General features: G+C 71.0%; 51 protein-coding genes and 2 pseudogenes (2 of these 53 running past the window's edge). 25 read left to right on the forward strand and 28 right to left on the reverse strand.

The window, feature by feature from the left end:
• Nucleotides 1–837: pseudogene (locus ACWD10_RS06395) on the forward strand (purine-cytosine permease family protein); it begins 328 nt to the left of the window's first position.
• A gap of 74 nt (nt 838–911) precedes the next feature.
• Nucleotides 912–1,643, forward strand: coding sequence for a carbonic anhydrase (locus tag ACWD10_RS06400; protein ID WP_451087615.1), 732 nt, complete (start codon nt 912–914; stop codon nt 1,641–1,643).
• Between the two features lie 116 nt (nt 1,644–1,759).
• On the opposite strand, the gene ACWD10_RS06405 is transcribed toward ACWD10_RS06400, so the two are convergent.
• Together ACWD10_RS06405 and ACWD10_RS06410 are read right to left on the reverse strand one after the other, a co-directional pair.
• On the reverse strand, nt 1,760–2,953 hold the full coding sequence (locus ACWD10_RS06405) for a cytochrome P450 (RefSeq protein ID WP_451087617.1): 1,194 nt from the start codon (nt 2,951–2,953) through the stop codon (nt 1,760–1,762).
• Entirely contained in the window at nt 2,950–3,729 is a 780-nt protein-coding gene (locus ACWD10_RS06410; RefSeq protein ID WP_451087619.1) for a tRNA-dependent cyclodipeptide synthase, read from the reverse strand. The genes ACWD10_RS06405 and ACWD10_RS06410 overlap by 4 nt, the downstream gene beginning before the upstream one ends.
• A gap of 242 nt (nt 3,730–3,971) precedes the next feature.
• Between ACWD10_RS06410 and ACWD10_RS06415 the strand changes: the two genes are divergently transcribed.
• The gene (locus ACWD10_RS06415) at nt 3,972–4,346 is read left to right on the forward strand and encodes a VOC family protein (RefSeq protein ID WP_451087621.1); all 375 of its coding nucleotides are present in this window, start codon (nt 3,972–3,974) and stop codon (nt 4,344–4,346) included.
• A 171-nt stretch (nt 4,347–4,517) separates the two neighbouring features.
• On the opposite strand, the gene ACWD10_RS06420 is transcribed toward ACWD10_RS06415, so the two are convergent.
• Nucleotides 4,518–5,129, reverse strand: a complete 612-nt coding sequence (locus tag ACWD10_RS06420) for a TetR/AcrR family transcriptional regulator (RefSeq protein ID WP_451087623.1) — start codon at nt 5,127–5,129, stop codon at nt 4,518–4,520.
• A gap of 142 nt (nt 5,130–5,271) precedes the next feature.
• Here ACWD10_RS06420 and ACWD10_RS06425 point away from each other — a divergent pair, with 142 nt between their 5' ends.
• On the forward strand, nt 5,272–6,306 hold the full coding sequence (locus ACWD10_RS06425) for an aldo/keto reductase (RefSeq protein WP_451087625.1): 1,035 nt from the start codon (nt 5,272–5,274) through the stop codon (nt 6,304–6,306).
• 127 nt (nt 6,307–6,433) lie between these two features.
• Here the strand turns inward: ACWD10_RS06425 and ACWD10_RS06430 are convergent, their stop codons facing one another.
• Nucleotides 6,434–7,957 (reverse strand): MFS transporter, encoded by a 1,524-nt coding sequence (locus tag ACWD10_RS06430; RefSeq protein WP_451087627.1) that lies wholly within the window; start codon nt 7,955–7,957, stop codon nt 6,434–6,436.
• Between the two features lie 158 nt (nt 7,958–8,115).
• Between ACWD10_RS06430 and dgt the strand changes: the two genes are divergently transcribed.
• A complete protein-coding gene (dgt, locus tag ACWD10_RS06435) occupies nt 8,116–9,447 on the forward strand; it encodes a dGTP triphosphohydrolase (protein WP_451087629.1) in 1,332 nt (443 codons plus the stop codon).
• A gap of 164 nt (nt 9,448–9,611) precedes the next feature.
• Entirely contained in the window at nt 9,612–11,006 is a 1,395-nt protein-coding gene (locus tag ACWD10_RS06440; protein WP_451087631.1) for an alpha-amylase, read from the forward strand.
• Nucleotide 11,007: 1 nt separating this feature from the next.
• Here ACWD10_RS06440 and ACWD10_RS06445 read toward each other — a convergent pair whose 3' ends face one another.
• Both ACWD10_RS06445 and ACWD10_RS06450 read right to left on the reverse strand, forming a co-directional pair.
• Nucleotides 11,008–12,162: a PP2C family protein-serine/threonine phosphatase gene (locus tag ACWD10_RS06445; RefSeq protein ID WP_451087633.1), complete on the reverse strand. Its 1,155-nt coding sequence runs from the start codon at nt 12,160–12,162 to the stop codon at nt 11,008–11,010.
• Between the two features lie 76 nt (nt 12,163–12,238).
• Nucleotides 12,239–12,817: a helix-turn-helix domain-containing protein gene (locus ACWD10_RS06450; RefSeq protein ID WP_451087635.1), complete on the reverse strand. Its 579-nt coding sequence runs from the start codon at nt 12,815–12,817 to the stop codon at nt 12,239–12,241.
• A gap of 718 nt (nt 12,818–13,535) precedes the next feature.
• Here ACWD10_RS06450 and ACWD10_RS06455 point away from each other — a divergent pair.
• Nucleotides 13,536–15,059, forward strand: a complete 1,524-nt coding sequence (locus ACWD10_RS06455) for a M4 family metallopeptidase (RefSeq protein ID WP_451087811.1) — start codon at nt 13,536–13,538, stop codon at nt 15,057–15,059.
• Nucleotides 15,060–15,076: 17 nt separating this feature from the next.
• Nucleotides 15,077–16,078 carry a M28 family metallopeptidase gene (locus ACWD10_RS06460; RefSeq protein WP_451087637.1) on the forward strand — a complete coding sequence of 334 codons (1,002 nt, stop codon included), beginning with the start codon at nt 15,077–15,079 and terminating at the stop codon, nt 16,076–16,078.
• Between the two features lie 127 nt (nt 16,079–16,205).
• On the opposite strand, the gene pspAB is transcribed toward ACWD10_RS06460, so the two are convergent.
• The 3 genes from pspAB to ACWD10_RS06475 form a co-directional block, all read right to left on the reverse strand.
• The gene (pspAB, locus tag ACWD10_RS06465) at nt 16,206–16,769 is read right to left on the reverse strand and encodes a PspA-associated protein PspAB (RefSeq protein WP_451087639.1); all 564 of its coding nucleotides are present in this window, start codon (nt 16,767–16,769) and stop codon (nt 16,206–16,208) included.
• A 99-nt stretch (nt 16,770–16,868) separates the two neighbouring features.
• On the reverse strand, nt 16,869–17,768 hold the full coding sequence (gene htpX, locus ACWD10_RS06470) for a zinc metalloprotease HtpX (protein WP_451087641.1): 900 nt from the start codon (nt 17,766–17,768) through the stop codon (nt 16,869–16,871).
• Between the two features lie 144 nt (nt 17,769–17,912).
• Nucleotides 17,913–19,589, reverse strand: coding sequence for a PucR family transcriptional regulator (locus tag ACWD10_RS06475; protein WP_451087643.1), 1,677 nt, complete (start codon nt 19,587–19,589; stop codon nt 17,913–17,915).
• Between the two features lie 234 nt (nt 19,590–19,823).
• Between ACWD10_RS06475 and ACWD10_RS06480 the strand changes: the two genes are divergently transcribed.
• The 3 genes from ACWD10_RS06480 (at nt 19,824) to ACWD10_RS06490 (ending at nt 22,868) form a co-directional block, all read left to right on the forward strand.
• Nucleotides 19,824–21,092, forward strand: a complete 1,269-nt coding sequence (locus tag ACWD10_RS06480; RefSeq protein ID WP_451087645.1) for an aspartate aminotransferase family protein — start codon at nt 19,824–19,826, stop codon at nt 21,090–21,092.
• Between the two features lie 168 nt (nt 21,093–21,260).
• On the forward strand, nt 21,261–22,700 hold the full coding sequence (locus ACWD10_RS06485) for an NAD-dependent succinate-semialdehyde dehydrogenase (protein WP_451087647.1): 1,440 nt from the start codon (nt 21,261–21,263) through the stop codon (nt 22,698–22,700).
• Between the two features lie 18 nt (nt 22,701–22,718).
• Nucleotides 22,719–22,868: a hypothetical protein gene (locus ACWD10_RS06490; RefSeq protein ID WP_451087649.1), complete on the forward strand. Its 150-nt coding sequence runs from the start codon at nt 22,719–22,721 to the stop codon at nt 22,866–22,868.
• A gap of 15 nt (nt 22,869–22,883) precedes the next feature.
• Here the strand turns inward: ACWD10_RS06490 and ACWD10_RS06495 are convergent, their stop codons facing one another.
• Nucleotides 22,884–23,780, reverse strand: coding sequence for a maleylpyruvate isomerase family mycothiol-dependent enzyme (locus ACWD10_RS06495; protein WP_451087650.1), 897 nt, complete (start codon nt 23,778–23,780; stop codon nt 22,884–22,886).
• Between the two features lie 64 nt (nt 23,781–23,844).
• Nucleotides 23,845–25,416, reverse strand: a complete 1,572-nt coding sequence (locus ACWD10_RS06500) for an aminotransferase class I/II-fold pyridoxal phosphate-dependent enzyme (RefSeq protein ID WP_451087652.1) — start codon at nt 25,414–25,416, stop codon at nt 23,845–23,847.
• 136 nt (nt 25,417–25,552) lie between these two features.
• Here ACWD10_RS06500 and ACWD10_RS06505 point away from each other — a divergent pair, with 136 nt between their 5' ends.
• The 3 genes from ACWD10_RS06505 (at nt 25,553) to ACWD10_RS06515 (ending at nt 29,110) form a co-directional block, all read left to right on the forward strand.
• Complete coding sequence (locus tag ACWD10_RS06505) at nt 25,553–26,491, forward strand: LysR family transcriptional regulator (RefSeq protein WP_451087654.1); 939 nt, start codon at nt 25,553–25,555, stop codon at nt 26,489–26,491.
• A gap of 183 nt (nt 26,492–26,674) precedes the next feature.
• A complete protein-coding gene (locus ACWD10_RS06510) occupies nt 26,675–28,138 on the forward strand; it encodes an APC family permease (protein WP_451087656.1) in 1,464 nt (487 codons plus the stop codon).
• 60 nt (nt 28,139–28,198) lie between these two features.
• Complete coding sequence (locus ACWD10_RS06515) at nt 28,199–29,110, forward strand: DUF817 domain-containing protein (protein ID WP_451087658.1); 912 nt, start codon at nt 28,199–28,201, stop codon at nt 29,108–29,110.
• On the opposite strand, the pseudogene ACWD10_RS06520 reads toward ACWD10_RS06515, so the two are convergent.
• Nucleotides 29,083–30,696: pseudogene (locus ACWD10_RS06520) on the reverse strand (helix-turn-helix domain-containing protein); the annotation flags it as partial. The gene ACWD10_RS06515 and the pseudogene ACWD10_RS06520 overlap by 28 nt on opposite strands.
• Before the next feature lie 101 nt (nt 30,697–30,797).
• Here ACWD10_RS06520 and lysA point away from each other — a divergent pair.
• Nucleotides 30,798–32,129: a diaminopimelate decarboxylase gene (lysA, locus tag ACWD10_RS06525; protein WP_451087660.1), complete on the forward strand. Its 1,332-nt coding sequence runs from the start codon at nt 30,798–30,800 to the stop codon at nt 32,127–32,129.
• Nucleotides 32,130–32,158: 29 nt separating this feature from the next.
• Here lysA and ACWD10_RS06530 read toward each other — a convergent pair whose 3' ends face one another.
• Together ACWD10_RS06530 and ACWD10_RS06535 are read right to left on the reverse strand one after the other, a co-directional pair.
• A complete protein-coding gene (locus ACWD10_RS06530) occupies nt 32,159–33,442 on the reverse strand; it encodes a pyroglutamyl peptidase (protein WP_451087662.1) in 1,284 nt (427 codons plus the stop codon).
• Between the two features lie 189 nt (nt 33,443–33,631).
• Nucleotides 33,632–34,597, reverse strand: coding sequence for a zinc-binding dehydrogenase (locus ACWD10_RS06535; protein ID WP_451087663.1), 966 nt, complete (start codon nt 34,595–34,597; stop codon nt 33,632–33,634).
• A gap of 203 nt (nt 34,598–34,800) precedes the next feature.
• On the opposite strand from ACWD10_RS06535, the gene ACWD10_RS06540 reads away from it, so the two are divergent.
• Nucleotides 34,801–35,292 (forward strand): DUF6653 family protein, encoded by a 492-nt coding sequence (locus ACWD10_RS06540; RefSeq protein ID WP_451087665.1) that lies wholly within the window; start codon nt 34,801–34,803, stop codon nt 35,290–35,292.
• Here ACWD10_RS06540 and ACWD10_RS06545 read toward each other — a convergent pair.
• From ACWD10_RS06545 to ACWD10_RS06555, 3 genes are all read right to left on the reverse strand, one after another.
• Nucleotides 35,289–36,140 (reverse strand): alpha/beta fold hydrolase, encoded by an 852-nt coding sequence (locus ACWD10_RS06545; RefSeq protein ID WP_451087667.1) that lies wholly within the window; start codon nt 36,138–36,140, stop codon nt 35,289–35,291. The two genes, ACWD10_RS06540 and ACWD10_RS06545, sit on opposite strands and share 4 nt — an antisense overlap.
• Nucleotides 36,141–36,308: 168 nt before the next feature.
• Nucleotides 36,309–37,421, reverse strand: coding sequence for an MFS transporter (locus ACWD10_RS06550; RefSeq protein ID WP_451087813.1), 1,113 nt, complete (start codon nt 37,419–37,421; stop codon nt 36,309–36,311).
• 362 nt (nt 37,422–37,783) lie between these two features.
• Entirely contained in the window at nt 37,784–38,608 is an 825-nt protein-coding gene (locus ACWD10_RS06555) for a helix-turn-helix transcriptional regulator (protein ID WP_451087815.1), read from the reverse strand.
• 142 nt (nt 38,609–38,750) lie between these two features.
• On the opposite strand from ACWD10_RS06555, the gene ACWD10_RS06560 reads away from it, so the two are divergent.
• The 3 genes from ACWD10_RS06560 to ACWD10_RS06570 all read left to right on the forward strand — a co-directional run bounded on the left by ACWD10_RS06560 (nt 38,751) and on the right by ACWD10_RS06570 (nt 42,129).
• Nucleotides 38,751–39,296 carry a DUF2231 domain-containing protein gene (locus ACWD10_RS06560; RefSeq protein WP_451087669.1) on the forward strand — a complete coding sequence of 182 codons (546 nt, stop codon included), beginning with the start codon at nt 38,751–38,753 and terminating at the stop codon, nt 39,294–39,296.
• A 30-nt stretch (nt 39,297–39,326) separates the two neighbouring features.
• A complete protein-coding gene (locus ACWD10_RS06565; protein WP_451087671.1) occupies nt 39,327–39,740 on the forward strand; it encodes a hypothetical protein in 414 nt (137 codons plus the stop codon).
• Nucleotides 39,741–40,152: 412 nt separating this feature from the next.
• Nucleotides 40,153–42,129, forward strand: a complete 1,977-nt coding sequence (locus ACWD10_RS06570) for a chloride channel protein (protein WP_451087673.1) — start codon at nt 40,153–40,155, stop codon at nt 42,127–42,129.
• A gap of 38 nt (nt 42,130–42,167) precedes the next feature.
• Here ACWD10_RS06570 and ACWD10_RS06575 read toward each other — a convergent pair whose 3' ends face one another.
• From ACWD10_RS06575 to ACWD10_RS06600, 6 genes are all read right to left on the reverse strand, one after another.
• Entirely contained in the window at nt 42,168–42,716 is a 549-nt protein-coding gene (locus ACWD10_RS06575) for a MarR family winged helix-turn-helix transcriptional regulator (RefSeq protein ID WP_451087675.1), read from the reverse strand.
• A gap of 467 nt (nt 42,717–43,183) precedes the next feature.
• Nucleotides 43,184–43,858: a chitinase gene (locus ACWD10_RS06580; RefSeq protein ID WP_451087817.1), complete on the reverse strand. Its 675-nt coding sequence runs from the start codon at nt 43,856–43,858 to the stop codon at nt 43,184–43,186.
• Between the two features lie 225 nt (nt 43,859–44,083).
• Nucleotides 44,084–44,308, reverse strand: coding sequence for a hypothetical protein (locus tag ACWD10_RS06585; protein WP_451087677.1), 225 nt, complete (start codon nt 44,306–44,308; stop codon nt 44,084–44,086).
• Between the two features lie 189 nt (nt 44,309–44,497).
• Nucleotides 44,498–44,725, reverse strand: a complete 228-nt coding sequence (locus ACWD10_RS06590) for a tautomerase family protein (RefSeq protein WP_451087679.1) — start codon at nt 44,723–44,725, stop codon at nt 44,498–44,500.
• A gap of 27 nt (nt 44,726–44,752) precedes the next feature.
• Nucleotides 44,753–44,980 carry a tautomerase family protein gene (locus ACWD10_RS06595; RefSeq protein WP_451087681.1) on the reverse strand — a complete coding sequence of 76 codons (228 nt, stop codon included), beginning with the start codon at nt 44,978–44,980 and terminating at the stop codon, nt 44,753–44,755.
• Between the two features lie 141 nt (nt 44,981–45,121).
• Complete coding sequence (locus ACWD10_RS06600; RefSeq protein ID WP_451087683.1) at nt 45,122–46,759, reverse strand: LuxR C-terminal-related transcriptional regulator; 1,638 nt, start codon at nt 46,757–46,759, stop codon at nt 45,122–45,124.
• Nucleotides 46,760–46,952: 193 nt separating this feature from the next.
• Between ACWD10_RS06600 and ACWD10_RS06605 the strand changes: the two genes are divergently transcribed.
• From ACWD10_RS06605 to ACWD10_RS06615, 3 genes are all read left to right on the forward strand, one after another.
• Complete coding sequence (locus ACWD10_RS06605) at nt 46,953–47,525, forward strand: TetR/AcrR family transcriptional regulator (protein WP_451087685.1); 573 nt, start codon at nt 46,953–46,955, stop codon at nt 47,523–47,525.
• 132 nt (nt 47,526–47,657) lie between these two features.
• Complete coding sequence (locus ACWD10_RS06610) at nt 47,658–49,970, forward strand: MMPL family transporter (protein WP_451087687.1); 2,313 nt, start codon at nt 47,658–47,660, stop codon at nt 49,968–49,970.
• A gap of 141 nt (nt 49,971–50,111) precedes the next feature.
• The gene (locus ACWD10_RS06615) at nt 50,112–50,804 is read left to right on the forward strand and encodes a DUF4328 domain-containing protein (protein WP_451087819.1); all 693 of its coding nucleotides are present in this window, start codon (nt 50,112–50,114) and stop codon (nt 50,802–50,804) included.
• A gap of 43 nt (nt 50,805–50,847) precedes the next feature.
• Here the strand turns inward: ACWD10_RS06615 and ACWD10_RS06620 are convergent, their stop codons facing one another.
• The 3 genes from ACWD10_RS06620 to ACWD10_RS06630 are packed head-to-tail and all read right to left on the reverse strand — an operon-like array spanning nt 50,848 to nt 52,750.
• The gene (locus ACWD10_RS06620) at nt 50,848–51,636 is read right to left on the reverse strand and encodes a hypothetical protein (RefSeq protein ID WP_451087689.1); all 789 of its coding nucleotides are present in this window, start codon (nt 51,634–51,636) and stop codon (nt 50,848–50,850) included.
• Nucleotides 51,633–51,971: a PadR family transcriptional regulator gene (locus ACWD10_RS06625; RefSeq protein WP_451087691.1), complete on the reverse strand. Its 339-nt coding sequence runs from the start codon at nt 51,969–51,971 to the stop codon at nt 51,633–51,635. Before ACWD10_RS06625 ends, ACWD10_RS06620 begins: the two co-directional genes overlap by 4 nt.
• Nucleotides 51,972–52,009: 38 nt before the next feature.
• Entirely contained in the window at nt 52,010–52,750 is a 741-nt protein-coding gene (locus ACWD10_RS06630) for a CPBP family intramembrane glutamic endopeptidase (RefSeq protein ID WP_451087693.1), read from the reverse strand.
• Between the two features lie 169 nt (nt 52,751–52,919).
• On the opposite strand from ACWD10_RS06630, the gene ACWD10_RS06635 reads away from it, so the two are divergent.
• A complete protein-coding gene (locus ACWD10_RS06635) occupies nt 52,920–54,170 on the forward strand; it encodes a cytochrome P450 (protein ID WP_451087695.1) in 1,251 nt (416 codons plus the stop codon).
• On the opposite strand, the gene ACWD10_RS06640 is transcribed toward ACWD10_RS06635, so the two are convergent.
• A complete protein-coding gene (locus ACWD10_RS06640) occupies nt 54,153–54,380 on the reverse strand; it encodes a hypothetical protein (RefSeq protein WP_451087697.1) in 228 nt (75 codons plus the stop codon). The two genes, ACWD10_RS06635 and ACWD10_RS06640, sit on opposite strands and share 18 nt — an antisense overlap.
• Nucleotides 54,381–54,504: 124 nt before the next feature.
• Nucleotides 54,505–55,014, reverse strand: coding sequence for a GntR family transcriptional regulator (locus ACWD10_RS06645; protein WP_451087699.1), 510 nt, complete (start codon nt 55,012–55,014; stop codon nt 54,505–54,507).
• Between ACWD10_RS06645 and ACWD10_RS06650 the strand changes: the two genes are divergently transcribed.
• Together ACWD10_RS06650 and madL are read left to right on the forward strand one after the other, a co-directional pair.
• Nucleotides 54,932–55,510, forward strand: coding sequence for an AMP-binding protein (locus ACWD10_RS06650; RefSeq protein WP_451087820.1), 579 nt, complete (start codon nt 54,932–54,934; stop codon nt 55,508–55,510). The two genes, ACWD10_RS06645 and ACWD10_RS06650, sit on opposite strands and share 83 nt — an antisense overlap.
• Before the next feature lie 21 nt (nt 55,511–55,531).
• Nucleotides 55,532–55,688: the beginning of a malonate transporter subunit MadL gene (madL, locus tag ACWD10_RS06655; RefSeq protein ID WP_451087701.1), read on the forward strand. 245 nt of this gene lie beyond the right edge of the window; the window shows 157 of its 402 coding nt (coding positions 1–157); the start codon lies at nt 55,532–55,534; the stop codon falls past the right edge of the window.

The raw sequence follows: 55,688 nt of genomic DNA on the forward strand, positions 1-55,688 counted from the left end.
GGTTCTTCGCGTCCGGCAGTGTGCTCGCCGGGCAGGCGGTCGGCGAGCTCACCCGCCTCGGCGAGACCCCCGGCATCCTCATCTTCGCGGCGGCCTCCGGGATCATGGCCGCGGTCGGCTACCGCTTGATCCACACCGTGGGCCGGGTGGCGAGCGTCGTCTGCGCGCTCGCCTTCGTCTATCTGGGCATCCGTCTCCTGGGGCGTACGGATCTGTGGACGCTGCTCTCGGACGCCCACTTCGACCTGCCGATGTTCCTGCTCGCGATGTCCCTTTCGGCCTCGTGGCAGCTGGCGTTCGGGCCGTACGTGGCGGACTACTCGCGCTATCTGCCGCGTACGACGCTCCCCGCGCGGCCGCGCCGTCTACATCGCCCTGATCATGATCGCGGGCACGGCGGTCGCGCTGCTCGGCAAGGACAGCTTCCTCGCCGCCTTCAAGGACTTCCTGCTCTTCCTGCTGACCTTCTTCACGCCGTGGTCGGCGATCAACCTGGTCGACTACTACCTGATCTCGCGCGAGCGGTACGACATCCCGGCCCTGGTCGACCCGCACGGAAGGTATGGCACCTGGCGCTGGGACGCCCTGTCGGTGTACGTCATCGGCCTCCTGGCCCAACTCCCGTTCCTGGTCACGCACTTCTACACGGGCGCTCTGGTGGCCCCACTGGGCGGCGCGGACATCTCGTGGATCGTGGGCCTGGCCGTCCCGGCGCTCCTGTACTGGCTGGTGGCGCGGCGCAGCGGGGCACGCAGGGCGGCCGGAATCGCCGCGGCGGAACCCGGACCGGCCCGGGAATCCGGGGCGGCGGCCCACGAACCGGCAACCCCTTCCTGATGATTCACTCCGCAGTCGGCCAAGGCCTGTTAAACATGCACTGAACATGACATCCCCTGACTAGCGTCCGGAGCATGTCCACCAACCGAAGAACCTTCCTCGCGGCCGCAGCCACCGCCGCGCTCGCCACTACCACCGCCGCCTCGGCCACCACCAGGTCCGCCTCGGCCGCCACCCCGGTCACCGCCTCCGCGGCGGCCGGGGACGGCGGCCCCGACCCCCGCCACCTGACGGTCCCTCTGACGGCCCGCCAGGCCCTCGCCCGGCTCATCGAGGGCAACCGGCGGTACGCCGCCGTCCACTCCCGCCACCCGCACGAGGACCTCGCCCGGCGGCACTCCCTCGTGGGCGGCCAGCATCCGTTCGCGACCGTCCTCGGCTGCGTCGACTCCCGCGTACCGCCCGAGCTGATCTTCGACCAGGGCCTCGGCGACCTGTTCTGCATGCGTACGGCGGGTCATGTCCTGGACGAGGCGGTCCTCGGCTCGATCCAGTACGGCATAGCGGAGCTGCACATCCCCCTGGTCCTCGTCCTCGGCCACGAGGGGTGCGGCGCGGTCGCGGCCACCCTCGACCACGTACGCACCGGGGAACCCGCCCCCGGCCACCTCGCCCGCCTCATCGACTCCATATCACTCGCGGCCGAAGCCACCCGGGAAGGCCCCGGCGACTGGGCGGACCGCGCGGTACGCACCAACTCGCTCCGCGTCCGCGACGCCCTGCGACGGGACCACGAGCTCTCCGGCACGACGGTGCTCGCGGCCCGCTTCGACCTGGACTCGGGACGGGTCGGACTGCTGCCCTGACCCGCGTTCGGAGAGCGAGTGTGCGTGGGGGCCGACGGTCCCGCACCCGCCCGAACCGGGCGCGTGCGGGACCGTCACCGACCGCTTACAGCGGCGGCGGATTCACGGCGCCGTGCTCACCACATCACGGGGAACCGCTCCGGGATCCGCTTCATGAACCTGGTCCGCCACACCAACTGCTCGGCCGGGACGGCGAGCCGGAGGTCCGGCATCCGGTCGAGCAGGGTCTCCAGGGCGATCTCGGTGTGCTTCTTGCCGAGCGCGGTGGCCGGGCAGTAGTGCCGGCCGCCGCCGAAGGACAGGTGGGTGGCCCGGTTCTCACGGGTCAGGTCGACCGTGTGCGGGTCCGGGAACTGCGCCGGGTCGAAGTTGGCGCCCTCCACCAGGACAAGGACCAACTCGCCCTGCTTCACCTCCACATCGCCCAGCGTGACGTCCTCGGTGGCCAGGCGCGGCAGGCCGTCGCCGATGGACAGGTTGATCCGCAGCAGCTCGTCGACCGCGGCCGGGATCCTGCTCCGGTCGGCGAGCAGCTCGGCGTGCAGCTCCGGGTGCAGGAGGAGCGAGAAGACCGCCATGGTCAGGAACGACGCCGTGGAGATCACCCCGGCGCCGAACATGGTCACACCGACCGTGGCCAGCATCTCGTCCGTCAGGTGCGCATACTCCGGGTCCCCGCGCAGCCCCGCGAGCTCGGCCATCAGGCCCGTCGTCGCCGGGTCGTCGAGGCGCTCGACCATATAGGCCATGTCGCGGTCCCAGTTCAGCCGCGCGCCGGTGACCGGGCACGCCGAGTTCATGAACGCGATGTCCAGGCTGCGTGCGAGCCGGGGCCCGTGCTCGAGCGGCAGGCCGAGGATGCGGCAGTGCATCGCCTCGGAGTACGGGTTGGCGAACTCGCCGCGCAGGTCCACCGGGGCGCCCTCCGCGAGCAGTCCGTCCACCAGCTCGTCGGCGTACGAGCGCATCCAGTCGATCAGGCCGTCGGCCTTCGGGTTGATGGCCTTCAGGACGGCCTTGCGCAGCCCGGCCCCCGTGATGTTGCCCATGTTGTTGACGACCTCCGGCGGGATCGTCAGGGCGTACTGCCGGGGTGCGCCCGGCGCCGAGGTGTCCTTGAGGCTGAACCGCGGATCCTCCAGGACCTGCTTGCACAGCTCGTACGACGACACCAGCCACGCCGGGTCGCCCGCGATGGTGCGCACGCGCTTGACGGGTTCCTTGCGCAGGATCTCCATTTCGTACGGGAGTTGGTCGCCCCGCGAGGAGAAGGGGAAGTCGAGGAGGGCTTCGGTAGCGGCGGCGGTCAACGCACTTCTCCTTCGGTGGATACGGAGGATGCGGAGGCAGTCGGTGCGGCGGGGGTGACGATGGCGTGCCCCTGGTTGCGGGAGGCACGCAGCCCGGAGCCGCGGGAGTAAAGGAGTTCGGCCATCGGCAGGAGCTGGTGATAACAGTTCAGCGAGGACGGCACCCCCAGGATGGCGGGGGTGTCGAGGAACAGCGGCGCCTCGGCGCAGACGTACTCCAGGCACACGGCGCGCTGCCGTTCCGTACTGCTCTTGCCGTCGAGCACCTTGGAGGACAGGAAGGAGTCCACGAGCCGTTCGCAGGTCGTGCGGAAGTCGGCATCGGATTCAAGGAGGGTCCACAGGTGGTCGTGGATCCTTCGGTACTCCGCGTTCGACGCGAAGTCCGACATGGCGTACGCCCCGATGCGGCCGCCCGCGGCCCGGGCGTCCTGCACCGCGTTGGTCACCTTGGCCCGCACGCCGCGCATGTTCTTCACCGCCTTGCGGCGTGCGTCCTGCGTGCTGTATCCGAACGTCTCGTACATCTCGGCCACATGCAGGTCGGTATACACGAAGTCGACCTGGTCGAAGTGCTCGACGCCCCAGCGGGCCAGGTCGTGCAGGCGCTGGGCCGAGAAGTAGCTGTTGCCCGGTGAGACGCCGATGATGGCGTGGTCCGCGGCCGCGTGGATCACCTCGCAGTGCGGGGTGTAGGGCCTGACGGCAAAGATTCCGGTTGCAATTGCAGGTGAGGGGCAGGACTGAATCTCAAGGATTTCGGTCGCTGTCGTCAACTGAAAGTGTCCTTCGGGTCGCTAGTCCCTGGAGGCCCCGTGCCTCCGGTGTGGCGACGCGCGAGAAGTTAGTACCGCACACGGAGAGTGTCAACGGCGGTCCAGACAGTGACACTATCGCGAATGCGAAGATTTTGTCTGTCGTTCAACTGCCGTATACGCGAGGGGAAGTCGACCCGACTTCATCAGCGACCTCTCTAGGGTGTGGGTCGTGATCGTCGACCGCCCGGCCCGGAGGTGCCATGGCCCCGTCCCTGCAGATGAAGTTGCGCGCGATAACGCTCGACTGCTCCGACCCCATGGCCCTGTTGGAGTTCTACCGGCAGGCCACCGGCCTCGAACCGCACCCGAAATCCGACGCCGAATTCGCCGGTCTCACCCGCGAGGACGGGCTCTTCATCGGCTTTCAACGGGTCGACGACTACCGGGCTCCGTGCTGGCCCGATCAGACCGTTCCCCAGCAGTTTCACCTCGACTTCGCGGTGGACGATCTCGACGAGGCCGAGGCTCGGCTGCTTGAACTCGGCGCGGGGAAGCCGGATTACCAGCCGAATGAGGGCAGGTGGCGGGTCCTCACCGATCCGGCCGGGCATCCGTTCTGCCTGATCGTGGGCTGATTTGCGCCACGTCATCGGAGCGCTCGACACCGTACCGGCCACCGGGAGAGGTGCACCCGAGAACAAGCCCACGGACCGATACGGACCCCGTCCGGGGTCATGGCGTACGGCACGGCGAGCATCCTTCCAGGGGGCAGCCAGGGATGAGGGTGAGCTCTCGGGGCGCGGGGCTCAAGATCCCGTATCGGCCCCGGTGTTGGTGCCGTACCGGAGCCCGTCCACGAGCAGGGCGATCATGCGCTGCGTGTGGCCGTTGTCGTCCGCCTGGGCGGGCAGGGTCAGGTTGGCCACCGCGCGCAGCAGGTCTTCGGGGTCGATGTCGGAGCGGATCCGTCCGGCCTGCGCGGCGGTGTCGAGGAGTCCGCGGAGCACGGGCACGAAGCGCTCCTGGAAGTAGCAGGGCAGGCTGTCGTACGCCGGGTCTCCTGAGTGCAGAGCCGCGCTGAGTCCGCGCTTGGTGGCGATGAACTCCGAGAAGCGCCGCAGCCATTGAGCGAGCGCTTCGACCGGTGCGTGCTGGGCCGCGAGCGCGGGTGCGGCGCTCGCGCAGGCGTCGACCTCGTGGCGGAAGACGGCGGCGATGAGGTCCGAGCGCTGCGGGAAGTGCCGGTAGAGGGTGCCCGCTCCGACGCCCGCCTTGGCGGTGATCTGGCGTACGGGGGCGTCCACGCCGGAGGTGGTGAACACTTCCGCGGCCGCGGTGAGCAGGGTGTCGATGCTGCGTTGCGCGTCGGCCCGCACGCGCTGGCGTGGGTGCTCCGCATCCGTGCGGCCAGGGTTCACGGTCTCCTCCTCTTGATGACCCTTTTGCTGACTCTTGCTAACCGGAACACTGTTCCGTATCGTTTCCAGCAGAGCGGAACACTGTTCCGCTTACGTAAGCGTAGCGCGCTGCCACGGACACCTCCCACGTACGAGGAGAACCATGAAGTACCGCACGCTGGGCCGGACCGGCATCAAGGTCAGCCCTTACTGCCTGGGCGCGATGATGTTCGGCTCCGTAGGCAACCCCGACCACGACGACTCGATCCGCATCATCCACAAGGCGCTGGACGCGGGCATCAACTTCATCGACACCGCCGACGCCTACTCACAGGGCGAGTCCGAGGAAATCGTCGGCAAGGCCCTCAAGGGCGGTCGCCGCGACAACGTCGTACTGGCCACCAAGGCCCACCTGCCGATGGGCGACGACCCCAACCAGCAGGGCAACTCGCGGCGTTGGCTGATCCGCGCCCTCGAGGACTCGCTGCGCCGCCTCGGGACCGACCACGTCGACCTGTACCAGATCCACCGGCCCGCGCCGGACACCGATGTCGAGGAGACCCTCTCGGCCCTCACCGACCTGGTACGCGCGGGCAAGGTCCGGTCGATCGGAACCTCCTGCTTCCCCGCCTCGGAGATCGTCGAGGCGCAGTGGGTCGCCGAGCGGCGCGGCCTGGAGCGGTTCCGCGCCGAGCAGCCGACGTACTCGATCCTCAACCGCGGCATCGAGCGCGAGGTCCTGCCGGTCTGCGAGCGGTACGGCATGGGCACCCTGGTCTGGAGCCCGCTCGCGGGCGGCCTGCTCACCGGCCGCTACCGCAAGGGCAAGCAGCCCGACACGCACCGGGCCGCCTACGGCTTCAAGCACATGAGCGACGAGAACCGCCTCGACGCCGTCGAAAAACTCATCCCGCTCGCCGCGGAGGCCGGGATGTCGCTCACTCACATGGCGACGGCCTTCGCGATCGCTCACCCCGGCGTCACGTCCGCGATCATCGGCCCGCGCACCATGGACCACCTCGACGACCTTCTCGCGGGCGCCGAGACGACCCTGACCGACGACATCCTCGACAGCATCGACGCCATCGCACCCCCCGGCAACGACATCGGCGCACTCGAGATGGCCTACAGCACCCCCGCCATCCAACACGCCGCGCTCCGCCGCCGCCTGCCCGACGACCGCTCCGCGTCCGTCTGACGGCCGCCCGTCCAACGGTCCAACAACCGCCCGTTGACGGGGCTCGATGCCGCTGTGCCGGGTCCGCCGGGGGAGCGGCGGGCGGTACCGTACTGCCGCTCTGCCGGGCCACCCTGAACGACAGGGACTAGTCCGTCGACGATTCCTTGGGCGACGGCTCCAGCGGAGGCGCACCCACCCCGCAGTGCATATGGGGCTCGGGGTGGTAGGCCGCGGGCGGTGCTGGGCGGATCGTCGACCAGGCGAGGAGCGCGCCCACGGTGAGGATCCCGGCGCACCACGGCATGGCGCGCTGGAACGCCGCGTCGAACTGCGGGGCCGAGCGGTACGCGTCCGCCCCCATCCCGGCGAGCAGCGGCAGCGCCGCCACCGCGATCAGCCCGGCCGCGCGGGCCGCCGCGTTGTTGATGCCGCTGGCGAGCCCGGCCCGGCCGACGTCGACCGAAGCGAGCACCGTCGCGGTGAGCGGGGCCACCAGGGTCACCATGCCGAGGCCGAGCACCATGACGGCGGGCAGGACATCGGCCACGTACGAAGGTTGCGGGCCCACCCGGAGCATGAGCAGCATCCCGGCCGCGCTCACCAGCGGGCCCACGGTCAGCGGGATACGCGGCCCGATGCGTTCCCCCAGCTCGCCCGCGCGGGCGGAAAGGAGCAGCATCAGCGCGGTCGTGGGCAGCAGCGCCGTACCCGCGCCGAGCGCCGAGTAGCCCGAGACGACCTGTAGTTGGAGCGCGGCGAGGAAGAAGAAGCCGCTGAACGCCGCGTACACGCACAGCGTGACGAGATTGATGGCGCTGAAGCGGCGTGAGGCGAAGATGTCCAGGGGCATCATCGGATGGCGCCGCCCGCGCTCGACGTACACGAACGCGATGCCCATGAGGAGCCCCGCCGCCGCGGTGCCGAGGACCGGCAGGGACACGACCCGTCCCGGGGCCTCGATCAGCGCGTACGTCACCAGGCCGAGCGCGAGGGCGCCGAGCGCGCCGCCCCACAGGTCGAAGCGGCCCGTCGCCTGCGGATTCCTCGACTCCGGTACGTACTTGAGCGCCACCGGCACGCACAGCGCGGCCAGCGGGACATTGATGAGGAACACCCAGCGCCAGCCCGCCCCGTCCACCAGCCACCCGCCGAGGAACGGACCCACGGCCGCGCCCACCCCGCCGAGCCCGGACCACAGGCCCACCGCGCGGGCCCGGTCGTCCGGGTGGAAGGACGCCTGGATCAGGGCGAGGGAGCCCGGCGTGAGCAGCGCGCCGCCGACGCCCTGGAGCGCGCGGGCGGCGATGAGGACACCGGCGTTCGGAGCGAGCCCGCACAGGAGCGACCCGGCGGCGAACCACACCACCCCGAGCACGAAGATCCGCCGCCTGCCGAAGCGGTCACCGAGGGCGCCGCCGAGCAGGATCAGACCGGCGAGGGCGAGCATGTACGCGTTGATGGTCCACTGAAGCGCCGCGAGCTCGGCGCCGAGATCGCGGCCGATGCGGGGCAGGGCCACATTGACCACGGTCGAGTCGAGCAGCGCCATGCTCGAGCCGAGCACCGTCGTCAGGAGCACCCGGCGGCCGGTGGGAGAGGCGATACGGACGCCGCCGGGCGCCGGTCCCGGGGCGGGCTCGGGCGGTGAGCCGCCGGTGGAGGCGTTCATGCCCCCAGCCTTGCCCTCGTACCCGGAAAGATCCAGTCGGCGTACGGCGAACCCGGGCAGCGAAGGCGTACGGCGAAACCGGCAGCGGAGGCGTACGGCGAATCCGAGAAGCGAAAAGGCGGATGAGCGTCCGGCCGCCGCGGGCATACGATCCGCGCATGCGCCCCGCCACATACAGCGATGACGACCTGGAACAGCACTCCCTGCGACGCCGCGTGCCCGATGACGGGCAGCGCTCGGGGTTCGAGCACGACGTCGACCGCATCCTCTACTCGACGCAGTGGCGGGCCCTGGCGGGCAAGAGCCAGGTCGTGGCGAGCGGCGAACTCGGCGCGTACCACACCCGCCTGACCCACTCGATGAAGGTGGCCCAGCTGGGTCGGCGCATGGCCGAGCGCCTCGAGCGCAGCTACGGCGGCCCGAGCCCGGCCCTGGTCGAGGCCGCCTGCATGGCGCACGACATCGGCCATCCGCCCTTCGGCCACGCGGGCGAGATGGCGCTGCGCGCCACCATGGACGAACTGCGCTCGCACGACCCTGACCAGCGCCTGGACAGTTTCGAGGGCAACGCGCAGACGCTGCGCGTGCTGACCTTCCTGGCCGCCCACAAATACCCGGGCCACCGCGGTCTGCACCTCACCCGCGCCTGCCTGGACGCCTCGACGAAGTACCCGTGGCGGCGCACGACCCGCGAAGAGGACCCGGCACGCCACGTCAAGTGGGGGGTGTACGACGCCGACCGCGAGGCGTTCGCCTGGGTCAGGAACGGGCGGACCGACGCCGCCGTGCCGGTCGAGGAGCAGGTCATGGACTGGGCCGACGACGTCACGTACGCCTGTCACGACGTGGAGGACTTCTACCGCACCGGCCTCATCCCGCTCGCCTCCCTATTCCCGCCGCCGGGCACCGCGGGCGGCGAGACCGAGCGGGAGCAGCGGCGGTTCCTCGACTACGTGCAGGGCAAGCGGGCCCGCGACGGTGTGCCGTTCGACCGGTCGTCCGCGCAGGAGCTGATGGCCGAGATCGGCAAGCGGCTGAGCGTGCCCGCACCGTACAGCGGCAGCCACAAGGACGCCGTCGCCGTGAACCGCCGTACGGCCGATCTCATCGACTACTTCACCCGCGGCATCACCCTGGAGGTCGGCGGGAAGGCCGCCGTCCGCTACGGCGCCCGCCTGGTCATCCCCGCCGAACGCCGCGCGGCCTGCGACCTCCTGAAGGAACTGGTCTGGGCCTACGTCATCGACCGCCCGGCCCTCGCCACCCAACAGCACGGCAAGCGCCGGGTCGTCAGCGAACTGCTGCGCTGGAGCCACCAGTCGCCCGAGCTGCTGCCACCGGACCGGGCCGAGGAACTACAGCTGCACGGCGACGGCCTGCGCGCCGCCGCCGACCATGTGGCATCTCTGACGGAGGGCCAGGCACTCGCGCTGCACCGGCGGCTTTCCGGGACGGGGCTCGGCTCGGTCAACGACAACGTGTGGCTCTGAGAACCTCCTCAACTGTGCCCGGAGGGTTGACCGTTGAACAGTGTCGCTCTACGGTCCGCGCAAGTTCTTGCCACCGTTTTCAGCAAGAACCAGCACCCGCAGCCTCACACGCACCCGCAGCCTCACCCTCACTCTCACCCGCCCTCCACCCCCGCGGAGGAAGCATGGCCACGAGACCCCTGTCCGTCGCGCTCGCCCTCACCGCGGGCATGACGCTCGCCGTCACCGCTCCGGGCGGAGCCGCTCAGGCGGTCCCTCCTGGGGACAAGGACGTGACCGCCGTACTGTTCGAGTGGGATTTCGCCTCCGTCGCCAAGGAGTGCACCGCCACGCTCGGTCCTGCCGGATACGGCTACGTCCAGGTGTCACCCCCGCAGGAGCACATACCGGGCTCTCAGTGGTGGACCTCCTATCAGCCGGTCAGTTACGACATCGCTGGACGGTTGGGGGACCGGGCGGCCTTCAAGCGCATGGTCGACACATGCCATGCCGCGGGGGTGAAGGTGGTCGCCGATGCCGTCATCAACCACATGTCGGCGGGCTCGGGCACCGGCACCGGTGGCTCCTCGTACACCAAGTACGACTACCCCGGCATCTACTCCTCGTACGACTTCGACAACTGCACCACGCCCATCAACCAGTCCGACTACACCGGCGACCGGTGGCGGGTGCAGAACTGCGAACTGCTTGGCCTCGCCGACCTGGACACCGGCGAGGAGTACGTGCGCGGCCGGATCGCCGCCTACCTGAACGACCTGCTCTCGCTCGGCGTCGACGGCTTCCGCATCGACGCCGCCAAGCACATCCCGGCCGACGACCTCGCGAACATCAAGGCCCGCCTGAGCGATCCGTCGGCGTACTGGAAGCAGGAGGCCATCCACGGCGCCGGTGAGGTCGTCTCGCCGAACGAGTACCTGAACACCGGGGACGTGCAGGAGTTCCGCTACGCCTTCGACCTCAAGCGGGTCTTCAACAACGAGAACCTCGCGTATCTGAAGAACTACGGCGAGGGCTGGGGGTACATGGCCTCGGACCGGTCCGGGGTCTTCGTCGACAATCACGACACCGAGCGCAACGGCTCCACGCTCAGCTACAAGGACGGCGCGACCTACACGCTCGCCAACGTCTTCATGCTGGCCTGGCCGTACGGAGCCCCGGACATCAACTCCGGCTACGAGTGGTCCGACTCCGATGCCGGACCGCCCAACAGGGGCCAGGTGAAAGCCTGTTGGCAGGACGGCTGGAAGTGCCAGCACAACTGGCCCGAGATCAAGTCCATGGTCGCCTTCCGCAACGCCGGTCGCGGCGAGCCCGTCACGAACTGGTGGGACAACGGGGCCGACGCCATCGCGTTCGGCCGCGGTACGAAGGGCTACGTGGCCCTCAACCACGAGTCGTCCCCGCTGACCCGCACGTACCAGACGTCCCTGGCCGCGGGCACGTACTGCGATGTGCAGAGCGGGAACAGTGTGACGGTGAACGGCGCCGGGCAGTTCACGGCGACGCTCGGGTCCCATACGGCGCTGGCGCTCCATGTGGGGGCCACGAGCTGCGGCTGAGCTACGGTGCGGCCGTCTCCCCGCCCTCGTCCGCGCGCCCGAGAGCGACCACCACCATGTCGTCGGCCAGCCACGGGGCCCAATCGTTCACGTCCTGGGCCACGAACGTGGTGGCCTCGCCGGGTGACGGCACCGGGTCGGTGCCGAAGTGTCCGGCGAGGCGGTCGGGGAGCGGATAGAACACCCCGGCCCGGTCGCGCGCTTCGGTGACGCCGTCCGAGCAGGCCAGAAGCAGTCGCCCCGGGCCCAGCTCCTCCGTGACCTGCTGCCCCGCCGGTCCCGGAGCGAGCGCGGCGAGCCCGAGCGGCAGCCCGTCCGGTGCGTCGAGCGTGCGTACGCCGTTCTCGTCGAGGACCAGGAGGGCCGTATGGCCGCGGTCGAGGACGCGGACCACCGGCTCGTGCTCGGGGAACTCCAGGAGTACGGCGGTCACGAACAGCTCGGCGTCGCCCACCGCTTCGGTCTCGTACCTGAGCGCCTGCTCGATCCGCTCGGCGACCGCCGTCAGCTCCTCGTGCACCATCGCCGCCTCCCGGAACGCCGCGAGCACGGTGGCGACCGTGGCCACGGCTTTGGTGCCCTTGCCGCGTACGTCGCCGACGATGACCCGCACCCCGTACGGGGTGGCGCGCGCCCCGTACAGATCGCCCCCGACCAGCGCCTCGGTGTCCGCCGCCCGGTAGGCCGCGGCCATCCGGACCGGGCCGAGCCGCGGCGGCATCGGGCGAAGGAGTGCCATTTGTGCCGCTTCAGCCACCGCCCGCACCCGGCTCAGGCGCCGCTGGGCGCGCATCCGCAGCACCGAGGCAAGCACCGACAGGAGCGCCACCGAGCCCAGGGAGGTCGCGTCGATCCAGTCGTGCTCGGTGGGGGTTCCGGAGCGTTGGTCGAGCAGCACGGTCGCGGCCACCACGGCGACACCCGTGACGGCGGTCATGCCGGGCCGGTAGACCATCGCGGCCAGCGGCGCGGCCCCGGCGGGGAGGGTGGCGAAGGTGTACGAGGGCGGGGTCGCCCGTTCCAGGACGACCGCGATGGCGATGAGGAGCCACGGCAGGAACAGCGTCCACCGCGGCGCCAAGGCGGGTGCCCCCGGGGCGCCGGCGGTCACGTCGGTCGCGGTGGAGCTCCGCGCCTTGCGTGGCGGGCGGTTCACGAACACCCCACCATGATCGAGTCGTACGGGGCGTGCAGCACGTCCGTACCGCCATGTGCGTCGCCTCAGCGGTGGGTCAGGCGCCAGTGACGACCCGCATGAAGACGGCCGGTTCGGCTGCTTCGTTGCGGTAGGCGTACGCCTGGTCGGTGGCGATGACGGCGCTCTGCCCGGGTGCGAGGACCTGGGGCGGTCCGGTCTCCGTGGCCAGGGTCAGGCGCCCGGCCAGGACGTGGTGGATCTCCTGGGCGCCGGGACGGTCGGGCTCGGCCTCGTAGTGGCCCCCGGGCGCCAGGGTCCAGCGCCACAGCTCGGACCGGGGGTGCTCGGTCGCGCCCAGGAGGAGCGCTTGGCTGCCGTCCCGGGCCTGCCACACGAGGGTTCCCTCGACCTCGGCGCCCGCCGTGTCGTCCTCGGGCAGGGCCAGGGCCGCGAAGTCGGTGTCCAGGGCACGTGCGACGCGGTCGACGGTGGCGAGGCTCGGGTTGGCCTGACCCAGCTCGATATCGGTGAGCATCCTCCGGCTGAGCTCGGCGGCCTCGGCCAGCCGCTGCACACTCCAGCCGCGCTGCTTGCGCAGCGCGCGGATACGCCCGCCTATGCGGGTGATGAACTGCTGGGCGGCGGTGCGGCTCGTGGCGACCTCAGGGCTCATAGTGAGCAGTATAGTGCGCAGATTGCTGGCCATGATCGGCAAGTGGGCAATATATTGCCCACAATGCGAGTGATCACCTCTCCCCATGTCTCCGAGCAGCCCGTGCTGGCCACGCTGCGCAAGGCCTGACGCTGCGCGAGGAGTATGGATGGCTGCCCAACCTCGACGAACTCGACCGTCTGGTCACCGCCGACGCCAAGCTCACCGCGGTCAACAACCGGCCTGGAACTGGTCGGCGAGTTCCTCGATCAGCTGCCCGTACGCCCGCACTGACGCCCCGTCACGACCAGTGGTGGTCCGTACCTTTATCCGGCCTATTTGTGTGGGTTGCTGGATAACCCCCAGTTAAGTTCTGGCCGTTGGTAAAGCTGCGATAACGAAGAGGGCTCCGAAGAGCGGTTCGCCCGGAGTGTCCTGGCACGATCGTTCGAACGCCGCAGCGGAACCAGTGCGGAAACGCCACGGAACCATCGTGGACCGTCTCCGGAATGGGCCGCGGCGGCGCGCGCAATTCAGTACCACCCGGGCGACTTGGCCCGGTAACCCCCCACACAAAGCCGTGTGCGCACGGCCGAACATCAGGAGCTCTCACGTGCGAGACACCTCCCGAATACCCGAATTCCCCCAGAGCGAGGGGAATTCCGAACTTCCACGCGTCCGGCACCGCAAGGGGCGGAACACCCCGCTGCGCGCGGGCATAGCCGTCGCTGCCGCCGCCATGCTCGTCGCCGCCGTGGCGAGCGGCTCCGCGCTCGCGGGCGGGGGCGGCGGGGCGGACCACAACGCCCCGTCGGCCGCGGACCGTTCGCATGCCGCGACCGCCAAGTCCCTCGGCCTGGGCGACAAGGAGAAGCTGGTCCCCCGCAGCGTCATCAAGGACGCGGACGGCACCGTGCACACCCGCTACGACCGGACGTACGACGGACTCCGCGTCATCGGTGGCGACTTGATCGTGCACAAGCCCGCCGGCGGTAAGCAGAGTGTCACCAAGGCCCAGGAGCGGGACATCGCGGTGGCCTCCACCCGTGCCCGGTCCGTCCCCGCCGACGCGCAGAAGGCCGCTGTCAAGGTTGCCGAGGACGAGAAGATCCGCGGTGCGAAGGCCGAGAAGCCCACCCGCGTCGTCTGGGCGGCCGGTGACGGCAAGCCCGTGCTCGCGTACGAGACCGTCGTCGACGGCAAGCGCGCGGACGGTACCCCCAGCCGCCTGCATGTGTTCACCGACGCCGCGAGCGGCAAGCGCCTCGCCACCAGCGATGCCGTCAAGTCCGGCACCGGCGAGAGCGGCTACAGCGGCGAGGTCGAGCTCGACACCACCAAGGGCGACAAGGGCTTCGAGCTCAAGGACCCCAAGCGCGGCGGGGGTTGGGTCTCCGACCTCAAGCAGGCCGAGGACGACGCCAGCGAGGGCGAGCTGTTCACGGACGACGACGACAAGTGGGGCGGCGACCGGCAGACCGCCGCCGTCGACGCGGCCTACGGCGCCGCGAACGCCTGGGACTACTACAAGTCCGTGCACAAGCGCGACGGCATCCGCGACGACGGCAAGGGCGCCCTCTCGCGGGTCCACTACGGCGACGGCGTCGCCAACGCCTTCTGGAACGACGAGGCGTTCGCGATGACGTACGGCGACGGCGAGGGCAACAAGAAGCCCGTCACGTCGCTCGACGTGGCCGCCCACGAGATGAGCCACGGCGTCACCTCGGCCACCGCGAACCTCAACTACGAGGGCGAGTCGGGCGGTCTCAACGAGGCCACCAGCGACATTTTCGGTACCGACGCCGAGTTCTTCGCCAAGAACGACGAGGACAAGGGCGACTACCTCATCGGCGAGAAGGTCGACCTGCTCGGCGACGGCAAGCCGCTGCGCTACATGGACGAGCCGAGCAAGGACGGCAAGTCCCTCGACTACTGGTCCGAGGACGCGGGCAACGTCGACGTCCACCACTCGTCCGGCATCGCCAACCACTTCTTCTACCTGCTGTCCGAGGGCAGTGGCAAGAAGGAGATCAACGGCGTGAAGTACGACAGCCCGACCAAGGACGGCTCCAAGGTCAAGGGCATCGGCCGGGACAAGGCCGTGCAGATCTGGTACCGGGCGCTGACCACGTACATGACCAGCACGACCGACTACAAGGCCGCCCGCGAGGCCACCCTCAAGGCCGCCGACGACCTGTACGGCGCGGACAGCACGGAGTCCAAGACGGTCGCGGCCGCCTGGACCGCCGTCAACGTCAAGTGACGGCGAGGGAGCCGAAGATGAGCAGCAGCAGGAAGCACGCGATCCGCACGCGCAAGCGCACCGCCACCATCGCCGCGGCCGGAGCCGTCGCGCTCACCGCGAGCGCCCTCGGCCTCGCCCAGGCGATGGCCACCCCGGCCGCCGCCGAGGCCCCGGACATCTCGGTCGAGAAGATCCAGGGCGACCTCGCCGAACTCCAGAAGATCGCCGAGGCGAACGGCGGCAACCGCGCACACGGCAAGCCCGGTTACAAGGCGTCCATCGACCACCTGAAGAAGCAGCTGGACGCCGCCGGGTTCACCACCCAGGTGCAGAAGTTCACCGCGGATGGCGCCGAGGGCTACAACCTCGTCGCCGACTGGCCGGGCGGCAGCGGCACGGGAGCGCAGGCCGGTGACGTCGTGATGGCGGGCGCCCACCTCGACAGCGTCGACGAGGGCCCCGGCATCAACGACAACGGCAGCGGCTCCGCGACCCTCCTCCAAGTCGCCCTGGCCGTCGCCGACTCCGGCTACCAGCCCGCCAAGAAGCTGCGCTTCGCCTGGTGGGGCGCCGAAGAGATCGGCCTGGTCGGCAGCAAGGAGTACGTCAAGAGCCTCGCCGACGACGAGAAGCAGCGGATCTCCACCTACCTGAACCTCGACATGACGGGCTCACCCAACCCCGGGTACTTCGTCTACGACAGCGCCAAGGAGCCCGAGGGCTCCGAGGCCGTCCAGAAGTCCCTCACCAAGGGCCTTGAGGAGGCGGGGATCGCGGCCGAGGCGTCCGACATCAACGGCCGCTCCGACCACGCCGCGTTCTCCGAGGCGGGCATCGCCAACGGCGGGCTCTTCACGGGCGCCGAGGGGACCAAGTCCCAGGCGCAGGCGGAGAAGTGGGGCGGCGAGGCCGGCAAGGCCTTCGACCCCTGCTACCACGCGGCCTGCGACACCACGGAGAACATCGACGCCAAGGCGCTCGACATCAACGCGGATGTCGCGGCGAGCACCCTCTGGGAGCTGTCGGGCAAGGAGTAACCCGACGCGGTACGCACCGCTCCCAGGTGGCCTCCCCGGATCCCTGTCCGGGGAGGCTGTGCCCCGCCCACCGTCACGGAGGGCGGGGCAGCCACCGCGGCGGCCGTCGCGGCCGTCGGCCGGGTGTTCACAGCCCGGGCGTGCCCCACACCGGGAACCACCGGGTCAGGTCCTTCTCGATGGTCAAGTCGTCGCGGAGCATCGCCCGTACTTGCAGCTCCAGGGGGTTGTCGCGCTTTTCGGCGGCGCCGGGCTTGGGGGCGAAGGGGTAGAACGTGCCGCGCTTGTAGAGGTAGACCAGCGCGATCGGGCGCTGGCGCTCGTCCCTGAAGCCGATCAGCGAGCACAGCAGATGCGGCCCGAACCCGCCCTCCTGAAGGGACGTGTTGACCGCGTGCAGATCGTTGACGAGGCCCGCGATGTCGTCGGGGGAGTGCCGCGCGAGCAGCCACGTATAGCCGTGCTCGTCCTGGCTGAACTCCACCGGGGCGTCAAGGAGAGCCCGTACGTCCTCCTGGATCCGGGAGAACGCCCCGCCCTCGACGCTCGCGAAGCAGACGGACCCGAGGCCGGTCGGCGTGAATCCGGCCGCCGACTGTAGCGTGATCGCCGCTGAGGGGAGGGCGAAGAGCTGGTCGAGGTCGGGCCGGACCGGCTTGCTGCGGCCGAAGAGCGTGTCCAGAAATCCCATGCGGTACGCGTTCCTTGTTTCTCGGAGGCTTGCGGGCGGGGCTCGGGAGCGGCGGGGGCTGCGGGGCTGCGCGGGAGCGGGCTCAGGAGCGACGGTCTTTTACGGGCGGCCGAGCTGGGCGGAGATGCGGCCCAGCTGGTCGAGGCGCTGCTCGAGCGTCGGGTGCGAGGAGAGCAGTCGGCTGAAGCTCTCCTTGCTGATGGCCGGTGCGAAGAAGAAGGCGTTGAAGGGCTCGACCTTGCGCAGATCGCGGGTCGGGATCCGCGCCATCTGTCCGGTGATCTTGGTCAGTGCCGAGGACAGGGCGGAGGGCCGTCCGGTCAGGATCGCGGCGGCCCGGTCGGCGGACAGCTCGCGGTAGCGCGACAACAGCCGCGTGAGCAGGAAGCTGATGGCGTAGACGACCACGCTGACCAGCGTGACCACCAGGACGGCGATGGCCGCGTTGTTGTCACGGCTGTGGCGGCCGACGCCACTCCACAGTGCGGCCCTGGTGATGATTCCGGCCAGTACGCCCAGGAAGGCGGCGATGGTCATCACCGCCACGTCGCGGTGCGCGACATGCGACAGCTCGTGCGCGAGCACGCCGTCCAGCTCCTCGGGCTCGAGGCGCCGCAGCAGCCCGGTCGTGGCGCACACCATCGAGTTCTTCTGGTTACGGCCGGTGGCGAAGGCGTTCGGGACGTCGGACTCGGCGATCGCGACGCGCGGCTTGGGCATATCGGCGAGTGCGCACAGGCGGTCGACCGCACCGTGCAGCTCGGGTGCCTGCTCGGGCGTGACCTCGCGCGCGCCCATGCTGAAGGCCGCGATCCGGTCGCTGAACCAGAACTGCGCGACGAACAGGCCGCCCGCGATGAGCAGCACCACCACCCACGCGCCCTTGAGCAGCACCACCAGTGCCCCGACGAGGACCACATACAGCAGGCCGATGAAGAACATGGTCGTGACCATGCGCGAGGTGAGCCCGCGGTCGGGGGCGAATCGCGTCTGTGCCATGGCTCCTCCTAACCCCTTGTGACCCGATTCTCCCTCTTTACTGTTGTTTGCGAGATAAACCTTCGCTGTGACCGACGGTCGACAGCGCTGGGTGCCCGGCTCGGTGCGGCGAGTAGTAGACGCCGCCCCCCGGTGGAACCGCTCCTAGCTGCGGACCCGCAGGACATCCAGTGCTGTGAGGGCCACGTGCAGGGCCGTGCGTTGTTCGCCGGACTCAAGGGTGCGGTCGAGGAGGCGTTCGATGGTGCGGAGACGTTGGTAGAAGGTTTCGCGGGAGAGGCCGCCGTGGCGGGCGGCGGCCGTTTTGTTGCCCGCGGCGTCCAGGTAGTGGCGGAGGGTCGGTAGCAGGTCGGTGCCGTGGCGGGTGTCGTGGTCGAGGAGTCGGCCGAGTTGGCGTTCGGCGTACTCCTGGATCCGGGTGTCCTCGCGAAGCGCGTACAGGAGGCGGCGCAGGTCGACATCGGAGAGCTCGTGGAAGGAGCGGTCCGGAGGCAGATGCTGGTCCGGCGGGGTGGCCTCGGCTACCCGGATGGCCTGGTGGAAGGAGCGGGGGGCGTCGGTGAGGTCGTCGACCTCGGTGCCGACGCTGACCGTGGCCTGCGGGGTGAGGTCGAGTGCGGTGCGGCTGAGGCGTTCGGCCGCGGGCTGCCAGAGGCGGGAGGCGCTCAGGGCCAGCAGGACGCCCAGGCGGCCGGGGGCCAGTTCGCCGACGAGTGCCGGGATTCCCGTCGTGTGCAGGTCCTGGGACAGGCGGGTCTCCACGTCCAGGGTGCCGTCTTCAGTGGGGAGGTCCACCACGACCGCCAGGAAGCGGCGGTTCTCGGTGGGCACGCCAAGCGCGGCCAGGCGGGCGCGGGCGTCCTCGGGGGAGCGGTGGCGCTGCTCGACGAGGTCGCGGAGGGCGCTGCGGTGTGCGCCGCGTTCCCAGGGGGTGAGGTGGATGAGGCGGGCGACGGTCAGGGCCATCGCCGTTCTCTCCAGGACGGTGAGGTGTTCCGGGCCGAAGGCCGGGTCCGTGGTGGCGGTAGGGGTGGGGGTGGGGGCGGGCAGCATGGCTACTCGACCCCAGCGTTCGCCTTGATATTCGACCGGCGCGGCGAGCCACCCCTCCGGCCCGTGCAGGGCCGTCCCCTCGCCGGGCGGCGTCGCCCGGGACCGCCGCTCCCAGTCGGCGAGCGCCTCCTCCAGCGTCGTGCCGGACGGCTCGCAGATCAGCGCCTGGTGCACCAGGTTCTCCAGGACGACCGTGCGGCCGCTCATCTCCGCCGCCGCCCGCACCACCTCCTCCGGCCCCGCACCGCGCAGCGTCAGCGCGGTGAACGCCTCGTGGATCTGCTGGGTCCGGCGCATCGCCTCGGCCTGGTTGCCGAGGATGAGGGCATGGACGACCTGGGTGACCTCCAGGAAGTTGACGTCCTTGGCGAGGGTGATCAGGGGCAGGCCGCGGGCTTGGCAGGCGTGCACGAGGGCCGCGGGCGGGCGGTGGTAGCGGCGTACGAGTTCGATGACCAGGGCCGCCGCTCCGATCCCGGCGAGCTCGTCGACGTACCGGCGTACGCCCGCCGCGTCCTCGGGCAGCGGTACGCCCGTGGTCAGGACGAGTTCGCCGCCCTTGAGGAAGGAGGCGGGGTCCGTCAGTTCGGTGATGTGGACCCAGCGGACCGGCCGGTCGAGGTGGGTGACACCGGTGACGACCTGCGGCTGTCCGGCGGCCAGGACGGGGAGCACCAGAACGTCGGCGACGGTGAGGGCACGGCCGGACGGGCTGCCGTCCAGGTCGTCCGGGTCCGGCGGGCGCCCCGTCGGGTGGGTGTCGTTCACGGTGTCTCCCTGCGTGCCTGGTCACTGCGACAAGCCGAACAAGCCGCGCTGACCTGTGCAAGAGGGCCTCCGCCCGGCCCGGACGGGGCAGCGAACGCCGCACTCCGGCCCCGCGCCTGACACACCGTCCGAACACCGCGCCCCCGTCGGACAGTTCGCGCGTTGGCTCCCTGCCGGACGGCGGCGATGCTCGAAGGACCGTCACAGTCCGACGACGCACGCCGGGAGACGAACATGACCGCACTGTCGCCGCACCTCCGTCAGGCCACGCCCGTGGTGGCGGCCCGGGGCGAGGGCGTCCACCTCTACGGTGAGGACGGCCGCCGCTACCTCGACTTCACCGCCGGAATCGGCGTCACCAGCACCGGGCACTGCCACCCCAAGGTCGTGGCGGCGGCGCAGGAGCAGGTGGGCACGCTGGTCCACGGTCAGTACACGACGGTCATGCACCAGCCCCTCCGGCAGCTCGTCGACAAGCTGGGCGAGGTCCTTCCGTCCGGCCTGGACAGTCTGTTCTTCACCAACTCCGGGAGTGAGGCGGTGGAGGCGGCGCTGCGGCTTGCCCGCCAGGCCACCGGGCGGCCCAACGTCCTGGTCTGCCACGGCGGTTTCCACGGCCGCACGGTGGCCGCCGCCGCCATGACCACCTCCGGCATCCGCTTCCGCTCCGGCTTCTCCCCGCTGATGAGCGGCGTGGTCGTCACCCCGTTCCCGACGGCGTACCGCTACGGCTGGGACGAGGACACCGCCACCCGCTTCGCCCTCCAGGAGCTCGACTACACGCTCCAGACGATCTCCTCGCCCGCCGACACGGCCGCGATCATCGTCGAGCCGGTGCTGGGCGAGGGCGGCTACGTGCCCGCGACCCGCGCCTTCCTGGAAGGCCTGCGGGAGCGGGCGGACCGGCACGGCTTCCTGCTGATCCTCGACGAGGTGCAGACCGGCGTCGGCCGCACAGGCCGCTTCTGGGGCCACGACCACTTCGGCGTCACCCCGGACATCCTCATCACCGCCAAGGGCCTGGCCAGCGGCTTCCCGCTGTCCGGCATCGCCGCCTCCGAGGAACTGATGACCAAGGCATGGCCCGGCTCCCAGGGCGGTACGTACGGTGCCAACGCCGTCGCCTGCGCCGCGGCATGCGCGACCCTGGATGTCGTACGGGACGAGAAGCTGGTCGAGAACGCCGAGGCGATGGGCGCACGGCTGCGGCACGGCCTGGAGGCGGTGGCCGAACGGACGGCGGCCATCGGCGACGTACGAGGTCTCGGACTGATGCTGGCCACCGAGTTCGTCACCGAGGACGGCAGCCCCGCCCCCGAGACCGCCGCCCGCGTGCAGCGCGCCGCCGTGGACCAGGGCCTCCTCCTGCTCCTGTGCGGCGCCTGGAACCAGGTCGTACGGATGATCCCGGCGCTGGTGATCGACGAGACGGCGGTGGACGAAGGGCTCCAGGCATGGGCGGCCGCCGTGGAGGCCGGTACGTCAGGACCGGCGGGCCGCTGACGGAGGCCCACGCGTCCCGCATCGCCCAACTCGCCGCGCCCGCCCCCGACTTGCGGGTAGAGCGAGACCGGCCCCGGCCCCACCGACCCGTCGCCGGTGACCGAGCATCCCCGCCCCGCACCTGGCGGAACTCCTCGCCCCCGCCGCTGACCGACCAGGAGAGACCTCATGACCGACACACCCACGCAGTTGTTCATCGGCGGTGCCTGGGTGGACGCCGCGGACGGCGCCACCCTGCCCGTGGACGACCCCGCGACCGGCGAGATCCTCTGCCATGTCGCCGACGCGGGCCCCAAGGACGCCCGGCTCGCCGAGGATGCCGCCGTGGAGGCGCAGGCGGAGTGGGCCCGTACGGCACCCCGCGCGCGGAGCGAGATCCTGCGCCGCGCGTACGAGCTCATCCTCGAGCGCACCGACGAGCTCGCCCACCTGATGACGTCCGAGATGGGCAAGCCGCTGGCCGAGGCCAGGGGAGAAGTGGCGTACGCGGCCGAGTTCTTCCGCTGGTTCTCGGAAGAGGCCGTACGCATCGACGGCGGCTGCGGCGTCCTGCCGGACGGCCGTAACCGCATGCTGCTCTCCCGCCGCCCGGTAGGCCCCTGCCTCCTCATCACCCCCTGGAACTTCCCGCTGGCCATGGGCACCCGCAAGATCGGCCCGGCGGTCGCGGCGGGCTGCACGATGATCCTCAAGCCTGCCCCGCAGACCCCGCTGTCCAGCCTCGCGCTGGCCGGGATCCTGAAGGAGGCCGGTCTGCCGGACGGCGTGCTGAACGTCATCACGACCTCCCGTGCGGGCGAGGTGTGCGAGCCGCTGCTGCGCGGCGGGCGTGTCCGCAAGTTGTCGTTCACCGGTTCCACGGCCGTCGGGCGGCTGCTGCTCGCCCAGTGCGCCGACACTGTCGTCCGTACGTCGATGGAGTTGGGCGGCAACGCGCCCTTCGTCGTCTTCGAGGACGCCGACCTGGACACGGCCGTCGATGGCGCGATGCTCGCCAAGATGCGCAACATGGGCGAGGCGTGCACCGCCGCGAACCGCTTCTTCGTCCACCGGTCGGTGGCGGAGGAGTTCGGGCGGCGCCTTGCCGATCGGATGGGGGCGCTCGTCGCGGGTCCCGGCACCCGGGCCGGGGTCGATGTCGGCCCGCTGATCGACGCGGCCGGCCGGGCCAAGGTCGAGGAGCTGGTCGCCGACGCGGTGCAGCGCGGCGCTCAGGTGCTCGTCGGCGGCCGTACGCCCGAGGGGCCGGGCTGCTTCTACCCGCCGACCGTGCTCACCGACGTGGACCCCGGCAGCCGCCTGATGGACACGGAGATCTTCGGCCCGGTCGCGGCGATCCTCACCTTCGACGACGAGGACGAGGTCGTACGCCGCGCCAACGACACCCCCTGGGGCCTGGTCGGCTACGTCTTCACCGAGGGCCTGGACCGCGCCCTGCGCGTGAGCGAACGCCTGGAGGTGGGCATGGTCGGCCTCAACACCGGTCTCGTCTCCAACCCGGCGGCGCCCTTCGGCGGCGTCAAGCAGTCCGGGCTCGGCCGGGAGGGCGGCCGGGTCGGGATCGAGGAGTTCCTGGAGTACCAGTACCTGGCGGTGCCGGTGCGCTGAGAATCCAAGGGGGACGCATTGCGCAGGAAGAAGGCGCTGGGGGGCGCGAGCGCGGTCGCCGTCCTGCTCCTCGGCGGCGGGAGCGTCGTGGTCTACGAGGAGTACGTCGACGACGACCTGGTCCTCGGTAACGAAGACGCTCACTCTGCGGGTTCGCTGACGGGCTGATCCCTTGCGTCGGGGTCAGTAGATGATGGAGACGATCTGGCAGGCCGCTTCGGCGAGTTGAGGGTCGCCGTCCACGTCGGCCTCGGCGAAGGCGGTGTCCGGGGTGAGGCCTCGGGTGCACAGGCGCCATGCGGTCTCCGGGGCCAGGGTGAGGCGGGCCGCGGGTGGTCCGGCTTCGGTTTTGGGTTCGGGTTCGGGTTTGGCCAGGGACCAGTGGTTTTGCGTGGCGGTGGCGGTCCAGGTGCCGCCGGGCGGGCCGGTGACGTGTACCTGGATCTGGGTACCGGTGGGGGCTCGGGTGTCGCGCAGGGTGTGGGGGAGAGCGCGCATGAAGGTGTCCAGGACTACGGACAGGGGGCGCGGGTCGGGGTCCGTGGCCTGGCCGGTGGCGTGGCGGATCTGTTGGCGGTGGGTCCAGAACTCGGTGAAGTCCCGGGCGGTGTCCAGCCACATCGGGGCCGGGTCCACACCGGCCCAAGACACTCCCAGCGACGGGCTGTTGGGGTCGGTGGTCCCGAAGAAGTGGGCGACTTGTCTGCCGATCATGTCCAGGGTGTCGGTGAGGGCGGCCGGGCTGACCCTGCGGAGTGCGTCGACCCACTCCTCGTTGATGCGGTGGATGAACGTTTCCAGCGTCTCGCCCGGTGCGAAGGTGGGGCCGTCCCGGTGGCCGTCGCGGTCGCGGCTCAGGCGTCCGTAGTAGTCGCCGAGAAGGTGCGCGGCCACATCGCGTACGGTCCAGCCCGGTACCGCTTCTTTGGCCCAGTCGGCGCGGTCCAGATCTCGCAGCGTGGCCGTCAGCGCTGCCTGTTCCGGGGCGAACAGGCAGCGGGCGTCGATCGGCGGACCGAGCCAAGGCGGACCGAGCCAGGGCGGGCCGGAAGCTTCCTTCCGCTGCGACTGCTTGGTCATAGCGCCAAAGCCTGCCAACCCGTGCCCCGGCCCGCCATCCGATATCGCCGGGGACGGCCCTCAGTCACGTACCGGCACGCGCACCGGAATCGACGACGCGCAGCCGGGAGGCCGCCGGGTCATGGGCGCCGCGTACATGGCCGTGCGGGGCGGCCGCCGTGTGCTGCAAGAAGGTGACGGCCTCGGGTGTGATGAGCTCGCCGGGCAGCACGTTCGGGATGCCCGGCGGGTAGGCGGCCAGGGTGTCCGCGGAGATGTGGCCTATTGCCTCGGCCGCGGGGAGCAGGCGGGTCGGGCGGAGGAATGCCTCGCGGGCGGACAGGCGTGCGGGGCCGGGGGAGGGGAGACGCAGCGCGGGCCGGGGTGGCGTGGCGCTGTCCGTGAGCGGGGTGGGCAGGCAGTGCAGGGCCTCGATGAAGCGGTCCGTATCGGGGAGCGAGCCCGCGCCGACCACCGCGACGATCGCCGCGTCCGTGGCCACCTCGACCATGATCTGGTGGTCGTGGTAAAGCAGGCGCCGCGCCTCGTGGCCGGGTATGCCGCCGCCGCGTGTGTCGATGGCGACGCGCAACGGGTCGGTGTCCGCGATGTCGGCGAAGCGGCCGAACGTATCGCTGACGAGCGCGTAGCGGCCGAGGCGGCGGATGGTGTGGCGTACTCGGTTCGCTGCTTCGATCGACGCGGTCAACTCTCCCGTTTCCGCTGTGAGTTGGGCCCGTGCCAGGTCGAGCGAGGCCAACAGCAGGGCGCTCGCGCTCGTCGACTGGACCAGGCGGAAGGCTCGGTCCACGAGGGGTTCGAGGCGGTCGGCGAACGGGCCGTGGCCCAGGTGGAGCATGGCCGACTGGCTCAGGCTGCCGCCGAGTTTGTGAGTGCTGGACGTGACCAGGTCGGCGCCCTGGGCCAGGGCGCCCGCAGGCAGCGCCGGGTGGAAACCGAAGTGCGCGCCCCACGCCTCGTCGACGATCAGCGGGACACCCGCGGCGTGGGCGACCTCGGCCAGGGCCCGAACGTCGGCGACGGCACCGAAGTAGCTGGGCGACACCACGTACGCCGCCGCCGCGCGCGGGCAGCGGGCCAGGGCCTCGGCGAGGGCGGCGGCGTCGACGCCGTGTGCGATGCCTTGGTCCGCGTCGACGGAGGGCGGTACGAAGACGGCGTCGAGGCCGGAAAGGACCAGGCCGTCGATGACGCTCGAGTGGACGCTGCGCTGCACGACGAGGGTGTCACCCAGAGCCGGTGCCACCAGCGAGGCGATCTGGTTGCCCTGCGAGGCGCCGTTCGTCAGGAACCAGGTGCGGCGGGCACCCCAGGCCTCGGCCGCCAGTTGCTCCGCCTGCCGGAGCGGGGCCGCGGCGCCCAGGTCGATGCCGTCGAGCAGGGGCGGGAAGTCCAGGGCGAGCGCTGCGGGGCCGAGGAGTGCGGACATCGGGCCGAAGCGGGTCGGGTCCGCGGCATGCCCAGGCACGTTCAGGCGCAGCCAGCCGCGCCCCGCGTGCGCGCGCAGGGCCTCGGCGTAGGGGGCCGAAGAGCGCATCTCGTGCGGCGGCGACGAAGGCGGGGGCGGGGGCGGGGCGGCGGGAGGCGTGCCGGTGTGTGCCGCGGTGTCGGCCAGTGCGGTGGATCTGGTGTTCACGCAGGTCAGCGTGGCAGGGTGCGAGCCATAGAGGAATACGCCACTTCCCTTCATCCCTCCATATACGGTCTATAGCTCTTGCCGGGGCAACAGCCCGATCCAGTCACCAGCCCGATTCAGCCCCCGAAACGGTCCCATGCTCGAACTCCGCCAACTCCACGTCCTCAAAGCCATAGCCCGGGAGGGCTCCCTGGCCGGTGCGGCGCGTGCCCTGCACCACAGCCAGCCCACCATCACCCACCACCTGTCCGTCCTCGAGGCGCACTTCAACGCCTCGCTGGTACGCCGGGGACCCCGCGGCGCCGTACTCACCGAGGTCGGCGCCGCGCTGCTGCCGCACGCCGAGGCCGTGGTGGAACGGCTGCGGCTTGCCGAACGGGAGGTGCGGGATCTGGCCGAGCGCGGGAAGCACACCCTGCACATCGGAACCTTCCCCACGGCCGGAGCGCTGCTGCTGCCACCCGCCGTGAAGGCCCTGCGCACCGCGGGCATCAACGTCTCGCTCACCGAGGGCGAACTGCCCGCGCTGTTGCAGGGGCTCAGGGCCAGGGAGTTGCACGCGGCGCTGGTCTTCTCCCAGCCCGGAGACCGCCTGGACCTCGACGACGACTTCGACGTGCATCCGTTGCTGCACGACCCGCTGCTGCTCGTCCTGCCCCTCGACCATCCCTGCGCCGCACGGGACCGCGTACCCCTCGAAGAGCTGCGCCACGAGGACTGGATCGGCGCGGCCGACCCGAACGACCCATGTGACCGGCTGCTCTCCTGGGCCTGCGCCCGGCATGCGTTCGAGCCGGTGCACACGCTGCGGACCGACGGCTACGCGATGGTGCAGGGCTTCGTCGCGGCGGGCGCCGGTGTGGCGGTCGTGCCCCGGCTCGCCCTTGGCACGCCGCGCGAGGACATCGCCGTACGCCATCTGGAAGGGACGCCGCTGGCCCGCGAGATCAGCGTGGCCGTGCTGCGCACCACGGCCGCGCCGAGCACCCGCGACCTGGTGGCGGCGCTCACCCGGCAGGCGCACCAGGTGGAGCGGGGCTGGAAGGACGCAGATCCGGAACACGGCATGCACTGATCGCCAACGCAACCTGTCGGATCGGCCAACTCGCCAGCGGTGACTTGTACTTATCCGACGTTGTCCGGCCCTCCGTCATCCCGCAAGATCCCCGGAACCCGAAGCCGTCCCGTCGGGATCACCAGGAGGAGAGCCATGGGCCGCATCTCAGGCCAGCTGTGTCGCCGTAAGCCACTGGGCAGGATGATCGCCGAGAGTGACGATCCGCCCTCCGGTTCCGGCTCGGACTCCGGCTCCCTCCAACGCTCCATGGGGCTTGGGCAGTTGACGCTCCTGGGCATCAGCTCGGTGGTCGGCACCGGCATCTTCTTCGTCCTCGGCACCACCGTCCCCGACGCCGGTCCGAGCGTCATCCTGTCCTTCGTCCTCGCCGCCGTCGTGGCCGGGCTCGCGGCGCTCTGTTACGTGGAGTTGGCCGGTGCCGTCCCCGTCGCGGGCAGCACGTACTCGTATACGTACGCCTCGCTCGGGGAAGGGGCGGCCTACCTCGTCGCCTGGTGTCTGATCCTCGAGTACGGCGTCGCGGTGTCGACGGTCGCCGTCAGCTGGGGCCAGTACCTCAACGAACTGTCCAGCTCCGTCTTCGGGTTCACCCTGCCCGACGCGATCAGCCAGGCACCGGGAGCGGGCGGCATCGTCAATATCCCGGCGCTCGTCGTCGTCCTGCTGTGCTCGCTTCTCCTCGCCCGCGGCACGCGCGAGTCCGCCACCGTCAACGCCGTGATGGTGTGCGTGAAGATCGGCGTGCTGCTGCTCTTCGTCGCCGTCGCCCTGACCGCCTTCCGCGCCGAGCACTTCAGCGACTTCGCCCCGCACGGGATCGGCGGCATCGGCATCGCCGCGTCCGGGGTGTTCTTCTCGTACGTCGGCTTCGACACCGTCGCGACCGCGAGCGAGGAGGTGCGCAACCCGCGCCGCACCATTCCGCTCGCCCTGCTGCTCACCCTCGCCACGGTCACCGCGCTCTACATCCTCGTCGCGATCGCGGCCGTCGGCGCCCAGCCCGCCGGGAGGTTCGGCGAGCAGGCGGACGCGGGCGAGGCGGTCCTCGCGCAGATCCTGCGGGACGTCACCGGCGCCGGATGGCCCGCGGTGCTGCTCGCCGCGGGAGCGGTGGTCTCCATCTTCAGCGTGGTCCTCGTGACGCTCTTCGGGCAGACCCGGATCCTGTTCTCGATGGCGCGGGACGGTCTGGTGCCGCAGCTGTTCCGGCGCGTGGACCGCCAACGCCACACCCCGGTGCACAACACGTGGATCGTCGGCGCGTGCGTCGGCGGCCTCGCGGCGTTCGTGCCGCTCCAGTACCTCGCGGACCTGACGAGCATGGGCACGCTCGTCGCGTTCGTGGCCGTGGCCGCGGCGGTGATCGTGCTGCGCCGGATCGCCCCGGACGCACCGCGGCCGTTCAAGGTGCCGCTGTACCCGGTCGTGCCGATCCTCTCCGCGGTGTCCTGCCTCTACCTGGCGTACCTGCTGCCCGGCATCACCTGGACCCTCTTCGCCTGCTGGCTGCTCCTCGCGGCCGCCCTGTACCTGGCCTTCGGGCGCCGCCACTCGGCGCTTCAGGATGCCGAACCGGGTACGACGGATACGACGGAATCGCAGTCGAGTACGGAAGCGGAGCCCGTCGCGGAGGTACGGGGCTAGCGGCGATGCGGCGAGGCCGGTGGGGCAACCAGCCCCACCCGGTCGCCCGTCTTAGCCCGCATGACCTCGATACACACGACGCACACGACCCTCAGGCAACTGTGGCTCTTCGCGGGCATACAGCTCCGCTGCTGTGCCTTCGCGGCGGCCATCCTGGCGGGCGTCGCCCTGTCCGGGCTGATGCCGCAGCTGCCGGTGGCCCGCTACGACCTGCTGCTTGTGTACGGGGTGCTGCTCACGGTGGTGTTCCGGGCCTGCGGCTGGGAGACCGGACGCGAACTGGCGGTCATCGCCGTCTGCCACGTCATCGGCCTGGCCTTCGAGCTGCTCAAGGTCTATCTCGGCTCCTGGAGCTATCCGGAGCCCGCCGTCCTGAAGGTCGGCGGCGTACCCCTGTACGGGGGCTTCCTGTACGCGGCGGTGGGCAGTTACGTGTGCCGTGCCTGGCGGCTTTTCGACCTCGGCCTGGTCCGGTACCGGGCGCGGACCACCGAGGTCCTGGCTGCGGCGATCTACGTCAACTTCTTCAGCCACCATTGGCTGCCCGACGCCCGCTGGCTGTTGGCCGTCCTGCTCCTCGCCGTGACCTGGGGGACGTGGGTGGAGTTCACGGTCAGCGGGCGGCGCCACCGGATGCCGCTGGCCCTGTCGTTCGTGCTCATCGGCTTCTTCTTGTGGCTGGCGGAGAACCTCGCCACCGGCCTGGGGGCGTGGCGCTACCCGTATCAGGCGGACGGCTGGCAGCCCGTCGGCATCGACAAGTTCGCCGCCTGGTCCCTGCTGATCACGGTGACGTTCGTCCTGGTCGCCCGCGCACAGCGACGCCCTGAGACGGACCCGGCTCAAGCCTTGCCGGGCCGTCCCGCCTTGCCGGGCCGTCCCGCCGCGCGGAGTTGGAGCCAGCTGGCCAGCAGAGTGTCCGGGTCGTCCAGGTCGAGGCCGAAGAGTTCGCGGATGCGGCGCAGGCGGTAGCGCAGCGTGTTGGGGTGGACGTTCAGCCGGGCCGCCGCGGCGGCGATGTCGCCGACCGCGTCCAGCCAGCAGGTGACCGTGGCCGCGTACTCCGTACCCTGCTCGCGGTCGTACGCCAACAGCCGGGCCACACCGGGCAGTTGCAGCCACGGGTCGCGGGCCAGCTCGTCGCCTAGCCGGTCAAGCAGGATGCGGTGGCGTACGTCCCCCGCCATCGCCGCGGGCCGGTCCGCACCGTCCAGGGCCGTGGCCCGCAGTACGTCGTCGGCCTCGCGGCGGAGCGTGCCCGGCCGCAGCAGGTCGGCGTACGGGCGGGTGACCGCGGCCCGTACCCCCGCCGAGGCGCCGACCGCCGCCCGCACGGCGCCGAGCGCGGCATCGGCGAACCGCGGCCCGGCCCCCGGCCCGGGCGCGGGCAGCAGTACGTAGACGGCACGGGCGGTCGCCGCGACCGTCGCCTCCGCATGGTGGGCGGCACAGAAGCGGACCAGGGCGGCTTCTACGTGGGGGATGAGTGCGGGGCCGAGGGCGTCTCCGGCCGTGCCTGGGGCCGCGGAACCGTCCGGGGTTCGAGAGCCCACCGCGAAGGCGGCCAGACAGAGGTCCGCTCCCGGCCGCAGGCCAAGGCGGCCGGTGGCATCCTCAGGTGGTGGGCCATGGCCCTCGAGGACCGCGCGGAGGGTGTCCTGCCGCATCCGCCGTTCCGCCTCGGGGGCGTTCAGGGCGCGCAGCAGATGAGGGGCGGCGAGGCGGGCGGCGTCCAGGAGGGCGGTCTCGGCCTCCTGCGGAAGGCCGTCCTCCGGCTCGATCGCCCACAGGGTGCCCAGAGGCAGCGCCCCCGCCCGTATCGCGACGGCGGCCCGCGCCAACTCGTCGCCCGTGGTGGGGAAGCGGACCGGACCGGGGGCGGCGAGCACGTCGCGGTACTGCTGCCGCTGGTACGGCAGGTCCGGCACCCGGCGCTGGAGGATGCCCCGCTCGCGCAGCGCGTCGATGCGCTGACCGGGGACCTTGGAGTACGCGACCACGTGCTGGTCGAGGTCCTCGATCGCCACCGAGCCGCCGACCACCGCGGCCAGCGAGTCCGCGAGCGCGAACAGCTCCTCGCCGCCGACCGGTGCGGACGGCGCCGCGTCGCCCACCCCGTACGCCGCGAGCGCGCAGCTCAGCGCCGCGTCCACGTACCGCCAAGGCACCGCGTCCCCGGCCTCGAGCAGGGCGATACCGCGCCGCTCCGCCTCCGCCACCAGGCGCGCCGGGTCCTGCCCGCGCCGCTTGACGACGGCTGCCGCGAAGCCCTGCTCGGCCGCCCGCCACAGCACGGCACACGTCCGCGGATCCGATACGTCCGCCCCCACGAGCAGCAGGAGCGCGCCGGGCGCCGCGGGCAGCGGGTCGCCGGGGTCGTGGATCACCGTGCCGCGCACGGAGACATCGAGTCCGGCGGGCGCGGCGAGCACCCGGACGACGTCGGCGGTGTCCAGGACGAGGCGCAACGTACCGGCGGCCCGGCCGTCGACCGCGGCCGCCGCCGCAGCCGTCCCGTCCGCCATGGCTGTTGTGGAATCGGACAACGAGCTCCTCATTTCCTGGGGCGATCGGCGTGGGCGCGCCCTCGGACCGGCGGACAGGATAGGCCACGCAATCCCGAGCACCCCGCTCACCGGAGGGACAGGAGCCACCGCCGATGACCGTGACGCAACCGCCCATGACCGTGACCCAACCGTCCGAAGCCACCGCCGCCGATCTCGTCGGCCTCTTCCCACCCGGCTCTCACCTGGCAGAAGACGGTGAGCTGATCCTCGGCGGCTGCCGGGTCACCGACCTCGCGGAGCGCTTCGGCACCCCGGCCGTCGTCGTCGACGAGGCCGCCGTGCGGGCCCGCGCGCGGGAATACGTACGGGCCCTCGCAACCCATTGGCCGAACAGCCAAGTCGTCTTCGCCTCGAAGTCCTTCCCCTGCACGGCAGTCGTCCGCGTCCTGGTCGAGGAGGGCGTCGGCGTGGACGTCGCCGGGGGCGGCGAGCTGGTCACCGCGCTCGCCGCGGGCGCCGACCCGGCCCGGCTCGTCGTACACGGCAACGCCAAGACCGACGAGGAACTGGCCATGGCGGTGGACGCCGGGGCGGGCACGATCGTGATCGACAACTTCGACGACATCGACCGCCTCGAGCGCCTGCTGGGAGGCGACCGGGCCCACGGCGGCGAGCAGCGTGTGCTGCTCCGCGTCATCCCGGGCGTCGAGGCCGACACGCACGAGGCCATGGCCACCGGCCACGACGGCTCGAAGTTCGGACTCCCGATAGCCGACGCCGTACGCGCCGCCGAGCGGCTGTGCGCAAGCGACCGGCTGCGCCTGGACGGACTGCACGTCCACGTCGGCTCGCAGCTCCTCGATACCGAGCCGTTCGCGCGCGCCGTCGAGGCCGTGGCGGCCATCGGCGAGCTTGGCGAGCACGCGGTGTACGACCTGGGCGGCGGGCTCGGCGTGCGCTACACCTACGACGACCGGCCGCCGACCGTCGAGGAGTACGTCCGCACCCTCACCGACGCCGCCCGCAAGCACCTGCCCGCCACCGCCCGGCTGATCGTCGAACCGGGCCGCTCACTCGTCGCCGGGGCGGCCGCCACGCTCTACCGCGCCGTCACCGTCAAGCGAGGCGCCGCCGGGCGCACCCTGGTCGCCGTCGACGGCGGCATGGCCGACAACCTCGAACCGATGCTGTACGGCCAGCGCTTCGAGGCCACGGTCGGCACGCGCGTCGGCGGCGGCGAGCGCTGCGACCTCGTCGGCCGCCACTGCGAGTCCGGCGACACCCTGATACGGGACGTCCCGCTGCGCGAGCCGCGCGTCGGCGACGTCATCGCGGTCCCGGTCACCGGCGCGTACTGCCACTCGCTCGCCAACAACTACAACGGCGCCCGCCGCCCACCGGTCGTCTTCTGCCGCGACGGCGAGGCCCACGTGGTGCTGCGCCGCGAGACGTACGAGGACCTGCTACGCCGCGACGTCGGGTGACCCGGGGCGCGGCGTGCTCGCCAGGCGGCTCAGTCTTCGTCCTCCGCCGCCACCGTCAGGATCGCCCGTACCTGCGCGACGATGTCGAGCCGGTTGCGTACGAAGTCGGGGTCGGTGACCTTCCCGGTCTCCGGATCGGTGTTCCCGGTCCCGAACTGCAGTACCGGGGTGTGCACATGGCCGCCGGGCAGCCGGTCGTGCAGCCCGAGGCGGTCCCGTAGGAGCGTCGCCCGGTAGGCGATCTCGTTCGACAGGTAGTCCCCGCCGCCGCCCTTCCGGGCCGTGGAACCCTCGGTCGGCCCGTCCGGCCGTTCCACCGGCTCGGTGCCGCCCGCCGGGATCTCGGTGACGGCCGTGTTGTCGTACACCGGGAAGCGCCCCGTCTCGCCGCTCACGATCCTCTTGTACGGGAGCGTGGTCGTCGTCCACTGCGGCTGCGAGGCCGGATCGGTGACCGGGACGGTTCCGGTCCGCGAGAGGTTCCCGTTGTCCGGGAAGCCGCCGCGCCAGGCCCCGTTGGTGCGCTCGATGTCGAAACGGCCCACGCGCCCCTGGCTGATGGTGGTGAACAGGTCGACGCGCGGCAGTTGCGGCCGCAGCGTGCGCTCGACGGTCCCCTCCGCGAAGTCGTCCCAGCGCACGGGGAACACGACGGTCTCGACGCGGGCGGGCCCGTCAGCGGTCTGGATGACGGTGCCGTCGAGCGCGAGCGCCGTGGCGCCGGAGGGGTTGCTGATCCGGACATCGCGGTCGAGCGTGAAGGGGTCGAAGCCGGTGGCCAGGATGCGCTTGGCGGCGTGCCCGGCCTGTCCCTTCGGGTAACGGATGGAGTCCTGGCCGCGCGACGTGGTCTCCAACGCCCGGGACAGGACGGCCCGTTGGCCATCCGTCAGCTCGAACTGCGCGGGCTCCCACTGCCGCAGCTCGCGCACCATCGCCAACCTCGCCCAGTACAACGGCCGGTCGTCGTCCCGGCTCAGATCCCCACCCGCGGGCCCGCGCCCCTGCACCCGGTCGACGGCACGCCGCCACAGCGCCGAACCCTGCCGTACGACGATGTCCTTGGCCCGCGCGTACGAGTCCGCCGAGCCGAGCTCCCGCGCGAACTCCGGTGCCACGGCGTCGAATCCACTGCGCCGCAGAATCTCCTGCGGCGCGGCACGGTCGAGTCGCCGCTCCTCGGCGGTCGGCGGAGGTACGTCGGAGGAGGAAGCGGTGGAGACGGAGGCGGAGGCGCTGGAGGCGGATGCGGAGGCGGCAGAAGGGGAAGCGGTCCCGAGGCCGACAAGCAGGGCTGCACCCACGGCACCCATCCGCCTACGTACCCGCCCTCGCGGGGACTTGGGGACCTGCGGGGCCGTCGGGTCTATCGGGGACGGAGAAGCCGTAGCAGACACGCGAGTCCTTCCGTTGCCGGTGGGGACGCGACGATATCGCAGCTCACCCTGGCCGGACGATGGACCGCGGCACCGCCCATCGCCCCGGCCGAGGTGCGGCACCCCTCACGCCTCGAGCAGCACCTTCCCGAGCAACGTGCGGCCCTCGATGGCCGTATGCGCGTCGGCCGCCCGGTCGAGCGGGAACACCTCGGCGATCACCGGGCGCAGCCGCCCCGCGGCCACCTCCTCGTAGGCCGCGGCGGCGAGTCGCTTACGGTCCTCCTGCGAGAGCTGCACGTTGTCGATGCCGAGCAGGGTGATCCCGCGGCGCTCGGCCTCCGCCGCGTCCACGGGCGCGAAGCCCCCCGTGGGCGCGCCGTGCGCGGAGAACCGTCCGCCGTCCGCCGTCAACGGGAAGGCGGCCAGGCCGACGTGGCCGCCCACACCGTCCAGGACGACATCCGCCGCGCCCGCGCCGAGTGCCGCACGGGCCCGCTGCGGCCAGTCGTCGTGCGTGGCGTCGATCGCGTGGTCCGCGCCCAACTCCCGTACGAGTGCCAGCTTGCGCTCACCGCGGGCGACGGCCACGACCTGCGCGCCCCGTGCGTGCGCCAGCTGGACCAGGAGGGTGCCCATGCCGCCGGACGCGCCGAGGATCAGGACCCGCTCATCCGGTGCGACGGCGGTGAGTTCGGCGAGTGCGAGGGTGGTGACCCCGTCGTGGACGACGGCGGCGGCCTCGCGGAGGCCGAGGGCGTCGGGCACGGGGACCAGCAAGTCGGCTGCCGCGACGACCTGTTCGGCGTATCCACCGGTGAAGCCGACGGTGGCCGTGACCCGGCGGCCGAGCCACTCGGGGGCGACGCCCTCGCCGATGGCGCGGACCGTTCCGGCGACCCCGCCACCTGGTACGTACGGCGGTTCGACCGGGAAGAACCCGGCGCCGGCCCGTACCTGGGTCTCGACGAAGATCGTGTCGACGTACGCCACGTCGATCACCACCTCGCCGGGTTCCGCCACCGGGTCCGGCACCTCGGCCGTCTCCAGGACCTCAGGGCCGCCGAACTTCGTCACCTGTGCCACGCGCATGACGTACATCCCTCGCTGTGATCGGTAGGAGCTGATCGCTATGAGAGGAGTCTTGAACTTCAAGTGCGGTTGAGGTCAAGAAAAAATGACTCACCCGCGGCACCACGCGTGCCGTACGCTCTGAGCCGGTGAGCCGGGAAGCCTGGTCGGCGCCCTGTCGAGCGATGTCGAGCGATGTCGAAACACCCCGGAGGAGCACGCCCATGAACTCTCCCCGACCGACGAACTCTTCCCGGCCGAGCCTGCTCGCACGGACCCGCCGCGCGATCTTCGCCCGGCACGCCAACCCCTGGAGCGCCTGGACCCGTTGGGCCAGTGCACCGCTGGTAGCGGTCCCGGTGTGGACCCGGAGCTGGCGGCACGCGGCCGTGGTCGGCGCGTGGTTCGCGGTCAACCCCGTCATCTTCCCCAAGCCCGCCGACAACCGGGCCTGGGCCAGCCGCGCGATGCTCGGCGAGGAGATGTGGCTCGTCGAGCGCCCCCGGGACGCGGCCATGGCGGTCAACGCCGCCGCCTCCGCCGCGTCCCTGGCCGCGCTGATCGCCGCGCGCCGTCGCCGCCTCGGGCCCGCGGCCGCCGCAACGGCCGCGGAGATGGCCCTGCTCCTCGTCTACTGGGAGCTGATGGTCCGCCATTACGACCGCCACCAGAGCAAGAGCCAGAGCGAGAGCAAGAGTCAGAGCCAGGAAGGCTAGGGGAGCGCGGCGAGTTCGCCCAGGACTCGGGCCGCCGGTGCCGGGTCGACCAGCCACTTCAGGTGGCTGCCTTCGAGGGTGCGGACGTCGTACGGGTTCTCGGGCGTCAGCGCGTTGCCCTCGCGGATCAGCCGGTCCTGTATGGCGAGCGGCAGGCTCTGGTCGTCGCGCAGTCGGACGTACGTCTTCGGGATCCGGCCCCACGTCGCGGCCTGTGCACGGTCGGCGGAGGTGCCGACGTCCAGGTTCTCGTCCGGCTGGAAGGTGTTGAGGAAGGTCAGGAACTCCTCGTCGGTGCCGTCGGCGAAGAGGGCCGACTTGAGCGCGGGGAGGGCGGCCGGGTCGGCGGTGCGGAAGTTGACGCGGAGCAGGCCGAGTTCGGCCGGGTTGCCCGCCACGGCCGGGGCGAAGGCGGCGGGGTCGACCGTGGCCATCTCCGGTTCGGCGTAGTAGTCGTTGACGTCGAGATCGACCGGGCACCAGGCCGAGACGTAGACGATACGGTCGATCAGGTCCGGCCGCGCGTTGGCGGCGGCGGTGGCCGTGACGCCGCCGCGGCTGTGGGCGACGAGGATCACCGGCCCGTTCCGCTTGGCCCGTTCGAGGATCCCGATCAGATACGCGGCGTTGTCGGCGAGCGTGACGCCCTTGATCGCGCCGGGCGCGGTGGCGAGCCCTTCGAGATCCTGCGGTGCCTGGTAGGCCCGGGTGTACGTCGCCGCGAAGCCGTGCCCCGGCAGGTCGACGGCGACCGAACGGTGCCCGAGCAGGCCGAGTTCGGCCTGGAGCGGTGCGAAGGAGAAGGAGTTCGCAAAGGCCCCGTGTACCAGCACGAACGTGGGTTGCATCCGTCTACTCACCTTCTGGCGCGCTGGGTTGAGCGATCGCAGCGTGCGCACGGTTGTTTGATGGTCGGTGGCCACTGTACGTACCGGAAGATCATCCGCGTACCGGTATGAAGCCCTCCGCTTTGTTGGGCTCCATGGGGCTTGAGTGGGCCTGTAGCCGATCTGCTGTCAGCCCGCCCTGAGGGACCGGCCACTGAGAGCACACACCATCAGCACCGCGGTGCACCCGCCCAGCAGCATCACCGTGGAGGGAGAGGTGCGGTCAAGGACAACTCCCCCTACGAGCGCGCCGATCGAGATCGTCGCCTGGAAGGAGGCGGTGAACAGGACCGAGGCCGCTTCCGGTGCGTGCGGCGCCGCCTTGGAGAACCAGGTCTGCGACGCGACGGGTACGGCTCCGTAGGCGACGCCCCACACGATCAGCAGCAGCACCGCGCCCGCCGCCCAGCCGCCGAACACCGGCAGCAGCAGGGTCACCGCACCGATCAGCCCGGCCGCGAGTCCGATGACGATGCGGGGATATCGGCCCACCCAGGCGCCGCCCAGGAAGTTGCCGAGGACGCCCGCGACACCGTACAGCAGCAGGAATGTGGTGATCAGACCTCCGCTGATGTGGGTGACCTGCTCCAGGAACGGTGTCACGTAGGTGTACGTACCGAAGTGAGCCAGCACCACAAGGAACGTCAGGAGGAGCGCGAAGCGGGTAGGGGCGCCGCGGAGCAGGGTACCGAGGACGCCCAGCCGCGTGGCCCGGACCGGAGGCAGCGGCGGCACGAGCAAGAACAGCATGACCAGGACGACGACCGTCAGCACGCCCATGGCGACGAAGGCCGTTCGCCATCCGGCGAGATCCCCGATGAGGGTGCCCGTCGGCACGCCGAGGACGGATCCCAGCGGAACGGCGGAGAAGATCACGGCAGTTGCCCTGCCGACCGAGGCCGACGGCACCAGTCGTTCCGCCAATCCGGCCCCGATCGACCAGAAGCCGCCGATCGTGATCCCGACCATGATCCGGGAGATCAGGACGAGCCAGTAGTCGGGTGCCGCTGCGGCCAGAAAGTTCGCCAGTGCCAGCAGGAGCATGAACACGCACAGCATCAGTCGGCGGTCGAAGCGTGCCGTGGCCGCGGTGACCAGGGGAGCGGCGATCGCCGCCAGGAACCCCGGCATGGTCATCATCAATCCGGCCATCCCGTCCGAGACGGTGAAGCTGGACCCGATCGAGGTCAGCAGCCCGATCGGCAGGATCTCGGTGGTGACGATGGCGAAGATCCCCAACATCACCGAGACGACGGCCAGCCAGCCGATGAGCGGGGACCGAGCGGATAAGGCCGGGGCCGGGGCCGGGGCCGGGGTTGGGGCTGGGGCCGGGGCTTGGGTGTCGAACGAGGTGGCAGTGGATGCGGGCATGGCGGCGTTCCGTCCTGTGAAGGCAAGGGCGTTTCGCGATCAGTCCAACAGCCCTCATCAGGAGGTGGCTGGCAGATCTGCGACGGCACCCTTGGCCGCCACGGGTGATGTCGCATTCCCGCCGGTGGGCCATCCGAACGGGCCGCCATGGCCACAGGTGGACGCGCGCGTTCAACGGGTAGTGGCCGTGCTCTCCACCTCCGGGCCCGCCGCCGCCCTTGGCAGGTGCGCGGCTATGGGGTGGTGTCGCGGGCGCAGGTGGTCCCGTCCTGCCGTTCCGTTTCTCGCGGGGCCGTTTCTCCCTGAGCCGCTTCTCGCGGGGCCGCCTCTTCCGGGGCTGCCTCTTCCGGGGCTGCCTCTTCCGGGGCCGCCTCTTTCGGAGCCGCCTCGGGGTGCAGTTCGACGCAGCAGACTCCCGGGCGTGGGGCCAGTACGGCGGTGGTCGTGGTGGCCCCGACCGCGGTCAAGTACCCGTGCAGGAACGCCTGGTTCATGGCGCAGACGAGTTCGGGTGCCTGCGCTGCGACGGCGTGGAAGGGGCAGTTACGGAGCACGGTGTGCCCCTCCGGCTCTCGTTCCGGTTCGTAGCCGAGCTCTTCCAACTCCTGCGTGAGGTCCCGGGTGCGGGCCTCGGCCCCGAGGGTTGCGCCGCGTTCCCGTGCGATGCGCACGGCTGCCGCCACGGCGCTCTCGCCCGGCTGCTGCCCCGTAACCGCCTCGGCCAGGAGCGAGGCGAGCAGCTCGTGGCGCCGCGGCGGCAGGCTCACGTCGATGGACTGCGGACCCGGCTCGTACACCTTGGGGGCCCGCCCCACCCTGCGCGGCCCGTGCCCGCCGTGCCGGGCCTGGAGCAGGCCGGCCTTCACGAGCTTGTCGAGGTGGAAGGCGGCGAGTTTCCGGGAGATACCGACCGCGGCGGCCGCCTCTTCGCGGGTCACCGGGTGCCGCGCCCGGCGGACGAAATCGAGCAGTCTGCGCCGGGACGCGTCGCCCAGGACCGCCAGTGCGGCCATCTGGGAGGAGGGGCCCTTCGACGGGGCGGCCTCGGGGTCGGACATCACGGATTCACGGTAACTCTCATCGGTGGCACACCGGCCCGGTCCGGGCGGCTCGGGGCTGGGGCAGGGGCGCTGCACTTGACCCGACCCCGGAATAAGACCAACAATTGTTGGTGAAACTCCCTAGCCTGCGAGGTGCCGGATGTCGGCGAACGCAGATCCGCACCAGGCCAAGAGGCCCGTAAGCGGTGCCCTTGCCGGGCCGTACGGTCACCCGTTCCACCCGATCCTGGTCACCGTGCCGATCGGGGCCTGGGTCTCCAGCCTCGTCTTCGACATCGGGTCCCACTTCGTGGACGACCCCGGCTTCCTCGCCCGCGGCTCCGCCTGGCTGATCGCGATCGGCGTCCTCGGAGCCCTGGCCGCCGCCACGGTGGGCTTCCTCGACCTGTTCGCCATCCCGACCGGCACGACGGCGTACCGCACCGCACTGATCCACATGACGCTCAACCTCGCCATCACCGCCGCCTACGCGGGCGGCTTCGCCTGGCGCCAGGCGGACGGATACCCCGCCGGGCAAGCGGTGCCCGGCCCTCAACTGGCCCTCTCCGCCTGCCTGTTGATCGTCCTGGCCGTCTCCGGGTACCTCGGCGGGAAGCTCGCCTACCGCTACGGGGTGCGGGTCGCCGACGAAGGCACCCAGGCCGAGGGCTTCACGCCCCCGACCACCGGCGGCTCATCGCAATAGCCGCACAGAGCAACGGATTTGGAGTACGTCATGGATGTCGCCGGACTCATCGCATGGGTGCTCGCCGCGCTGGGCGGATTCGTCTTGCTCGCGCGCTGGATCGCGCACGGCGGCCTGCGCCAGCAGAAGACCGGGCCGACCCGCTTCCCGGCCCCGCTCGTCTTCGGGCACTTCCTGCTCGCCGCCGTGGGCCTTGTGGTCTGGATCGTCTATCTCGTCGCCGACAGCACCTCACTGGCCTGGACCGGCTTCGGGCTCCTCGTCGTGGTGGCCCTGCTCGGCTTCACCATGTTCGCCCGCTGGCTTCCGGTACGCGGCACGGCGGCGGCCGGGCCGGACGGCGGCCCCGCCGAGAGCCACCTGCCGCAGCGGATCGTGCTCGGCCACGGCCTCTTCGGAGCCGCCACCCTCGTCGTCGTCCTGCTCGCGGCCCTGGGGGTCTGAGAGCTGAGCCTTGCGGGTCGCCATTTTGCCTGGTCGGCGCCCTGATCTTGGGGGGTTCGGTGACCCCGCCTGCGACTATTGCACACTGCAATAGTAAGGTTCTGGAGAACCGGGCGGCGCGGGCGCGGCCGACCCGGGGCGAAGGAAGTGATGACATGCAGGCCGAGCCGAAGCGCGTTCCACGAGCCGCGCGTGTGAACTCCCCCTGTCCGCACGTCTATTGACGCCGCATCCGGCGCTCTGACGGGCGTAGCGGACCGTCTCTCACGGCTCCCGCGTACCGCGTAACACGCCGCCCCCTCCGCTTACCGCCACACCTCCCTGCACGCATGCGACAGGCCCCGTCCGCAGCGAGGCCGACCGCTGCCGCATGTCAGCCCTGCCCTGTGTTCACGACTGTTCTGCTACGGAGATGACCTTGGCCTGCCCCGACCCCGCCCCATCGCGGACCGCTCCGCCCGCCAAGGCCACCCCCCGCCGTACCGGTGGGGCGAAGGTGGTGGCGCACCTGGGGGACTTCCACGTCCCGCCGCGTGCCGTGGCGATCACCGCGCTCGCGATACCGATCGGTGCGGTGGTGGCGCTGGTCGCCGTCGCGCTGCTCAAGCTGATCGAGCTCGTCACCAACCTCGCCTACTACGGCCGGTTCAGCGTCACCGAGGCCACGCCGCACGGTACGGCGCACCCGTGGCTGCTGCTCGTGATGCCGATCGTGGGCGGCCTGATCATCGGCCTCATGGCGCGGTACGGCTCGGAGAAGATCCGTGGGCACGGCATGCCCGAGGCACTCGAGTCGATCCTGGTGGGCGGCAGCCGGGTGCAGCCGCGCGTCGCCGTACTGAAGCCGACGTCGGCCGCGATATCCGTCGGGACCGGCGGACCGTTCGGGGCCGAGGGGCCGATCATCATGACCGGTGGTGCGGTGGGCTCGATCTTCGCCCAGTTCCTGCGGGTCACCGCCGACGAGCGCAAGGCCCTGCTCGTGGCCGGTTCGGCGGCCGGTATGGCGGCCACCTTCAACGCGCCGCTGGCGTCCATCCTGCTCGCCGTGGAACTCCTGCTCTTCGAGTGGCGGCCGCGTACGTACCTGCCGGTGGCCGTCGCCGCGGTCACCGCCACGCTGGTCCGCGGCCCGCTCCTGGGCTCCGAACCGCTGTTCGGTCGTGCCCACGTCCCCTCCCACCTGCCCCTCAGCGCGTACGGGCTGTGCGTGGTGGCGGGCCTTGCGGCCGGACTTCTCGCGCTCGGCGCCACCAGGCTCGTCTACTTCTCCGAGGACCTCTTCGCCAAGCTCCCGTTCCACTGGATGTGGTGGCCCGCCATCGGCGGGGCGATCATCGGCATCGGCGGGCTCATCGAGCCGCGGGCCCTCGGCGTGGGCTACGACGTCATCGAGCAACTCCTGACCGGGCAGGCCACGGTGGGCCTCATCTTCGGCATCCTCATCGTGAAGACGCTCATCTGGGGCCTCTCCCTCGGCTCCGGCACCTCCGGTGGCGTCCTCGCCCCCATGTTCATGATCGGCGGTGCGCTCGGCGCCGCCGAAGGGCTCGTCTTCCCGCACGTCAGCCCGGGCTTCTGGGCGCTGGTCTCGCTCGCGGGCGTCCTCGGCGGCGTCATGCGCTCGCCGCTGACCGGCATCGTCTTCTGCATCGAACTCACCCACGAGCTCAACGCGTTGATCCCCCTGGTGATCACATCCTCGACCGCCTACCTGCTCTCCGCCGTCATCCTCAAGAGGTCGGTCCTCACCGAGAAGCTGGCCCGCCGCGGGCTGCACCTGAGCCGCGAGTACAGCGTCGACCCACTCGAAGTCCACCTCGTACGCCAGCTGGAGATCCCGGTATCGAGGACGTTCCGGGCCGGCATGACGGCCGGTCAGGCCGCCGCCGTGCTACGTGCCGCACACGACGCGGGCGACCCCGAACGCCTTCTGTCCCAACGGCTGTACCCGGTGCTCGACCCGGCCGGACACCTCCTCGGCGTGGTCACGCGCAGCGAGCTCGTGGACCACGCCGATGACGACCGCACGCCCCTGGGAGAGCTGGCTGCCCCGGCCGTCACCGCGTACGAGGACGAGACCCTACGCACCCTCGCCAACCGCATGGCCCAGCACGACATCACCCGCGTCCTCATCGTCAGCCGGGACGAACACCCGCGCCCGGAAGGCATCGTCAGCCTCCGCCACCTCCTGCACGCACGCCGTGTCGACCTCCACGAAGAGCACCACGCACAACGCCACTTGGGGCCACGACGCACCCCGGCCTCGCCGTCGGCCACGACACCCGCGGCCGGGCGGCCGACGCGCCGCGAACACGGCGATGCCGGGCCGGTCCCGCCCTCGCCCCCGCCCCCGCCCAGCGACGACCGCGACGAACTCGCCCTCTGATCAGGGGGCGGTCAAAGGCGATCAGGGTGTCCGGAGCTCTAGGGACCGTCTTCCGGATCAACCAGACCCCCGGAACGCCGTACGCCCGCCAGTGGAGCGCGGTCCATGTCGTCCGCCGCGTCGGTCAGCGCGCGCAGTGCGGCGACCAGCCCGGCGCGCTCATGGGCGGGCAAGCGGGCCACAAGCCTGCGGATCTCCTCCTGGCGGTGTGCGGTCACTCGCTGCACCAGGCTCTGGCCTTGGTGTGTGAGATTGAGGACGACCTCGCGCCGGTTGCCCGGGTTCGCCTTGCGGTCGACCAGACCAGCGGCCTGCAGACGATCGACCATCCGCATGGCCGTGGACGGGTTGACCGCAAGGGTCGTGGCCAGCGCGGCGAGCTTGACCGGTCCGTGGGTGTCAAGGACGACGAGCGTACGCAGCTGGGGAAGGGTGAGAGTGTCATCGACGGCCGCAAGGGCCCGGGCGGAGATGGCGACAAGAAGCCGCGAGGCCGCCATGACGGCCACGGCCACCTCCTCGGCCTCCGCGTCAAGCTCCGGCGTCCGTGCGGCGGACGGCTGCCCGTCGCTGTCAGCGTGCGTCATGGCGCCTTCATACCCCGCTTTCCGTCCTACCCCGCTTTCCGCGGTAGGCGTTTGCCGCATTCATTGCACAGTGCAATAGTAAAAGAGAGCCCAAGCCAGCCCAAGTCAGCCCAAGTCATACAGCCGTACGGCGGTGACAGGAGGTGGACGACATGGCCGAGGAACCGGTCCACGAGGCCTACTCATTCGTATGCCTGAACTGCGGACACGGCTGGGAGCGCGAGTACGAGATCCGCCACTTCACCGATCCGGCGGGCAGCGTGCACGTGACCTACCACGTCGCAGGTGTACGCGTACCCTCCCCCCTGACCCACAACGGGTGCGACCGGTGCGGCGGCCAACGCGTACGCATCCTCCGACCGGGGCGGGTCACCTCGGCACGTCTCTGGCCCGGCGAGGCTGAGTGACTGGTGCGGGCCGGGCCGGGCCGGGCCGGGCCGAGCCGACGCTCGGCCCGGCCGTTCGCCTCAGCAGCTCAGGTTGTCTCCAGGCACCGTGCCCAGAACCTCGACGAAGCGCTTGTAGTTGTCGATCCTGCTCTGCACCTGACCGGGGTTGCCCCCGTCGCACTCGAGCTTGCCGTTGATCGCGCGGATCGTCTCACCGAAGCCGGCGCCGTTGACCATCGCGTCGTGCGGGGTCATCGTGCCGGGGCCGGTCTGCGTGTTCCAGTACCAGAGGCCCGTCTTCCAGGCGACCGCCGCGTCCTTCTCCACCTTCCGCGGGTCGTTGAGCAGGTCGATGCCCAACGCGTCCCCCGCGGCCTTGTAGTTGAAGTTCCAGCTCAGCTGGATCGGCCCGCGGCCGTAGTACGCGGCCTGGCCCGCCGGACAGCCGTACGGCTGCGAAGCGTCGCAGTAGTGGGGGTAGTTGTCCTCGTTCTGCTCCACTATGTGGACCAGGCCGCCGGTCTCGTGACTGACGTTGGCCAGGAAGGCGGCCGCTTCCTGCTTCTTCACCGTGTCGCTGCCGGTGTTGGCGAACGCCGGGTACGCGCTGAGCGCCGCAGTGAGGCCCTCGTAGGTGTAGAAGGGGTTCCTGTTCGGGAACATCTGCTCGAACTGCGCCTCGCTGACCACGAATTCGGCAGCCGCTTTCTTCGGGGACGGCGCGGGCGTCGTGGGCGTCGCTTGCGACATCATGGGCATGACAATCAGAAAGGCGCAGGCCGCCGCGCCGGCGGCCAGTAGGGAGACGAAGCGTTTTCTCGCCATGGAGTGCTCCTCGCGTGTGGGGGTGGGAGCACTCAATCGCGTTGGTCTGGACCAGGTCAAGGGGGCGTGCGGGGAGGGGAGTTCGGCACGCCGGAGCCACGAGTCAGCCTTCGCGACGTAGGAACTCGCGGGCGTGGCCCGCGTTCGTCCGGCCTACCTGTCCGCTCGATAGAGCTGGATATTCCGGTTGGCGAAGAGGTGTACGTAGCCGCAGCTCCAGCAGATCAGCCCGGTGGCCGTCTCATTCGCCCAGGCCAGGTTCATGAACTCCATGCCGGAGCTGTTCAGCTTCACGCCCCGCTCACGGAACAACTCCCCTTGGCAGAACTGACAGGTGATCCACCGCTCACCCAGAGCCGCACGCACCGGCTTGGCCATACCGTCGTCCCTCCCTCTCCTCGTGTCGCTTCGTCCCTCGTACGTTTCGTCCCTCGTACGTTCGTCGATCATGAAGACGCTGGGGCGACGGAGTCGGTTCACCCTCGCACGGGTCGGCCGGGCCGCGAGAACTCCCCGGCCCGGCCGGCTCGGCCCCGGCGGTGCGCGCCGCGTGGGGCAACGTCCGCGTCATCCGACGGGTTGGGCATGGCGCATGGCGTTGATCTCGTCGGCGGTCTTGGCGGCGCCGGCGATCGCGAACTCTCCGTTCGGGGCCTCGGTGATGAAGGTGTAGGTGTAGGGACGTGCCCACTCGCCGGTGAGCTCGACGAGCTTCTCCGACAGCCCCTCGATGAGCCGCTGCTTCTCCTCATGGGTGAAGACGTTCTCCATGATCTTGACTTCCACGACAGGCATGGTGGCCTCCTCGGACCGGTGCTGGTACTAGCCCACGGGCTGGGCATGGCGCATGGCGTTGATCTCCTCGGCGGTCTTGGCGACGCTGCCGATTGCCCACTCTCCGCTGGGGGTCTCGGTGATGAAGGTGTGGGTCACGGGCCGCATCTGCTCTCCCGTGATTTCTATGAGGGCCTCGCCGAGGCGCTCGACGATCCGGCGCTTCTCCTCGTGCGTGAAGACGCCCGCGATGAGTTTGACTTCCAGGACAGGCATGGTGGCCTCCTCGACCCCGCCTTCGGCTGGATACGGCTTCGACGCTACGGGGCGGGCCAGGGGCGGCGCTTCGGGAGAAGTGCCCAACTCTCGAACTTCTCCAAGGGGCCGGGCTGGGCAATTCTGTGTAAGCGCGGGCGCTCAGGCCCCCGTCGTGCGCAGGAGGCCGTGCTCATAGGCATAAGCCGCGGCCGCCGTCCGTGAGGGGACACCGAGCTTGGCGAGCATGTTGCTGACGTGATGGGCGACGGTCTTCTCGCTGAGGAACAGCTCGGCGGCGATGTCCCGGTTGCTCCGGCCCGACGCGATCAGCCGGAGGACTTCCGTCTCGCGCGGTGTCAGCACCGGGGCATCCGCCTCGGGCGGCGCGGGGAAGCGGCCGGAGGTATCCGGTACGGCGGCGCCGAGCTGCCGCAGGGCCGCGCGGGCCGCGCGGATCTCCAGGTCGCCGGTGTCGTTGTCGTCGGCGGCGCGGCAGGCCCGCCCGATGAGCAGGCGGGTACGGGCCGAGTCGTACGGGGCGTCCAGCTCCTCCCACAGCCGCCAGGCCCGGCGCAAGGCGCCCAGCGCGCCCGCCTGGTCTCCCTCGGCGAGTCGCACCATGCCCTGCGCCTGGGCGGCGAGCGCGTACAGCGCCGGTACGTCGTACGCGGCGGCGACCCGGTCCAGCTCCGCGGCCGCGGCCCGGGCAGCCGGAGCGTCCCCCGCCACCAGAGCGATCTCCACCTGGGCGGGCAGGAGCCGGGCGCGGGCCAGCGGCTCACTCCTCTCCGCGAGTGCCCGCCGCACGGCGGCCGCCGCATCGAGGCGGTCCTGGGCGAGCCGCAGCAGCGCGAGCCCCGGCTGCGGATCCCAGCCCCACGCATCGGCCTGCTCATAGGCGCGTTCGGCGTCGGCCGTCTCGCCGCGCAGCCGGTGCACCTCGCCGAGTTGGTAGTACGCCGCGCCGACCACGTTCCGACCGAAGCCCCGGGTCAGCAGCTCGCACGCGGCGCGGGCCTCGGCGGCCGCGGCCGGCCAGTCACCCGAGACGCGCAGGAGCTCTGCCCGGTGGATACGGCACATGCCCGGATACGCACCCCGCAGCCCCGGCTGGGCCTCGCACCACCGCGTCAAGGCCGTGGTCCACTCGCGGGCGCGCCGGAGGTCGTACAGCTCGTGGCAGGCGTCGACGACGCTGCAGTAGATCCAGCCGCTGACGCGCGCGGAGACGGCACCGGACACGACCATGACCATGACCTCGTCAAGCAGGTCCAGGCCCTCCGCCACCTTCCCCGCCTTGATCAGCGCCCGGCCCTGCACGTGCCGCGCGAGCGCCACCACACCGCTGTCACCGATCCGTACGGCCTCCTCGGCGATGCCGCAGGCGCCGTCGTGGTCACCGGCCGCGTCCAGACGCTCGGCCTCGGGGATCCGCAGGTACCCCAGCTCCGGGCAGTCCTCCGGCCGCCGCTCGGCGAGGCGCCGGGCCCGCCGCAGCCAGCCGCCCGCGTGCGCCGGTTCGCCCCGTTGCCGGTGTGAGTAGTACAGCCACCACGCGCACCGCACCGCCCCCGCGCAGTCACCCTGCTCGTCGTAGATCCGGAAGGCCCGCTCCAGGTACCGGACCGGCGCCTCGGGACGGCCCACCATCTCCGCGGCCTCCGCAAGGAGCTCCAGATCCGCCCCGCCCAGCGGCTCAAGACCATCGGCCTGGGCGAATCCCTCGTACGCCTGCGCCCAGTCCGGACGGCGGTGCGCCGCACGGCCCATACGAAGCGACGTCTCGCGCTCGTCCATGACGCCCGCCTCCTCGGCACCATTCCACCCCGTACCGCTCCGTGGCGCTATGGCGTCCTCCATGGGCGGGGCGCCGAGCGGCCGACGTGAGCCGGGACACGTACGAAACGGTTTCGTTTCGTTTCGGGGTGGCGTATCGTCGTATGCGTACGAAACCGTTTCGTTCACGCAGGGGGGAGAAGGAGGCCGGGCGATGGCACGGAGTCGGATCACCCCCGAGCGCGCCGCCGAGTTGTACGAGGCCGTTCTCGATCTGCTGCGTGACGTCGGCTACGACGCCCTCACCATGGACGCCGTGGCCGCTCGTACGAAGTCCAGCAAGGCCACCCTCTACCGCCAGTGGGGGAGCAAGGCGGAGCTGGTCGCCAGGGCGCTGCGGCACGGTAAGCCGGTCAGTTTCGCGGAGATCGACACCGGATCCCTCCGGGGTGACTTCCACGAGATGGTGGCCCGTGCCGACGACTGCCAGATGGAGCGGGACTCCGCGCTGATGCGAGGGCTCGCCCATGCCATCCACGGAAATCCCGATCTCCACGACGCCATGCGGGAGTTGATGATCGAGCCCGAGATGACCGGGCTCGACGCGCTCCTGCGGCGGGCAGTGGAGCGGGGCGAAGTCGACCCGGACAACCCGGCGTTGGACTTCGTCGTCCATATGCTCGTCGGCGCGTTCATCGCCCGGCACCTCGTCGAGGGCAAGCCGCTCGACAAGGCTTTCCTCGGCTCCTACGTCGACGCCGTTGTTCTCCCCGCACTCGGCGTCTGACCCACACCCGGACCCACCCGCAACCCCACACCAACACCCCCCCGTACCGCCCCACCTGACGCGCCGCTCACGTCGTCGGGCCGGTCCGTCCTGCCCTGAACACACCCACGACTTGACCGGGAGTACGCCCAAGTGGCCACGTTCCTCTACAAACTCGGCCGGATCTCGTTCCGGCGGCGGCACTTCGTCGTCCTGATATGGGTCGCGCTGCTCGCCCTTGCCGGGGTCGGCGCTGCCAACTCCTCCGGCGCCGGCTCGACTTCCTTCTCCATTCCCGGCACCGAGGCCCAGCGCACCTTCGATCTGCTCGAGCAGCGCTCTCCGGGGGCGAATCCGGACGGCGCCACCGCCCGGGTCGTCTTCAAGGCCCCGGACGGTCAGAAGATGACCGACCCGGCGAACAAGGCCGTTGTCGAGAAGGCCGTGCACGAGCTGCAGGGCGGCGCTGAAGTCGCCCACGTCGCCGACCCGTTCCAGGCCAAGGCCGTCAGCAAGGACGGAACGACCGCCTACGCCCAGGTCTCGTACGAGGTCTCCGGGATGAATCTGGAGGAGTCCTCGCGCGATGAGCTGAAGGACGTCGGACAGGAGGCGCGGGGCTCCGGGCTCACCGTCGAGATCGGTGGGGACGCGCTCCAGGCCATTCCCGAGACCGGGGCCACTGAGATCATTGGCGTCGGGGTCGCGGCCGTCGTTCTCGTGATCACCTTTGGTTCGCTCATCGCGGCTGGTCTGCCGCTGCTCACCGCCCTCATCGGGGTCGGCATCGGGGTCTCCGCGATCACCGCGCTCGCCACCGCGCTCGATCTGTCAAGCACCACGTCCACGCTCGCCATGATGATCGGCCTCGCCGTCGGCATCGACTACGCCCTGTTCATCGTGTCCCGTTACCGGGCCGAGCTCGCCGAGGGCCGCGAGCGCGAGGACGCCGCGGGCCGGGCCGTTGGAACGGCCGGTTCCGCGGTCGTGTTCGCCGGGCTCACCGTCGTCATCGCCCTGGTGGGGCTCGCCGTCGTCAACATCCCCATGCTCACCAAGATGGGCATCGCCGCCGCCGGTACGGTCGCCATCGCCGTGCTCATCGCGCTGACGATGATTCCGGCGCTGCTCGGGTACGCGGGGAGTGGGGTCTCCCCTGCTCGAGCGAAGTCGAGAGCTTGGGGAAGCGTCGTCGGCCGCAAGGACCGGAACAAGCCCGCCGCGTCGGGCTCGGGCATGGACGCCAAGGACACCAAGGACACCAAGGACACCAAGGACACCAAGGACAACATGGGCACCCGGTGGGCGCGGTTCGTGCTGCGTAAGCCGCTGACCGTGCTGCTCGTCGGCGTCGTCGGACTCGGCGCCGTCGCGATCCCGGCGAGCAAGCTCGAGCTCGGCCTTCCGGACGACGGCGCGCAGCCGACGAGCACCACCCAGCGCAAGGCGTACGACCTGGTCTCCGAGGGCTTCGGGCCCGGCTTCAACGGGCCCCTGATGGTCGTCGTCGACGCCAAGGACAGTGCCGACCCGAAGGCGGCCGCCGACCAAGTGGCCAAGACCGTCTCGAAGTTGGACGACGTCGGCGCCGTCACCCCGGCCACCTTCAACAAGGCCGAAGACACCGCCGTACTCACCGTCGTGCCCTCCTCCAAGCCCAGCAGCACCGAGACCGAAGACCTGGTGCACGCGATCCGTGACGCGGGCGGGCAGATCACCGCGGACACCGGCGCCAGGACGATGGTCACCGGCACCACCGCGATGAACATCGACGTCTCGCAGAAGCTCAACGACGCCCTGCTGCCCTACCTCGCGCTCGTCGTGGGCCTCGCCTTCCTGCTCCTGATGGTCGTCTTCCGCTCCATCCTGGTCCCGCTCAAGGCCGCGCTCGGCTTCCTGCTGTCCGTGATCGCGGCGCTCGGCGCGGTCGTCGCGGTCTTCCAATGGGGCTGGCTCGGCTCGCTGTTCGGCGTCGAGCAGACCGGCCCGATCATGTCGATGATGCCGATCTTCATGGTCGGCGTGGTCTTCGGCCTCGCCATGGACTACGAGGTCTTCCTCGTGACGCGGATGCGGGAGGCGTACGTCCACGGGGAACGGCCCGGCCAGGCCGTCGTCACCGGGTTCCGGCACGGTGCCCGGGTGGTCACGGCAGCCGCGGTGATCATGATCGCGGTGTTCGCGGGCTTCATCGGCTCCAGCGAGCAGATGGTGAAGATGATCGGCTTCGGCCTCGCCATCGCGGTCTTCTTCGACGCGTTCCTCGTACGGATGGCCATCGTCCCCGCGGTACTCGCCCTGCTCTCGCACCGCGCCTGGTGGCTGCCGAAGTGGCTCGACCGGCTGCTTCCCAACGTCGACGTGGAGGGCGAGCAACTGCGCAAGCGGCTCGGCGACGGGACCGCGGCACAGCCGGAATCCGACGAAGGCCCGGGCCAGCGGCGGGAGTTGGTCGACGTCCGGTAGCCGTACCGCCCACTCGGTGACCGGTGCCGGTCCACCCCGCCCCGGGGGACCGGCACCGGCATGGGCGAGGATGGACCGGTGAACGAGCCCAAAGCCTCGGTGAACGAGGCCATAGCACCACTGAACGAGCCCGTAGCAGCGCTGAACGAGCCCATAGCACCGGAATCCCTGCGGCCGGTCCGCACCGTCGCCCGCTGCGCCATCGTCGCCTTCGCCCTCGCCGTCCTCGCCTGGGTGGTCCGCGCGCTGTGGCAGCTCCGGCTCGCCGCGGCCGGAGTACCGGCATCGGGGCCGCCGGACCAGGGCGGCGGGCGGCACCGTCCGCTGAACGCCCTGGAGAACTCGTACCACCTGGTCAGCGACCTGGGCGACGCGACCACCGCACTCTGCGCGATCACCTTCCTGGTCTGGCTGTGGCGGGTACGCGACAACGCCCGAGCTCTATCCGGACAGCCGCCGCGCTACGGCTGGCCGTGGGTCTACGCGGGCTGGATCGTCCCCATCATCAACCTCTGGGTGCCGCGCAGCATCGTCGCCGACGCCCACCGTGCGTCCGCCCCGGACGAGCGGCTGCCGTGGGTCGTGAACGTGTGGTGGGGCCTGTGGCTGGTCGGCCTGGCGAGCGGCCTCGGTCCGATGTATACGGGCTCCACGGACACCGTGATCGCCCGCGCGTACGACGACGTGAACTGGCTCCTGGTCGGCGACGCGGGCCTCGCCGGTGCCGCGCTGGCGGGCGCGTTCGTCGTACGGGCGCTCACTTCCGCGCAGCAGCGGCGTATCGACGGCCTCGCACGGCGTGGCGAGGCCGTGGGGCAGTCGGTCGTCTCCTGACCGCGCTCCTGGGGTTTCGGAAGCCCCCGGGACCGTGGTCGCCTCAGCCCAACGGCCCGCTCTGCCCGCGGCGCCGCGCCACGACGGCCACCGCGCCGATCGGCACCGCCGACCCGGCGAGGAGCCCGGCCACGAAGCCGAAGCCGGACGCGGGGTCGCCCTCATCCACGGCGACGGCGACGCCGAGCGCGACGGCGACGACCGCCAGGGTGGCGTACAGGAGGTAGAAGCGGCGGCTGAGGAAGCGGGTGCGGACGGGCACGGGCGGTGGCGCCGCAAGCTCGGCGGCCGGACCTTCGCTGGCCGCCATCGGGCGCTTGAACCAGGCGTACACCAGCCAGTTGCCGCAGGCCTCCCAGCCGTCCGGGGCGAGCTTCTCGTCGAGGCCCTCGCGGCCGCGCAGCGAGACCAGCTCGCGGCGGTACTCCCAGCGCTGCGGCCGCTCCGGGTCGCGGTGGCTGACGAACCGGCCGAGCGCGTCGACCCGTTCGACCTCCCAGCCCTCGGCGCCGAAGCGGCAAAGCAGCTCCTCGTCGACGTACGTGTCCGCGACCCAGCGCCAGGTCTCGACATGGCTCTCGGGGGCGGGCGGCGCCCCGTCGCCGCCGGGCACGAGCTGCCGGGCGAACTCCTCGAGCGGCCCGAACTCGTCCTCCGGCTCGCCCTCGGTCTCCGCCAGGTGGGCGGCGAGGTCGGCGACCGTGGCGGTGACGTGTGCGTCGGGCAGGCCCTCGGCCCGCAGGCGGTCGGCGAGCGCGTCGAGGTAGGCGGTCTCGTGGCCGGTGCGGCCGGTGGGGCCGGTGCGGTCGCTGTTGCCGGTGTTGTCGGTCACGGAGTCACCCCTGCCTTGGCCAGGACGGACCGGACGGATGCGTCGAACTCCAGCCACAGGCGCCCCTGTTCGCCGAGTGTCCGACGGCCCTCATCCGTGAGGGAGTAATAGCGGCGCCCCGGCCCCTTCTCCGTGGCACGGAACTCCGCGGCCACCAGGCCCGCCTCCTCCAGACGGTTGAGTACGGGATACAGGGTGCCCCCCTTGATCTGGCCGAGCCCCGCGCCCGCCAGGGTCTTGGCGATCTCGTAGCCGTAGCTCTCGCCGTCGGTGAGGCTCGCGAGCACCAGGAGATCGAGTACGCCCTTGAACCAGCTGGCGCGGCGGTCGGTCACGTGCGGTCCTTTCCTCTGCCCATGACGTACGTGATCGGTCAGGAAGTGGCCCCGAGCCGCTCCGGCATCCGCTCCGGGGCGGGCAGGAACACCAGGTCCCGCACCGTGACCGAGAGGTGGAACACCACGGGGAGCAGCAGGCTGCCGGTGAAGACGTAGAGCAGCGTGGTCCCCAGGCCGAACAGGGCGAACATCCCGACCCCGGCGCGGCCCTGGTACCAGCCCGCCAGAGCGTAGATCACGAGCGAGAGCGCCGCGGCGACGTAGAGGTCGAGCCCGAGGGCGCCGACGCCGAAGGCGATGAACAGGCCGCGGTACACGAATTCGGCGGCCACCCCGTCGGTCACCGCGACGGCGGCCGCGAGCCGCCGCTCCCGCGCGGTGCGCGGAAGCATCGCGGCCACCGCGTCCCGCCCCGGCACGTGCTTGTCCTGCTCTACGAGGCGCCGGTTGTGCACCCCGCCGGCCACGGTCGCGACGAGGACGAGCGCCATCACCATGTAGGTGTAGACGGACTCGTCCGGCAGCCGGAGACCGAGGTCCGCGCCGCTCACGCCCGGGGAGAGCAGTACCGCGGTGACGGCGAGCCCGGCCAGGGCCCACCACATGATGAGCGCGGACCGGAAGTACCGCACCAGGGCGCGGGGTTCGCTGTCCCGGCGCCGTTCGAGCGAGGCGTACATGCGTCGGCCGAGCCAGGGCTCGCCGAAGGTGAAGTACGCGGCCAGGGCGGCGATGACGGCCGTGGAGACGGTGCTGAACTCGGGTGAGATGGTCATGTCTCTGAATCCCCCTTCTGTAACTACCTAGACGGTATCCCGACCTAGTCAGGATTACAACCTAGCTAGCTCAACCTAGCTGCGCCGCCGAGCGACGGGCAGAGCGACGGGCCCAGCGACGGGCGAAGACACCCTGGCCACCCCGCCCCGACCGAGGTTGACTGACCCCATGGCCGGACACCCTGAAGCATCGGCGGAGTTGTTCACCCCGTGGTCGCCCGCCTTCGCCGCCGACCCGTACCCCGCCTACGACGCGTTGCGCGCCCAGGGCCGCGCCCTGTGGTTCGAGCCGACGCGCCAGTGGCTGATCCCGCACCACGCCGACGTGACCGCGCTGCTGCGCGACCGGCGCCTCGGGCGTACGTATCTGCACCGCGGCACCCACGAGGAGTTCGGCCGCACCCCGCCACCGGCCTGGCACGAACCGTTCCACGCCCTCAACGACAACGGCCTCCTCGACCTGGAGCCGCCCCGGCACACCCGTATCCGGCGCCTGGTCTCCCAGGCGTTCACGCCCCGCACCGTGGCGCGGCTGCGGCCGTACGTCGAGGAGCTCGCCGGAGAGCTGGTGGCACGGCTCGTCGCGGACGGCGGCGGCGACCTGATCACGAGCCTCGCCGAGCCGCTCCCGGTCGCCGTCATCGCCGAGATCCTTGCGGTGCCCCCGAGCGACCGCGGCCTGCTGCGCCCCTGGTCGGCGGCCATCTGCGGCATGTACGAGCTGAATCCGCCCGAGGAGACGGCCCGCCGCGCGGTCACGGCCTCCCTCGAATTCTCCGCGTACCTACGTGAGTTGATCGCCGAACGGCGCAAGGAACCCGGCGACGACCTGATCTCCGCGATGATCGCCGCACATGCCGACGACGACGGCGCCGGCGACCGGCTCACCGAACAGGAGATGGTGTCCACGGCCGCACTGCTCCTGAACGCGGGCCACGAGGCCACCGTCAACGCCACGGGCAACGGCCTGTGGGCCCTTTTCCAGCACCCCGGACAACTCGCGGCCCTGCGCTCCGCCGCCGCCACGGGCCCGCTGCCCGCCCCCGCGGTGGAGGAACTCCTGCGCTACGACACTCCGCTGCACCTCTTCGAGCGCTGGGTCCTGGAAGACATCGAGGTGGGTGGCGTACACATCCCGCGCGGCGCCGAGGTCGCCCTGCTCTTCGGCTCCGCCAACCGCGACCCGGCCGTGTTCGAGCGGCCCGACACCCTCGACCCGACCCGCCCCGACAACCCGCACGTCAGCCTCGGCGGCGGCATCCACTACTGCCTCGGCGCAGCCCTGGCCCGCCTCGAACTCGCCGCGTCCTTCGGGCAGTTGCTGAGCCAAGCCCCGACGCTGCGGCTCGCCGCGCGGCAGCCGCGCCGCAAGGACGGCTACGTCATCCGGGGCTTCGCGGAGCTACTGGTCGAACTCTGAACCCGTACGGCCCGGCCTGCGCAGCACGCGGAGCAGCCGCAGGCCGAGTACGAGCCCCACCACGGGCAGCACCGCCCCCGCGACGGCGACGAGCGGCAGCTCGGTCCACAGCACGGAGAAGTCCGTACCGTTGCCCTCGAACCCGCCCCCCAGGTGCACCCGCGTCCGCCCGGAAACACCCCACAGGGTCACGGCGGAGACGGCCCCCACGAATGCGACGGCACACCCACCGCACCCGACGAAATCCCTCGGCTCCATCTCCCCCGCCCTCGTGACGTTCCTTCGCCGTGAGGGACGCACGGCACCGGACCGGGGTTCCGTCAGCGCACGTGCCTCATCCGGCCTGTGGCTCCGTCAGATGCTTCCACGTCCGCACCAGTTGGCCGAACTCCTTGACCTGGACGAGTACGTGGTCGCGGGCGGCGTTCTCCGCGGTCTCGGCGTCGCCCGCCGCGATGGCGTCGGTGATCGCTCGATGCTCGGCGAGGGAGCGGCGCATCCGGTCGGGGACGCGCAACTGAAGTCGGCGGTAGGGCTGGAGGGCTCGTTTGAGGGCGCGGGTCTGCTGGCGCAGGTATTCGTTGCCGCAGGAGTCGTACACGATGCCGTGGAACTCGGCGTTGGCGTAGTAGTAGCGGTCGGCGTCGCCCGCCGTCGCGTATTTCTCGCACTCCCGCAAGGCCTGTTCGAGGTCGTCCAGGGACTTCCGCTCGATGCGGCGGGCGGAGAGCCGCGCCGCCATCCCCTCGAGCTCGGCCCCGCTGCTCGCGAGTGACCATGAGGCAGTCGAGGCCCGTACCGGCCACGCCATCCTGGAGCGGTACGGGATGACCGAGACCGGCATGAACACCACCAACCCCTACGACGGCGGGCCGCGCAAACCCGGCACCGTAGGCAAGCCGCTCCCCGGCACCGAGATCCGGGTCGTGGACGCGGAGACCGGCCGGGCACTGCCCGACGGCGAGGTCGGCAGCATCGAGGTCCGCGGCCCCCATGTCTTCACCGGTTACTGGCAGATGCCGGAGAAGACCGCTGCCGAGTTCCGTGCGGACGGCTTCTTCATCACCGGCGACCTGGGCCGCATCGACGAGGACGGCTACCTGTGCATCGTCGGCCGGGGCAAGGACCTGGTGATCTCCGGGGGTTACAACATCTACCCCAAGGAGATCGAGGAATTGCTCGACGCCCACCCCAAGGTGCTCGAGTCCGCCGTGATCGGCGTACCCATCCGGACTTCGGGGAGACGGTGGTGGCCGTCGTCGTCCCGGCGCCGGGCGGCGAGCAGCCCCAGGCCGGGGAACTGCTCGACTTCGTACTTGTTCGCGTCCGCGGACGCCTGATCCCAGAGTGTGGAGAAGACGATGGTTCTCTATGGAGTGGCAGCGCTGGCGGTGTGCATGCTCGTGGGCACGCTCGTCGGTGAACTGCTCGGCGTCGCCGTGGGCGTGGACGCCAATGTCGGCGGAGTCGGTTTCGCCATGATCATGCTGGTGCTTGTCACCCACTGGCTCCGCGGCA

The sequence above is a fragment of the Streptomyces sp. NPDC002851 genome, assembly GCF_053591935.1.

Excerpts from the sequence above, each read along its gene's own strand:
- ACWD10_RS06510 (WP_451087656.1), top strand. The coding sequence starts at position 26,675 with ATGATCGCCGAGAGTGACGATCCGCCCTCCGGTTCCGGCTCGGACTCC.
- ACWD10_RS06580 (WP_451087817.1), bottom strand. The coding sequence starts at position 43,858 with ATGATGTCGCAAGCGACGCCCACGACGCCCGCGCCGTCCCCGAAGAAA.
- ACWD10_RS06635 (WP_451087695.1), top strand. The coding sequence starts at position 52,920 with ATGGCCGGACACCCTGAAGCATCGGCGGAGTTGTTCACCCCGTGGTCG.
- ACWD10_RS06565 (WP_451087671.1), top strand. The coding sequence starts at position 39,327 with ATGGATGTCGCCGGACTCATCGCATGGGTGCTCGCCGCGCTGGGCGGA.
- ACWD10_RS06550 (WP_451087813.1), bottom strand. The coding sequence starts at position 37,421 with ATGTTGGGGATCTTCGCCATCGTCACCACCGAGATCCTGCCGATCGGG.
- ACWD10_RS06415 (WP_451087621.1), top strand. The coding sequence starts at position 3,972 with ATGGCCCCGTCCCTGCAGATGAAGTTGCGCGCGATAACGCTCGACTGC.
- ACWD10_RS06540 (WP_451087665.1), top strand. The coding sequence starts at position 34,801 with ATGAACTCTCCCCGACCGACGAACTCTTCCCGGCCGAGCCTGCTCGCA.
- ACWD10_RS06505 (WP_451087654.1), top strand. The coding sequence starts at position 25,553 with ATGCTCGAACTCCGCCAACTCCACGTCCTCAAAGCCATAGCCCGGGAG.
- ACWD10_RS06560 (WP_451087669.1), top strand. The coding sequence starts at position 38,751 with ATGTCGGCGAACGCAGATCCGCACCAGGCCAAGAGGCCCGTAAGCGGT.
- ACWD10_RS06605 (WP_451087685.1), top strand. The coding sequence starts at position 46,953 with ATGGCACGGAGTCGGATCACCCCCGAGCGCGCCGCCGAGTTGTACGAG.
- ACWD10_RS06585 (WP_451087677.1), bottom strand. The coding sequence starts at position 44,308 with ATGGCCAAGCCGGTGCGTGCGGCTCTGGGTGAGCGGTGGATCACCTGT.
- ACWD10_RS06440 (WP_451087631.1), top strand. The coding sequence starts at position 9,612 with ATGGCCACGAGACCCCTGTCCGTCGCGCTCGCCCTCACCGCGGGCATG.
- ACWD10_RS06495 (WP_451087650.1), bottom strand. The coding sequence starts at position 23,780 with ATGACCAAGCAGTCGCAGCGGAAGGAAGCTTCCGGCCCGCCCTGGCTC.
- ACWD10_RS06590 (WP_451087679.1), bottom strand. The coding sequence starts at position 44,725 with ATGCCTGTCGTGGAAGTCAAGATCATGGAGAACGTCTTCACCCATGAG.
- ACWD10_RS06555 (WP_451087815.1), bottom strand. The coding sequence starts at position 38,608 with ATGTCCGACCCCGAGGCCGCCCCGTCGAAGGGCCCCTCCTCCCAGATG.
- ACWD10_RS06575 (WP_451087675.1), bottom strand. The coding sequence starts at position 42,716 with ATGACGCACGCTGACAGCGACGGGCAGCCGTCCGCCGCACGGACGCCG.
- ACWD10_RS06600 (WP_451087683.1), bottom strand. The coding sequence starts at position 46,759 with ATGGACGAGCGCGAGACGTCGCTTCGTATGGGCCGTGCGGCGCACCGC.
- dgt (WP_451087629.1), top strand. The coding sequence starts at position 8,116 with ATGCGCCCCGCCACATACAGCGATGACGACCTGGAACAGCACTCCCTG.
- ACWD10_RS06535 (WP_451087663.1), bottom strand. The coding sequence starts at position 34,597 with ATGCGCGTGGCACAGGTGACGAAGTTCGGCGGCCCTGAGGTCCTGGAG.
- ACWD10_RS06595 (WP_451087681.1), bottom strand. The coding sequence starts at position 44,980 with ATGCCTGTCCTGGAAGTCAAACTCATCGCGGGCGTCTTCACGCACGAG.
- ACWD10_RS06455 (WP_451087811.1), top strand. The coding sequence starts at position 13,536 with ATGCTCGTCGCCGCCGTGGCGAGCGGCTCCGCGCTCGCGGGCGGGGGC.
- ACWD10_RS06450 (WP_451087635.1), bottom strand. The coding sequence starts at position 12,817 with ATGAGCCCTGAGGTCGCCACGAGCCGCACCGCCGCCCAGCAGTTCATC.
- ACWD10_RS06570 (WP_451087673.1), top strand. The coding sequence starts at position 40,153 with ATGACCTTGGCCTGCCCCGACCCCGCCCCATCGCGGACCGCTCCGCCC.
- ACWD10_RS06545 (WP_451087667.1), bottom strand. The coding sequence starts at position 36,140 with ATGCAACCCACGTTCGTGCTGGTACACGGGGCCTTTGCGAACTCCTTC.
- ACWD10_RS06430 (WP_451087627.1), bottom strand. The coding sequence starts at position 7,957 with ATGAACGCCTCCACCGGCGGCTCACCGCCCGAGCCCGCCCCGGGACCG.
- ACWD10_RS06460 (WP_451087637.1), top strand. The coding sequence starts at position 15,077 with ATGAGCAGCAGCAGGAAGCACGCGATCCGCACGCGCAAGCGCACCGCC.
- ACWD10_RS06530 (WP_451087662.1), bottom strand. The coding sequence starts at position 33,442 with ATGGGTGCCGTGGGTGCAGCCCTGCTTGTCGGCCTCGGGACCGCTTCC.
- ACWD10_RS06425 (WP_451087625.1), top strand. The coding sequence starts at position 5,272 with ATGAAGTACCGCACGCTGGGCCGGACCGGCATCAAGGTCAGCCCTTAC.
- ACWD10_RS06630 (WP_451087693.1), bottom strand. The coding sequence starts at position 52,750 with ATGACCATCTCACCCGAGTTCAGCACCGTCTCCACGGCCGTCATCGCC.
- ACWD10_RS06480 (WP_451087645.1), top strand. The coding sequence starts at position 19,824 with ATGACCGCACTGTCGCCGCACCTCCGTCAGGCCACGCCCGTGGTGGCG.
- ACWD10_RS06400 (WP_451087615.1), top strand. The coding sequence starts at position 912 with ATGTCCACCAACCGAAGAACCTTCCTCGCGGCCGCAGCCACCGCCGCG.
- ACWD10_RS06515 (WP_451087658.1), top strand. The coding sequence starts at position 28,199 with ATGACCTCGATACACACGACGCACACGACCCTCAGGCAACTGTGGCTC.
- htpX (WP_451087641.1), bottom strand. The coding sequence starts at position 17,768 with ATGGCACAGACGCGATTCGCCCCCGACCGCGGGCTCACCTCGCGCATG.
- ACWD10_RS06485 (WP_451087647.1), top strand. The coding sequence starts at position 21,261 with ATGACCGACACACCCACGCAGTTGTTCATCGGCGGTGCCTGGGTGGAC.
- ACWD10_RS06645 (WP_451087699.1), bottom strand. The coding sequence starts at position 55,014 with ATGCCGGTCTCGGTCATCCCGTACCGCTCCAGGATGGCGTGGCCGGTA.
- pspAB (WP_451087639.1), bottom strand. The coding sequence starts at position 16,769 with ATGGGATTTCTGGACACGCTCTTCGGCCGCAGCAAGCCGGTCCGGCCC.
- lysA (WP_451087660.1), top strand. The coding sequence starts at position 30,798 with ATGACCGTGACGCAACCGCCCATGACCGTGACCCAACCGTCCGAAGCC.